The following is a 55,807-nucleotide window of genomic DNA, read 5'->3' on the forward strand; positions in this document are numbered from 1 at the left end:
GACCGGGAGAACAACCGCGTGGGCCACGCCACCGACTCGCTGGTGAGCGAGGGGTGCATCATCTCCGGCGGCCACGTGAACCGCTCGGTGCTCTCACCCAAGGTGCGCGTCAACTCGTTCTCCGAGGTCCAGGACTCCATCCTCTTCGAGAACGTCACCATCGGCCGGCGCTGCCGCATCCGCCGCGCCATCATCGACAAGAACGTGGAGATTCCTCCGGGGATGACCATCGGGTACGACCTGGAGGAGGACCGCCGCCGCTTCCACGTCACCCCGGGCGGCGTCGTCGTCATCCCCAAGGGCATGAAGGTGGCCTGAGCCCCTTCTCCCCCTGGAAGAAGGCCGGGGTGGGCAGCTTCCCCACCCCGGGCCCTCAGGGGCTCAGCGGAAGGCGGACTTCACCTCGGGCTTGTTGAGCACCACCAGCGACCAGATTCCCACCGGGATGCCGATGCAGCAGCACGGCCCGAAGCAGGGAATGAGGGCGATGATGGAGGCGGCCATGGCCAGGCCGAAGTTCTCCAGGTTCTTCATCTTCAGCGCGCCGAAGAACGTCACTCCGCTCAGCGCCAGCGTGAGGATGTTGCCCACGGCGCCCAGGGACTGGGAGCGCTCGAGCCACGGGCGAAGCTCCGCCGGGATGTTCGGATCATTGAGCATCTCCGGAGTCACGGCCCCGGCGCCCACGATGGCCTGAACCAACCCCAACAACGCGCCCGCGATGCCCAGACCGGCCGTCACCATCAACAGGATGGCCGGCGTGGACACCTGCTGCCGGGCCGCGGCCGTATCCGTCGGCCCAGGCCCTCCCGGATAGTTCCCCGGAATGTTCTCCATGTGTGTTCCCCTCCTCACAAGTGGGTGAAGCTTCCGCGAGCCAGGAGGGCTCGCGCCTGGGCCGATTCCACCCGGTGGCGAGGGGGAGCGCCAGAGAATTGACGCGCTCGGGCAGGGAAGACCGTCAGCGGGGAGCCCCCACCCCAGGCCGCCGGGTCGGGAAGGGAGGGGGGAGCCAATATTGTGGGCTCCACGGTATGTTGCAGATTCATTGGAGTCGCAGAGCCGCTTCGTCGCCGGGGGAGAGCGATCCATGACGATGGTCGACATTCATGGAATGAGAGAGGGACTGAATGCTTCCGGCCTGACGAAGCGCCCGCGCCTGGCCGAGCCAGCCATCCCCGAACTGCTCCTCCAGGTAGGTGTCAGCCTCCAAGCCACGCTCATCGTGGACAGCCACGGGCAGGTCGTCTGGATGGACGAGGCGCTGGCGGCCGCCAGTGGATGGAAGGACGGCGAGTCCGAGGAAAAGGCCGCCGAGGAGGTCCTCGACTCCCTGCCCTGGCTCCTCACGGCGCTGCGCACCGCCTTCACGGGCAAGGAGGCGGTCGCAGAGGGCGAGTCTCGCGGACAACCGGCCCGGGCCGTCGTGCTTCCCGTCTTCGGGAATGGAGGTCAGCTCGTCGGAGCGTGTGCCCGCTTGAGCCTGCTCGAGTCCATGCGTCCCGGACCCGCCGCTCCCCACGAGGAGCAGTCGCTCCTGGAGCTCAGCCGGACCCACCTGCACCACAGCGAGCTCGTCGACAACATCGACGGCATCGTCTGGGAAGCCGATGCGAACTTCCGCTTCACGTTCGTCAGCCAGCAGGCCGAGCGCCTGCTCGGCTATCCCATCCAACAATGGATGCAGGAGCCGGACTTCTGGCGGAAACACGTCCATCCCGAGGACCGGGACTGGGCCTGTTCCTTCTGCGTGAAGGCCACCCACGAGTGCAGGCCCCACGAGTTCGAGTACCGCATGGTGGCCGCCGACGGGCGCACCGTGTGGCTGCGCGACATCGTCACGGTGAAGTCGGAGAACGGGACTCCCCTCAAGCTGCAGGGCATCATGGTGGACGTCACCGAGCAGAGTCAGGCCCGGGAGCGTCTGGAGCACACGGTCTCGTTGCTGCGCGCCACGCTCGACTCGACCGCGGACGGGCTCCTCGTGACGGACCGGGAGCAGCGGATCACCGCCTTCAACCAGAAGTTCCAGGACCTCTGGCGCGTTCCCGATCTTCCGCTGAACATGCGCGATGGCAGGCAGGTCCTCGAGGCGCTCATCCCCCAGGTCGAGCACCCGGAGCAGTACGCCGCGCGCGTCCAGGAGCTGTACGCGAGCCCCGAGGCGGAGAGCTTCGACACCGTGGAGCTCCGCGACGGGCACGTCCTCGAGCGCTACTCACGTCCCCAGCGGCTGGGAGACACCATCATCGGCCGCGTCTGGAGCTTCCGGGACGTGACGGCCGAGCGCCGCGCGCGGGCGGAGCGGGAGCGCTCCCTGCACGAGGCCCACGAGGCCATCCGGGTGCGGGACGACTTCCTCTCCATCGCCTCGCACGAGCTGAAGACGCCCCTCACGCCCCTCAAGCTCCACCTGCAGATGCTCAAGCAGCGCTCGGCCACGGGGCAGCCCCTTCCTCCCCAACTCGCGGAGAGGGCGCTCGCCCAGGTGGGGCGGCTCTCGGCGCTGATCAACGATCTGCTGGACGCCTCGCGGGTCGAAGCGGGACGGCTGGAGATGCAACGCGTGCCCGTGCGCCTCCGGGAGGTCGTCCGCGAGGTCCTCGCGCAGCCGCGTCCCGTCAACCCCCATCACACGCTCGAGTACGAGGAGTGCGCGGAGGACGTCCTCGTCCAGGGAGATGCCAGCCGGCTCGAGCAGGTGCTGACGAACCTGTTGGAGAACGCCCTCAAGTACAGCCCCACCGGGGGGAAGATCCGCGTCGCGGTCACCCACACCGGAAAGGAGGCACGCGTCTCGGTCTCGGACTCCGGAATCGGCATCCCGGCGGACCAACAGGCGCACCTCTTCGAGCGCTTCTTCCGGGCCCGCAACGCCCCCATCTCGGGCTTCGGAGGATTGGGCCTCGGGCTCTACATCTGCCGCGACATCATCGAGCGCCACGGCGGCCGCATCTGGGTGGAGAGTGAAGTGGGACGCGGCTCGACCTTCCGCTTCACCCTGCCGCTGATGGCGGGCGAGGCGTAGCGCCCCACCCGCCGGCACCCGGCTCAGGCCGGCTGCTTCACCGCCTGCGGCCGCTTCTCGAAGGCCGTCAGCGTCTGGGCGATCTCCTGGTTCACCGCGCGCAACAGATCCTGCTTCTCGCGGAACGGGAGGAACGCGCTCTTGAAGCCGGAGACGATGATGGTGGTCAGGTCCTCCAGCGACAGCCCCAGCTCCTTGTGCGCCAACCACAGCTCCTTCGTCACCGTGGTGTCGGTGATGAGCCGGTTGTCGGTGTTGATCGTCACGCGCAGGCCGTAGTCGAAGTAGAACTTGAGCGGGTGCGCGTCCAGGCTCGACACCGCGCCCGTCTGCACGTTGGAGGTGGGGCACACCTCCAGCGGGATACGGTGGTCGTTCACGTAGTTGAGCAGGTCGCCGTCCTCGCGCAGGCGCGTGCCGTGGCCGATGCGGTGCGCCCCCAGGTAGTGGATGGCCTGGGAGATGGACTCGGGCCCGAAGGCCTCGCCCGCGTGCGCCGTGCAGTTGACGTTGTTCTTGAGGATGAGCTGGAAGGCGTCCTTGTGGTCCTTGGCCGGGAAGCTCGCCTCCGCGCCCGCCAGGTCGAAGCCGATGACGCCCCGGTTCTTGTAGGCCACCGACAGCTCCGCCAGCCGCATGGACGTCTGCGGGTTGATGTGGCGGATGCCGCAGACGATGACGCCGTACTTGATGCCCGTCTCGCGCTTGGCCACGCGCAGGCCCTCGAGCACCGAGTCGATGACCGTCGTCATCTTCAGGCCCTTCTGCAGGTGCAGCGCGGGCGAGTAGCGCACCTCGATGTAGCGCACGTTCTCCGCCGCCGCGTCCACCGCCAGCTCATAGGCCGAGCGGTAGAGGGCCTCGGCCGTCTGCAGCACCGAGAGCGTCACGTCGAAGGCCACCAGGTAGTCCTCGAGGCTCTTGCACACCTCGCCCATGTGGATGGCCTTGGCCAGGCCGTCCTCGGTGTCCGCGGGCAGCTTCACCTTCTGCTGCTCGGCCAGCTCGAGGATCGTCTTGAGCCGCATCGAGCCATCCAGGTGGCAGTGCAGGTCCGTCTTGGGCAGGGCGAGGAGCAGCTCCTCGGTGACGGGAATGGCCGGGGGCGGGGCCCAGTCGGACCGGCGTGCGGCTGAGGGAATACCAGTCGAGCTGGGGAGCTCGTCGTCGCGAATCGAAGCCATGTCGGGTTCCTTCCTTGCCAACCATCCTAGGGGTCTGAAAATCCTCTCTCAACCATGCTGCCCTCCCTCCTTCAGCGCCTCCTCTTACCGCTCGCCGTCGCGGCGCTGATGGCGGCCTGCCGGCAGCCCGCCGACAGACTCTTCGCCACCTCCACCGATGCCCCCTCGCGCTCGGGGCTGCTGCCCCTCGAGGACGGGGTGCTGGTGGGCAACGAGGCCGGCAGGCTCCTGCGCCTGGACCGCCAGGGAGAGACCCTCTGGCGCGTGGAGCTCGGCCGGGAGATTGCCTCGCGCCCCTCGGTGTCCGGAGACAGTGTCCTCGTGGGAACAGTGGGCGGGACGCTCGTCAGCCTCACCCTCGCACAGGGGACGGAGCGCTGGCGCCTCACCGGGCAGCCGCCCATGCTCACCTCGCTCGTCTCGGACGCGAATGCCGTGTACGTGGTCGCCCCGGACGGCACCGTGCGCGCCCACGCCGTGGAGTCCGGCGCGCTGCGGTGGAAGCACCCGCTCCCCTCGGGCGAGCCCCGCCCCGACTCCACCCGGCCCCTCCCCTCTCCCCTCCTCTCCCAGGGCCTCGTGGTGGTGGCGCTCGGGGAGGCCGGGCTGTTCGCGCTCGCGGCCGAGGATGGCTCGGTGCGTTGGCGACAGCGGTTGTCTCAGGTTCTGGGAATGGAAGTCCAGGGGGAGGTGCTGTACGTCTCCACCCGGAAGGGCGAGGTGCTCGCGCTCGGGCTCGCCGATGGGCAGGTGCGTTGGAGGCGGACGCCGACCGCGGCCCTCACCAGCCCTCCGAGCCTCGCCCGGGGACAGCTCTGGGTGGGCACGGAGGACAACCTGCTCCTGGCCCTGGAGCCAACGGACGGGCGCGAGGTGTCTCGACTGGCCCTGCCCGCGCCGCTCGTGACGCAGGTGGCCGGGTTCCGGGATTGGGTGCTGGTGCCTACGCGCGGCAACCAGGGGTGGTTGATCGCGCACAGGCCGGCGGAGGGCCCTCCCGTCTTCTCGTTGAGGCTGGACACGCCGCTGCTCAGCCCGCCCGTGGTCATTGGGGAGCAGCTCTTCGTGTTGGGACACGACGGACGCGTGCTCTCGTGGCGGCTCCAGCCACCGAAGTCATGAGCCAGCACCCCCTTCGGGTTTGGGGAGCGCTGGCCCTGGTCGTGCTCGTGCTCCAGGCGGGGTGCGCCAGTTGGGCGCCACGAGCGGCCCCGAAGCAGCTCGTCACGCTCACTCCGGATTCCAACTTCTCGCCCGTACAGGTGTCCGAGGCGGAGTTCCGGGAGGCATTCACCCGGCTCCTCCTCGATGTGCCGTTGCCGGTGGCGACCCGTCCCGCCAAATCCCTCGGCGGCCGGTTCGTACGGGCATCCTGGCAACCAACGGATTCACGTGGGATGGACGTCGAGCGGGGTTACGCAGGACTGTGCGAGAGGCGCGGTACTCCGGGCGACTGCTTCTCGTTCCTGGGAGACGGTCCGCACGACACCACCCTGAGCGACCGTGACAGGTTCACGCTGGGTCTCATCCTCGCCATCGGACCCGCGATGGAGAGCGCCGCGGGTGTCCTCGAGGACTTCTCCACGCAGGTGATGACGGTGGTGTGCACCGGGCTCGCACTCTACGTCCTTCTGCTGGTCTTCCCGGACCCCGTCCTCTCCAAGGGCATTGGCGTGGCGATGACCCTCTTCCTCTGGGGATACCTGGGTACGGAGCTCTGGGGGTTGATCGCCGCGACGACGCAGCTGTGGGACGAGGCGAAGAACGCCACCACGTACCAAGAGCTCCGCGAGGCAAGTGAGCGGTATGGCCAGGTGCTGGGGCCCAACACCCTCCGGGTCCTCATCCTGCTGGCGACGTGGAAGGCGGGGGCGAAGGGAAAGGACTCACTGAAGGGAGGCGGACTGCCCCGCTTCCCGCAGGCGGCCCGGAACGCCGCGGAGGGAGGCCGCATCGAGCTGTCGACAGCCGCGGCCGACGCGGAGGCCGTGTCCGTGGCCGAGGGCAGTCTCACGGTCTCGCTTCCCTCCAGTTCGGCGGCCATCCTGGCGCAGCAGGAGCAGGGCAGCGGCCAGGACGGCGACATCCACCACATCGCCACCGTGGAGAACATGAAGTCCACCGCGCGTGGTGGCCCTTGGACGCCGCTGTTCAAGCGAATCTTCGACCGGGCGGGCATGTCGATGGAGGACCCGGCCAATAAGGTACGCGTACCGGGACATAAGGGGCCCCACCCCGAGGAATACCATCGAACCGTATATAGGCGCCTGGAGGAGGCGACGTACAACTGCGGCAACCAGCAGCAGTGCGAGCACGCATTGAGGAAGGTGCTCGGGAAACTGGCTGACGAGATCCGCAGAGATGGCAGCAGGCTCAACAAACTGCTGACGGAACGGGCCCCCCTATGAGGAACTCCAACATGACAGGCCGCTATTTTGATCTGTTCGATGATGTTTACATCCCGGACCGCTGGCACCTCCTGGATCAGCCCGTGGATGAGCAGGGGCAGGAACTCCGGACCTGGCTGTTCAGGCGGGGCGAGCCCGTTCACATCGAAGGGCGAATCCGGATACCCATCTATGTCCCTGGAGAGGCGCTCGACTTCTCTTTGATGGCGGGTGCACCCATACCCGTGGTGCATGCCAGGGTAGCGGCCGTCTTCGCTGAGCTGGCTCCCGACGATGTGCAGCTCATCCCGGTGGAGGTGGACGGGCAATCCGAGCCGTACGTCCTCCTCAACATCACGCGTGTCGTGAAGTGTATCGATGATGAGAAGTCCGACGAAGTCCTCTACTGGGGTCCGGAGGACGGACAGCCAGAGAAAGTCGGGCAGTACCAGTCCGTGATCGGCATGCGCATCGACCCCACCAAAGTGGGCGATGCGCAGGTGTTCCGCACCTGGGGATGGAGCGGGACCATCATCGTCTCCGAGAGCATCAAGAACGCCCTGGAGCGCATGGGTGTCACGGGACCGAAGTTCACGGAAGTCACCGGCCCGAGCGCCATCAGCGAAGAGGAGCGCGCGTACAGCCGCAAGTGCCGTGAGCTCTATGAGTCGGCGGACACTGCCCGTGACACGGCCTGGCGCTCCCTGGGCACGCTGGACAAGGAGGCCATCACCCCCATTGCCATGAGCAGCTCGTGGCCTGGCCGCCGGGAACTCTGGCGCGTCATCCATCGCGCGTCAGGGCGCACCCTGCTCGTGACTCACGGGCTCTCCGACCCGTTCATCACCCGCCTGGAGCCCTCCGTGGGCTTCGGCCTGGAGCTCGCCGTGGAAACAGACCAGCCTCTCGAATCCATCGAGACGAGCTGGCCCTTCATGCTCCTCGAAAGGGTCGCGGCGGAGGTGGCGGCGCATGAGCGCGTGCGCGAGCGGCTGAAGGCGGGCCTCTTCTCCATGGAGGTGTCCGGCGAGGGCATGCCCGAATCGCTCGTCACCAGCGATGGACGGGTGGCCGTGCTGCTGGGCGTGGAGTCGCGCACGTTACCGAGCCACTTCTCCACTCCCTTCGGAGACGTGCGGCTCGTCACGATCAAGGCCCTGCTGCCACCGGAACTGGCATACCTGCTGGAGCACGGCGCGAAGGGCCAGTCCGAGCTGGCGCGGCGATTCGTCGCAAGCGGCGAGGAACACCTGTCCCACTTGCGGCAACGGGCGATCGTGTAGCGCGCTCTCGACGGATTCAGCCCAGGAGGCGCATACCCTCACCCCGACCCTCTCCCAGAGGGAGAGGGAGGGGAGGGGGAGAGGAGGCACTCACCCCGGCATCAGGAAGCGGGCGATGACTCGCTTGAGGCCCACGGCCCCACCGAAGTCCACTGTCACCTTCGCGTTGGGCCCGTTGCCATCCGCCGAGATGATCTTCCCCATGCCGAACTGCTCGTGGCGCACCCGCATCCCACGCACGTCCCCCCCCACCCCGTCCATGTCCGAGGTCTGCGAGTAGGAGCGGTCGACGCGCGGCCCGTCGTCCTCGTCACCCCAGTTGCGCTTGCGCTGCACCATCGGCGCCGCCTTCGGCGCGGGCGTCTCGATGTCCTGCTCCGCGAAGCCGAACAGTGACTGCGGTACCTCCCGCAGGAAGCGCGAGGGCGGGTTGTAGCGCAGCTCGCCGAACAGCGAGCGGCACTGCGCCAGGCTCACGAAGAGCCGCTTGCGCGCGCGCGTGAAGCCCACGTAGCAGAGCCGCCGCTCCTCGGCCATCTCCTCCCCGTCCGGGTCATCCGCGGCCAGCGAGCGCGAGTGCGGGAACACGCCGTCCTCCAACCCGGTGATGAACACCGCGTCGAACTCGAGCCCCTTCGCCGCGTGCAGTGTCATCAGCGCTACCCGGCCCTCTCCCACGTCCGCGTCGGCCTCGCCCACCAGGCTGATCTGCTCCAGGAAGGCGTTGAGCGCGGGCACGTCCGCCGTGAGCGGCGACGAGTCCAACCCCTCCTCCTCCGGCGGAGTGGGCGCCGTGTCCTCACCCTCCTCGTCCCCCACCGACGAAGCCGCCACCGCCGCGGCCGCACGGTTGAGGTCGAACTCCTGCGCGGCTCCCAGGAACTCGCGCAGGTTCTCCGCGCGCGTCAGCGACTCGTCACTGCCCTCGGTGACGAGCGACTCCACCAGGTGCGTCTCCTTCAGCATCTGGTCCACCGCGCTCGCCGCGTCCTTCGCCTCCTGCGCGCACGCATGCAGCGAGGACACCACCGCGTGGAAGCCGGAGAGCCGGCGCACCGCCGCCGTGTTGAGACCGGTAATCCGCTCGGGGGCCGCGGTCGCCTCGTACAGGCTCACTCCCGCCTGGTTGGCCCAGTCCACCAGCCGCTCCACCGTGGTGTCACCAATACCGCGCGCCGGCGTATTGATGATGCGCAGCAGGTCCGCGTCCGAGCGCGGGTTCACCATCAACCGCAGGTAGGCCGCCGCGTCACGCACCTCGGCCCGGTCGTAGAAGCTGCGCCCGCTCACCAGCGTGTACGGCACGCGCGCCAGCCGCAGCGCCTCCTCCAGCACGCGGCTCTGCGCGTTCGTCCGGTAGAAGACCGCCATCCCCGAGTACTTGATGAAGCCCTCGCGCTGCAACTCGTGGATGCGGCGCGCCACCTCCTGGGCCTCGGCGCGCTCGTCCCGGTTCATCAGCAGCGTGAGGATCTCGCCCTTGGGCCGGTCGCTCCACAGCTTCTTCGGCATGCGCCGCGAGTTGCGCGCGATGACCGCGTGCGCCGCGTCCAGGATGTTCTGGTCCGAGCGGTAGTTCTGCTCCAGCTTCACCACCCGCGCGCCCGCGTACGCCTGCGGGAAGCCGATGATGTTGTCCACGCTCGCCCCACGCCAGCGGTAGATGGACTGGTCGTCATCGCCCACCACCACCAGGTTGGCGCGCGGCGGCGGGGCCAGCAGGCTCAGCAGCTCGTACTGCACGGGGTTGGTGTCCTGGAACTCGTCCACCAGGATGTGCTGGAAGCGCCGCCGGTACTGCTCCAGCACGTCCGGGCGCTTGCGGAAGAGCGCCACCAGCAGCAGGAGCAGGTCGCCAAAGTCCACCGCGTTCGCCGCGCGCAGCAGCCGTTGGTAGGCACGGTAGGTCTTCTGCACCACCATCCCGCGCAGGTCCTCCGTGTCCACCACCATGTCGTCCGGCAGACGGGCGGCGTTCTTCTCCTGGTCGATGCGGTGGAGGATCTCCCTCGGCTGCATCACAGGGTCCACCCGCACCTCGCGCATGGCGCGCTTGATGAGCTGGAGCTGATCCCCATCGTCGTAGATGACGAACGAGGGGGTGAGCCCCAGCAGCTCCGCCACCGACTGCTCCCGGAGGACACGGCGCAGAATCATGGACGCCGAGGAGTGGAAGGTGCTCACCACCAGCTCGTGCGCCTGGGGGCCGAGCAGCTGCGCGAGCCGCTCCCTCATCTCCCGTGCGGCCTTGTTGGTGAAGGTGACGGCGAGGATGCGCCAGGGAGCGACACCACGCACCTGGACCAGGTGGGCCACCCGGCGGGTGATGACGCGCGTCTTGCCGCTGCCCGCGCCGGACAGCACGAGGAGTGGACCATCCCCATGGAGGACGGCTTCCCGCTGGGGATCGTTCAGGTCTTTGAGGAGTTCGTCGGCGTTCAAGGCAAGGTGCTTTTCTAGAGGCAAACCTTGCTTCTAACGAGTTTCCGCCCGCCGGGAAGGACGTTCCACGGTGGTGCTCGCCCGCCTGCCCTGCCGGGGAACCCCTCGCCGGGGGGGTACACCGGCGGCATCAACACCCGCAGTCGCAGTTCTCCACCACCGCCCCGGCCACCTCGGAGCCGTCCTCACGGATCACCCGCGCCGTCTGCGCGGGCCAGGAGTCGTGCAGGAGCAGTTCCACCTGCCCGTCCCCCTCCAGGTCCATCACGCCCGCCACGCGGCCCCCGTCCAGGTCCTTCACGGACAGCACCCGCTCCTCACCGCCCGGCCCCACCACCACGGCCCGGGTGAGCTGCTCGTTGTAGTCGCCGCCACACTCCGCGTTCCCCTCGCCCGTGATGAGGCGCACCATCATGAAGACGACGTGCCTCCCGTCCGAGGAGAAGCCGAAGCCCCTCACGTCCTCGTTCAGCTCCTCCTGCACCTGCTCCGCCCGGAGCCGGCCCTCGGCGAGCAGCGTGGCGAAGCCGGCGGACCGCCGGAGCGCGTCCTCCTGGGCGGCCAGCACCTCGGGAGAGGCCTCGTTCCCGGCCGCGTAGAACACCGGCGCCTTCGTGCCCGCCGGCAGGGCGAACACCACGTCGCTCGGCGTCATCGCGCAGTCCAGCTCGGCGAAGGTCCACGCCCGTCCACAGCCCGGCGCGTCGGGCGGCGGCTGCTGCTGGAAGTAGCCGAAGTGCGGTCTGCCCCGGTTGATCCTCGCGAACCCCGACACCTTGCACCCGGCCTGCACCGGCCCGGCCGCGCCGTAGAGGTCCACGTCGTCCCCCTTCGTGAAGAAGCCGGTCGGGTCCGCCTCGACCGGCGCCATCCACAGGCTCCGGCGCTCATCCACGGGCGAGAGCCCGGTCTGGTCCTCCGCGGCCCCCAGCAACATGAAGGTGCGCCCGTCGTGCACCTCCACGAAGCGCGGCACCGCTCCCTGCTCCCGGGCCTCGGCGCGCGCGGCGGCGGCCTGGGCCTCGGAAAGACAGGTGGCCGCCTTCTCCTCGCGATCGGGATCCAACGGCCCGGCGTTCTTCACGTACGCCTCCAGGCCCGCCTCCGAGAGCTGCTTCCGGTACTCCTCCGCTCCCGCCTTGTCCGTGAAGGCCTTGGCCACCACCACCTCCAGGCACGGGCGCAGGTTGCGGAAGGCATTGGAGGACAGCCGGTCCGGCTCCGCGGGCAGCCCCGTCTTCTTCAACGCCTCCAATGCCCCGGTCCCCTCCCCCGGCGTGGCCGAGGAGTGGATGATGACCAGCCAGCTCCTCGAATAACGCGCCTCGGGTGGCGGAGTGGCCACACTGGGAGTGGAAGCATCTGGAGCCGAGGCGGCCGGGTCCAGGGTCTCCTCGGAGGCACCACAGCCCCGGAGACTCCCACACCCGGATACGGCCAACAGGACGAGGAAGAGCAGGCGCGGCAGTCGAGGCATGGCCTCTGTTCTATCAGTAGAGTCGGGGCCATGTCCGACACCCAGGCCCGGCCCACCCAGGAGCAGCTCGACCGCTTCGCGGAGCTGTTCAATCAGAGTCAGACGATGCGGTTCTTCGGTCTACGGTTGAGCTTTCCCCAGGGAGAGAAGGTGGTCGTCACCCTCCCCGAGGTCCGCCCCGAGCACCGGGGTGGACTGGGCACCGCCGCCATCAACGGGGGCGTCATCTCCGCCATGTTCGACTACGCCATCGGCTGCACGCCCGCCCTGTTGGATCCCTCCCGCCGCTCGGCCACCATGCAGCTCTCCATCAGCTTCGAGCGCCCCCTCCGGGGCGACGCCGTGCGCGCCGAAGCCACCATCGACAACGCCGGCACCTCCACCCTCTTCGCCTCGGCCCGGCTGTACGACGCACAGGGCCATGTGTGCGCCCGCTGCCAGGGCGTGGTGAAGTTCTCTCAGCTGAAGTGGGCCTCGGGAGAGAGCCCGGCCGTCAATTGACCCCTCTGTCCCACCCCTTCCGATATGTCCGCGCGCACGGAACGTTTCCCAGGCACCGGGGAACAGGGAGAGCCCGGCGGGCCAACGGAAGCCCGGGAAGACGCGAGGGGTGCGTCCTTGGTGCGGCCAGTGCAGGACGTGGTGGGACAGCGGGAGGACGAGGCCGGGCTCGCGCGGCGTGCCCTCGAGGGGGAACGCACGGCCTGGGACGCCCTCGTCTCCCGCCATCACCACCGCGTCGTGGTCTCGCTGCTCGCCCGGGGCATCCGGGTGGATCGGGCCCACGAGCTCGCCCAGGAGACCTGGGCCCGTCTCCTCCAGCAGCAACAGAAGGGAATGCTCACCGAGCTGCGTCTGCCCCAGCTGGCGATCACCCAGGCGACGTTCCTCGCGGCCGATGAGGTGCGCCGGGTCCGCCGCGAGTCGCTGGCGGGCGCGGTGGAGGAGCTGCCCGAGTCCCACCACCCGGTGGACCCCTCGGTGTCCGCCGAGCAGCGCCTGCTGTCCGAGGAGCAGCTCTCCCGGGCCCAGGCGGCGCTCCAGCAGTGCTCGGCGAGCGCCCAACGCGTCTTTCAACTGGCGTGCGATGGCCAGGAGCTGCCGCACGCCGAGGTGGCCGCGCGCGTCGGTTTGTCCGTGCAGCGCGTCCGACAAATCCTGTGCGAGGTCCGCAAGAAGCTGCGGAGCGCCCTCGAGGAGGAAGCACCATGAGCCAGCACATCCGTCCGGCCGACGCCGAGCAGTACGTCCTGGGCGCGCTGGAGCCGGAGGCCGCGGCGGCCCTCGAGGCCCACACGCTCGCCTGCCCGGCGTGCGCCAGCATCCTCCAGCGCGAGGCCCTGTTGGAGGAGCAGCTCCGCGAGGTGGCCCGGGCTCCCGCCCCGGAGCCCCGGGTCATCCGCCCCGCGCGCTGGCACCGGGCCCGGCTGGCCGCGGCCACGGGAGTGATGGTGGCTGCCGCGGCGGCGGTGTCGTTCCTCGTGCTCCGCCCCGAGCAGGCCGTGCCGACACCGCCACGGGACGAGGACTTTCCCGTGATGGCCCTGCCGATGGACCTGCCGTCGGCTCCGGAGCGGCTGGTGGCATGCCCCGACCTGGCGAGCCAGGAGACGTGTGCCTCGGAGGCCCTGGCCCGCGGGCTGCTGGTGCAGTACCCCCAGGGCCTGGGAGAGGTTCCCCGCTACGAGGGCCACGCGGGACTGCCGAAGGGCGCGCTCGACGCAGAAGGGCCCTACTCGCTGTGAGAGACTCCGCCATGATCGATCGGATGAAACACGGCTTGACGCTCCTGTGGCTGGCGGCGCTCGCCCTGGGCTGGCCCGCCTCGGCCGCCGACGATAAGAAGGCCCTGCCCGAGGGGTGGTTCGTCACCGAGAGCTCGCCCCAGCTCTACGAGGCGGGCCTGGACCCCCAGAGCCCATGCGAGGGCAACCGCAGTGCATGGCTGCGCTCGCGCCAGGGGGAGCCCGCCGGCTACGGCACCTTCATGCAGGCCTTCGGCGCGGGGGCCTTCCGGGGCAAGCGGCTGCGCTTCTCCGCGGTGGTGCGCACCGAGGACGTGAAGGGCTGGAGCGGCCTGTGGATGCGGGTGGAGGGGGAGGGCTCGCGGGAGCCGCTCGCCTTCGACAACATGCAGTCGCGCGCGCTGGTGGGCACCACGGCCTGCAAGCGCCACGAGGTGGTGCTGGACGTGCCCCAGGACGCCAGGTCCATCATGGCCGGGCTGCTGCTGAGCGGCACGGGCAAGGCGTGGATCGGCGCCGTGCGCTTCGAGACGGTGGACGACTCGGTGCCCGTCACCAACCTGCTCACGGACAGGGCGCGGCGCGACAAGGACGATCCCACCGGGCGCATCGGAAACGTGTGGTTCAACCGCAAGCAGGTGGAGGCCAGTCAGTACCGCGCCCTGCTGCGGCCGGATGGCTCCTGGAGCGACAACTACTCGAGCACGCTCTCGGTCAGCGGCGACACGGTGCGGGGAACCTGGAGGCAGTTGCCGCTCCGCCTCACCGTCAAGGCGGCGGGCAGCACCACCCTCATCGAGGGCCAGTGGGGCACGGAGCCGGTGCGCATCGAGCTGGGCCCGGACAAGCTCACCCTGAAGCACGGCATCTTCCAGCGGGAGCTGACGCGCGAGGACGAGCGCCCCGAGTACGACCGCAGCTGCATCCGCTACCGGCGCGGCGACGGCCTGTCGCGGAGCGATGAGCTCGACATCTGCGGCGAGGCGCTCGGCAGGAAGCCGCCGCTGGCGCAACTGGTGATCGCCTTCCTGAACAACGGCTTCCGCGCTGTGCCGCCGCCGCACGTGCAGATTCCCACACCCTCCACGCCCCCCCGGAACGCGACAGCACCTGGCGGCCAGCACTGACGGGCCGCGCTCGCCCCTGGCGCCGGTACGCGGGATGTGCTGAGCATCCCGCATATGGAAACGCAAACACGCACCGCGGTGGTGACCGGCGCGAGCGGGCTCGTCGGAGGTTTGCTGCTCGACACGCTGCTCGCGAGTCCCCGGTACCGGGAGGTTCTCTCCCTGGGCCGGCGCCCGCTGCCGGAACAGCACCCGAAGCTCGTCCAGCGCACGGTGGACTTCGCCCGGCTCGCGGAGGAGTCCCTGCCCGCCGCCGACGATGCCTTCTGCTGTCTGGGCACCACCATCAAGAAGGCCGGCAGCCAGGAGGCCTTCCGCGCCGTGGACCATGACGCCGTGCTGGCCTTCGCCCAGGCCACGAAGAAGGCGGGGGCCCGGCGCTTCCTGGTGGTGACGGCGCTCGGCGCCAACCCACGCTCCCGCGTCTTCTACAACCGTGTGAAGGGCGAGGCGGAGGAGGCGCTCGAGGGCGTGGGCTTCGAGTCCCTCGTCATCCTCCAGCCCTCACTGCTGCTCGGAGAGCGCGCCGAGAGCCGTCCGGGCGAGCGGGCGGCCATCATGGCCTCGCGGGTGCTCGCGCCGCTGCTGCGCCCGCTCGCGAGCCGCCCCATCGAGGCGCGCACCGTCGCGCGGGCGATGGTCGCCCTCGCACTCGATGCGCCTCGGGGTGTGCGGGTGGTGCCATCCGGAGAGCTTCAGGAGCTCGGCCGGTAGCGCCGGGCGGGTGTCTCAGAAGGTGAAGTCGCGCTCGAAGATCTCACTGGTGCCCACCCGCACCATCAGGTGGGCGGTGCGACCTCCTCCAGTGCCGAGATCGAACTGGAGACCTTCCGGACCTTGTTGGGGCTTGAGCGAGGGCTTGCCAGGGGCGAGGAACACAGCCGCCGTGACGGTACGCCCCGCGAGGGGTTGAATCAGGAGCCGGGCCCGCTGACGCTCTCTCACGAGCACCACGCGGAACTCACGCCGCTCCTCCAGCACATCACGCTGCTCGGGATGGCGCGCGGCACCTGGCCTGCGCGCTGGCTCCGCCGAGCGGGAAGAGCGCGCGGCGGGGGCGGGCCGCTCCTGCTCCTCCATGGCCTGCTCGATGGCGTCGTCTCCCTCCTCCAACGCCCAGATGGCCTGCGCGCACTCGAGACAGTCCTCCGTATGGCGATCCACCCAGGCCAGCTCGCTCGCGGACATCATCCCCATGTCGAAGCGCCACAACTCCTCTTCGCTCAGGTGGAGCGGTTGACGCTTGGGGGGAGCTTCGACGGACGCGGTGCTCGACAGGTCCGCGCGGCACGCCGCACAACCTTCCAGATGGGGACTCGGCCGTTCGGGTTTGTTGCCCAGGGCGGCCATGAAGTCGTCGCACTCGGCCCGGTCGCTGAACCACCAGGCCCGCGCCCGCTCGGCGGCATCGAGCACATCGCGCTCGGCTCTGCGCTGCGGGTTGAGGGGGATGAACCAACGGGCCTTCGGACGCAGTGCGGTGTCCAGACGTCCCAGGCCCTCGCGAAATGAATTCAACCGCCGTGCTGTCTCTCCCTCGAGCGGGCCATGAAGTGATTCCCACTGGGAGATGGCGCGGAGGGCTGATTCGGCCCTGTCCCGCGCGGTGAGACCTTCCACGGAGGAGGTCCGCCACAGCTCGGCCTCTTCTCCTCCGTCCCCGAGCGCCACCTCGGCGGCCTCCTCCGCGGCGCGGAGCAGCGCGGGTTGCAGCGCCTCGGGCTTCTGCGCCCGGAGCCAGGCGTCGATGTCCTCGCGGGACAGGCCCCGAAGGGCCCGCTCGACACCCTCTCCTCCCAACCGTTCGCCGCGCCGGAGGATGTCTCCAATCAGCACGAGCGAGTCATTCTTGGGAGCGCCACCCCGGACGAGCTGCTCACGCCGGGCCTGATAACGAGAGAGTGTGTCGTTCATCGCGTACCCTCCTCCGGGTACAAAGGGCTCACTCCCTCTCGCCCTCCTTCTGGAGGTCGAGCAGATAGAGCCGCAGGTAGGCCTGTGCACGGCTGACGCGCTTGTACGAGTTGACCACGCTGATGTTGAGGCGTCGGGCGCATTCCTCGTGGTCCTCTACGTCCTGGTGGTGGTACAGGTCCCACGCACCCGCTTCCTTGGGATGCTCTTGCTGGAGACGCTCGAAAGCGCGCCAGTAGACTTCCTGGGCCTCGGTGCGCTCCTCGCGCCGCCGGGACACATCCACCGCGCGGGCCACCTCGGAAGGTGGCTCCTCCATGACGTCATCGGGGTCCGACGAGGCCGGAGCGAGGTCCTCGCGCTGGCGCCGGTAGAAGTCGATGGCCACGTGCTTGACGATGCGCAGGAAGAACGTCTTGGGAGACGCGCTGCGCCCGGGCATCTGCTCGGAGACACCGCGGAACTGGTCGAGGCCGCGGTCGAGGAACTTGCCGACCGCGTCCTGGTAGAGCTCGTCCGCGTCCGCCGGGGAGCCGCGGCCGTAGCTGGCCTGAATCTTGGAGATGACGTAACGGGCCGGACGGGCCCAGCGCTCGCAGAGCGCGCCGAGCGGAGCCCCAACGGCCTCGCCCGCGGCGCGGCGCTGGAGCACCTCAGCGAAAAGTTCGTCATCCGTGAGTTCGTTGAACACCGGAAGGACCTCGGAGCACCGCCAGGAGGCACGAGCCCCCCGCCTGGGCAGGGTGGGGTTCGGTGAAACGGCGGGTCAAGGTAGCACGACGGCATCCGAAGACAGCCTCCCGAAGACACGGCCCCGGATGTCCGACAGCAGGCAGACGGGGGGCGTCCAAAAGACAGGGACGGAACCCGCTCCGGGTTCCTGACACCGATTTTCCGGTCCATTTTCGACCCGTTTTCCCGGTTCCGGGCCCCGCCGGGTGTTTCCGCACAGGGGGACGAGCGGCCTGGACGACCTGAAGGGCCCCATCCGTTGCCGTATTGTCACCCCCTGGAAACTCCATGGGGAAGGAGGACAGGGAATGTGGGGAGCCCACCCGGACGTCGATGCCCCACCTGCTCGGCAGCACGACGCCTGGCCCGAAGAGGTCGCTGATACCTGCCTCCTTCTCATGGGAGAACCCCGTTCGGACCTGGCAGGCGTGAGGGCCATGCTGAGCCCCCTGGGCCAGCCAGTACTCGAAGCCGTCGCCTGGGGCGATCAGCTCGAGGCCCTGCTCGATACGGAGCCCGCCTGTATCCTCGTGGATGCGCGCCAGGGCTGGTCCGTGGGCGTCGAGACGGCCCTGCGCCTGCGCAACGAGGAGAGGACCCGGCACATCCCCCTCCTCCTGCTCGGAACGAGCGCCTGTGACCAGGCGGACGTGCTGCGCGGCTGTGGACTGAGCACGGTGGACTGCCTGCTGGAGCCCATCCACCCGGAGCTCCTGCGCGCCAAGGTGGGGATGTTCATTGAGCTCCAACGGAGGGAGCGCACGCTGCGGGCTGCGCTCGACCGGGCCGAGCGCGCCGAAGCGGTGGCACGCGCGAGCGAACGCGTGCTGGGCACCCTGCTGGGAAATCTGCCCGGCATGGCCTACCGCTGCCACAACACGCCCGGTTCCCCCTTTTCCTACGCCAGCTCGGGCACCCTGGAGCTCACCGGCTACGACCCCGAGGACTTCACCCACCATCTCGCCTGGCAGGAGCTCATCCACCCCGACGACATCCGGAGGGTCCACGAAGGCATCCAGATGGCGCTCGACGCACGGACGCCCTTCACCCTCACCTACCGGATCCGCACGCGCACCGGAGAGGAGCGCTGGGTGTGGGAGCGGGGGGTGGCCATCCAGGAGGGGCCCCAGACCGAGCTTCCCATCCTGGAGGGCTTCATCACCGACATCACCCCGCTGCGCCGCGCCGAGCAGGAGAGGGAGGCGCTGCTGGCCCAGGCAAGGGCGGAACAAAACCGCCTGGAGACCATCATCCAGCAACTGCCGTGCGCGGTGCACATCGCCGAGGCGCCCTCGGGGCGGACATGGGCCTTCAATGCCCGGGCCGAGGAGCTCCTCGGACACCCGATGATCGAGGTGCGGGGCCTCCAGGACTTCGCCCGCTACCGCGCCATCCACGAGGACGGGAGCCGCTACGTGGCGGAGGAGTATCCCATCGCGCGGGTGCTGCTCACCGGGAAGGCCCAGCCGGAAGAGGAGGTGCTCTATGACCGGCCCGACGGCTCCGTGCGGGTCTTCCTCATCAGCGCCGGACCCATCCTGGATGCACGGGGGCAACTGCAGGCGGTGGTGGCGAGCTTCATCGACATCACCCGGCTCAGGCGCGCCGAGCGGCGCCAGGCCTTCCTCGCCTCGGTGAGCGAGACACTGGCCAGCTCGCTCGACTACGAGGCCACGCTCGCCCATGTGGTGCAGCGGGCCGTGCCCGAGCTCGGGGACTGCTGCACGCTGGACATGCTCGAGCCGGATGGCTCCATCCGCCGGCTGGCGGTGGCCCATGTGGACCCGGCCCGGGCGGAGCTCGCCTGGGAGATGGCCCGGCGCTACCCCATCCGCCTCGACGAGAACAGTGGCTCGGGCGCCGTCATCCGCACCGGGAAGACGCAGCTGCTGGCCGACGTCCCCGACCAGGCCTTCGTCCAACATGCGCGCGACGCCCGGCACCTGGAGTTGCTGCGAGGGCTCAAGGCCACCTCCGCGCTGATCGTCCCCCTGCACGCCCGCGGCCGCACGTTCGGAGCGCTCTCCCTCGGCTACGCGAGCCCGGGCCACCACTACGGCCCGGAGGAGCAGCTGCTGGCCGAGGATCTGGCGCGCCGCGCCGCGCTCGCGGTGGACAACGCGCGCCTCTACCGCGAGGCCCAGCTCGCGGTGCAGCTGCGCGACGAGTTCCTCTCTGTGGCCTCGCACGAGCTGAAGACGCCCCTCACGCCCCTGTACCTCAAGCTGTCCGCCCTGTCGCGCGAGCTCCCGCGCTGCTGCGAGGGGGACACCCGCTCCCAGGGCCTCCAGCGCCATGTGGACGTGGCCCGGCGTCAAGTGCACAAGATGTCCACGCTCATCAACTCGCTGCTCGACATCAGCCGCCTCTCGCAGGGGAAGCTGAAGCTGGAGCCGGAGGACACGGACCTGGGCGAGGTGCTGGCCGAGGTGGTGGCCTGGTTCGTGCCCGAGGCGGCCCGGGTGGGCTCGGAGCTGCGGGTGGAGGGAGAAGCGCGGATGCCCGGCCGTTGGGACAGGCTGCGGCTGGAGCAGGTCGTCACGAATCTGCTCTCCAACGCCATCCGCTACGGCGCCGGCCACCCCATCGCCGCCCGGCTGGAGGTGGAGGGGGATCTCGCGCGGCTGGTGGTGAGGGACCAGGGCATCGGCATCGCGCCCGAGGCGCAGGAGCGCATCTTCGGCAAGTTCGAGCGGGCCGTGTCGGACCGTCACTCCGGCGGCCTGGGACTGGGGCTCTACATCACCCGGAGCATCGTGGAGGTCATGGGCGGAAGCATCCGGGTCGAGAGCCGCCTGGGCGAGGGCTCCACCTTCATCGTCGAGCTGCCCCGCTGTCAGGACACCCGGTGACCGCGCGTCCCTGGGCGCGAATCCCATTTTCGGGCAGCTTCTCCACTCGGGTGCCCGCTCTTTTCGAGGAAGCATCACCATGTCCCGCACCATCGTCGTCGGGGACCTCCACGGCTGTTACGACGAGGCCCTGGAGCTGCTCGGCCGGGTGGGAGCCACCGCGAGCGACCGGATCATCTTCACGGGTGACCTGGTCGACCGGGGCCCCAAGCGCCGCGAGTGCGTCGAGCTCGCCATGAAGCACGAGTCCATCCTCGGCAACCACGAGGAGAAGCACTTGCAACAGCGCCGCCGCAAGGACGCCGACCTGCTTCCGGACCACCTGGAGACCCGGCAGGCGCTCGGCCCCGAGCACCTGGAGTACTTCGCCACCCTGCCCCTCTTCATCCGCCTGCCCGAGCACAACGCCGTCGTTGTCCACGCGGGCGTCCTGCCCGGCAAGCCGATCGAGGCGCAGGATCCCTACCATCTGTTGCACGCCCAGTGCGTGAGGCCGCCGGACCGCAAGAGCTTCTGGCCCTCGAAGGCGCCCGCCGACCACCGCTTCTGGACACACCACTGGAAGGGCCCCGAGCGCGTCATCTTCGGACATACCGTGTTCGACCGGCCGCTCGTCACCGAGCACGCGGTGGGCATCGACACCGGGTGTGTCTATGGCCGCTCGCTCACCGCGGTGGTGCTTCCCTCGTGGGAGCTCGTCTCGGTGCCCGCTCGGCGGACGTACCGGGGCGGCAAGGACGTGAGCCTGCTCCCCGTCCACGGCGACGTGAACGTGTTCTCCTGAACCGATTCCAGCGCCGGTGGCCCCCCAGCACACCGCGCGCTATGGTCCCCGCCCTGGAATCTCGATAGGGAATCGGAGTGACAAAGAACACGCGTGCGTGGCGCTGGGGACCCTTGCTGGCCTTGTCCGTGGGGGCGCTCTCGTCCCTCCACTGCATCGAGCTTCCCGCGAAGTCCTTCTCCTGCTCGACCGATGGGGACTGCGAGGGGCTGAAGGGCCCTGGCGGAGAGTCCTACGTCTGCGTGAGCGGGGGCTGGTGCGCCGGACCCGAGCAGTCGCCGGGCGGCGCCTGCCCTCAGATCCCGACCGCCTCCTCCTGCTCCACCTCCAACTGGTGCTGGGACAACCCGCTCTCCGAGGGACGCACGCTGTTCACCGTCCGGGGCCGCTCCGCGACGGACGTCTGGGCCGTGGGCGACAGGGGCATCGCCCTGCATTGGGATGGCAACTGCTGGTCCCGCCAGCCGCCCGGCGGAACCCAGCCGCTGCGTGCCGCCTGGCCCGCCGCGGGGAAGACGTGGTGGTTCGGCGGAAACGGCGGCACCCTGTTCAAGTGGGATGGCTCGACCTGGGCCTCCCAGGCCCTCGCCGAGCAGTTGATCATCCACGACATCGAGGGAGCCTCGGAAACGTCCGCGGTCGCGGTGGGACAGTCCGGCGCCCTCTACACCTTCAATGGCCAGCAGTGGAGCGCCCAGACGTGGAACACCGGCGGCTTCCCTCCGCCCGATCTCCTGGCCGTGTGGCCCGTCTCGAACACCGAGGCCTGGGCGGTGGGCAGGGGCGGCACCCTCGTGCATGGGGTGGAGGGACGCTGGTCCTTCGCCAACAGGCAGGGCTCCGTGGACCTGATGGCCATCGCCCCCGGAGCCAATGCCGGTACGGCCTACGCCGTGGGCCGGGGCACCCTCGCGACCTATGCCAACTCCACGTGGTCGACGTCCGGCTACGCGACGTCCGCCACGCCCCTCAATGGGGTGTGGACCAGCGGTGGCGTCACGCGGATCGTCGGGCCCGCGTCGAACATCCACGTCCTGGGCAGGTCCACCGAGCCGAGCGGCACGCCCCAGGTGCTCAACTCCATCTGGGGCAATGACGAGGCGCTCTGGGCGGTCGGGGCCGCGGGCGCCATCGTGCGACGGGGGACGGCCCAGTGGTCGGAGGTCCCCGGCGGCGTGACGCGCGCCCTCAACGGCTTCTGGGGCACCGACGATCTCAATCTCTGGGCGGCCGGGGACAACGACCTGATCATGCGCCGCGAGAACAACCTCTGGGCGCCCGTGACGCCTCCGGAGCAGGGCGCCTTCAAGGCCATCTGGGGGAGCGGGGACCTGCTGCTGGTGGGGACGGGCGGGGGCAGGCTCCTGGCGTTCAGGAACGGCCAGTGGACGCAGGAGACCGGCGACGTGCTCGCGACCAGCGTGAACGCCCTCTGGGGAACGGGACCGGCATCGGTGTGGGCCGTGGGCGACAACGGGCTCATCTCGCGGCGCAATGCCGATGGCACCTGGACCAGCGAGGGGAGGCTCAGCACCGATCGGCTGAACGCCATCTGGGGCTCCTCCGCCAGCGATGTCTGGGCGGTGGGCAACGGCGGCATCATCTACCACCGGGACTCGACGGGCTGGCTCAGGCAGAAGCTGCCCACGTCGACCGATCTCTTCGGCGTGTGGGGCTCGGGTCCGAACGACGTGTGGGCGGTGGGCAACGGCGGAGCCATCTTCCGCTACGACGGCAAGGCCTGGACGACCACGCCCATCCAGGTGGGGACCCAGAGCTTCCGCGCCATCTCCGGACGGAGCGCGGACAACGTGTGGGCCGTGGGCGACGGTGGCGCCATCGCGTTCTGGAACGGGAAGAGCTGGACGGCCCAGGTGAGCGGCGTCGACGAGAGCCTGCGGGCGGTATGGGTGACCCCGAGCACCACGTGGGTGGGTGGCACCAATGGGACGGTCCTTCGGTTGAAACCGTGACAACAGAGTGCCGGAATTGGCCACCTGGCGAGCAGGGGAGCCCTCATGTTGCCGCCGCCAGGGGGCGGGTTCTCTGATAAGGTCCCCGCCTGTTTCGATGGATCTGCCCCCCTTCATAGCGTGTCCCACTTGTGGACTGCGCGTCGCCCAGGGCACCGAGAAGTGCCCTCATGACGGCACGGTGCTAGGTGACGACTCCGCCTCCGGCAAGACGCGGCTGACGCCGGCCCAACCGAGTCCCGCCGTCGCCATGCCCGCCCAGACCCAGCCGGCCATGGGCGCTGGGGCCTTCAAGGGCGGCCCCGGGTCACAGGTCGGCATCCCGAGCGTCGCCGACCCGCTGCTCGGCACGCAGCTGGGTGAGTACATCATCCAGGAGCAGATCGGCATCGGCGGCATGGGCATCGTCTACCGGGGCGAGCAGCCGTTGATTGGCAAGAAGGTGGCCATCAAGGTCCTGCGGCCCGACGTGGGCGATCAATCCATGTACGTGGAGCGGTTGCTCGTCGAGGCCCGCGCGGTCAACGCCATCCGCCACCGGGGAATCATCGACATCTTCAGCTTCGGCAAGATGCCGGATGGCCGCCAGTACTTCGTCATGGAGTACCTGGAGGGCAGCCCGCTCGACACCTGGCTCGACCTCCGCGGGCCGCTCTCCGTGCACGAGGCGATCCGGCTGTCCGACGAAATCCTGGACGCGCTCACCGCCGCGCACGAGGCCGGCGTCATCCACCGCGACCTCAAGCCCAACAACATCTTCCTGGCGCGGCAGCCCGGCGGCGGCCACTACGTGAAGGTGTTGGACTTCGGACTGGCCAAGCAGCTGTCCAACAGCCCGGGGCTCTCGCAGCAGACGCTGCACGGGTTGATCATCGGCACGCCGGAGTACATGGCGCCGGAGCAGGTGCGCGGCGATCCGGTGAGCCCCAAGACGGACCTCTACGCCTTCGGCATCATCCTCTTCCAACTGCTGACCGGGCAGCGCCCCTTCACGGCCCGGGCGCCCATGGAGTACCTGGTCCACCACCTGGAGCACACGCCGCCCTCGCCGCTCGAGCTGAAGCCGGAGCTGCCCCCCGCGCTCGCGAAGCTCGTGCTGAGACTGCTGGAGAAGGCACCGGCCGCGCGCCCCTCGGCGGAAGAGGTGCGTGCCAGTCTCCAGGAAATCCTGGACGGCCTGCCTATCCCGGAAGGAATGCGCCCCTCGCGCGAGATGCGGAGCATCCTGGTGGCCGGCCCGGAAGTCCGGCCCGTCCTACCGCCACCGCCACTGCCACCGCCACCACGGGAAAAGCCGGAAGTGAGCGCGGCCCCGAGCGGCAAGCCCCAGCGCTTCTCCACCCGGACCCGTCTGGTGGCGGGAGTGGCCGCCGGGTTGCTCCTGCTCACCGCTGGCGTGGCGGTGCTGCTGCGGAGCCCGGATCCGAAGCCCGAGGCCACGCCCCCGGCCAGCTCCGTGACCGAGGCCCCGGCGAAGCCCCCTCCGGCCGCGCCCTCCACCGAGCTCGCCGCCAACCCCGGCCCCACCGTTCCCCCTCCCGTCGTGGAGAACACCCCGCCAGGTCCAACTCCCGTGGAGACCCCTTCCCGCGTGAGCGGCCCGTCCAAGGTGAACACCGAGCGCAAGCCGTACCTGCTCACGCGCATCGCGCGCCTGGAGCGGAGGCTGCGCGCGAGCTCGCTCTCCTCGGATGAGCAGGAGAGCGCGCGCCGCCTGCTGAACAAGGCACGCGTCAGGGCGGAGAGCGCCTCGACCGCCGACGAGCGCAAGCAGGTGCAGCTCAACCTCGACATCTGGGAGCGCCAGTACCTGAGGAACTGACTTCCTCGCCCCCGGGACCGACGTGTGCCACCATGAGGCCGTATGTTTCCCCTGGTGTTGGCGTTGCTCGTCGCGCAGACCCCCGCCCTGGCGGACGAGATCGAGGCGAAAGGGCTGGTGGTGATGGTCTCCCGCTACGAGGGCCTCACGCCCATCGAGGCCGTCACCCTGGCGGATCGGCTCTCGAAGGCCCTGCGGGACGCCAACGTGCCGGTGGCGATGGACGCGCTCGAGGTGACCTCCAGGCTCGGTGAGCAGCGCGCCCCGGAGTCCTGCCAGGGCAAACCCGAGTGCTTCGCGAAGCTGGGACGCGAGCTCGGCGTGGCGGCGGTGGTGGTCATCGACTCGAGCAAGGTCTTCGATGATCTGCCCATGCGCATCACCCTGCAGGACACCCAGGAGGGTCAGACCATCTTCAAACGCAGCTACACCGCGTCCGCCCTTCGTCCCACGGAGCTGGACCTGGCCTTCCAGAGCGCCAGCCAGGAGATCAAGAAGACCCTCACGGGAGAGGACTCCCTGTCATCGGACACCCCCAGGGCGCCGAACCTCTCGCCCTCCGGGACCCAGGCTCCCGGTCTGACCGGACTCGGCCTGAGGCCCACGCCCGTGCACATCACCCGGATAGGGGCCGGGGTCGCCGGGGCGGCGGCCGTCACCTTCCTGGTGCTGGGGTTGTCCCAGGTCGCGCGGCTCCAGAGCGAGCGCTCCCCGGGCGTCTCCTCCTGGACCTACGACCAGGCGAGGGCGATCCGGGACAAGGCCAATACCCGGCTCACGGTCTCGGGCATCTTCGCCGGGGTCTCGGGCGCGCTGCTCGTCACGAGCTTCGTGCTGCCCTCGGAGCCGGCGCCGGAGCCGGCGAAGTAGGTCCAGTCCCCCGGTGTGCGCCCGTCAGTTGCGCAGCCTCGTGTGCTCGGGAGGACTGCGCGGCAGCCGCACACCGAAGGTGGTGCCATCGGACTCGGTGGACCGCACGTCGATGGTGCCGCCGTGCGCCCGGACGATGTGGTCCACGATGAAGAGCCCGAGGCCGATGCTGCGGCCCACGGAGTCCGCCTGGCTCGTTCCCCGCCGCATGGGCTCGAAGAGGTGTGAGAGGACGGTGAGCGGAATGGGAAGCCCCTGGTTGTGGACCTCCAGCACCACGCTCTCGGCGTCCCCGAGCGTCCGCACCAGGACTGGGGTCTCCGGCGGGCTGTACTTCAAGGCGTTGGTGATGAGGTTGGTGAGGATCTGCGCCACCCTGTCCGAGTCCCACTCTCCCTGCCCATCACCGGACGCCTCGAGCCGCACCTCGCGCTCGGGGAAGGACATCCGGGTCTCCTCCACCACGGTCCGGGTGAGGTGGTGCAGCTCCATGGGCATCCGATAGAGGGAGATGCCACCCCCCAGCCGGGCCTTCGTGAAGTCGAGCAGGTCGCGGATCATCCGGCTGGCGCGCTCGGCCGAGGACTGGATGCGCACGAGCGTCTTGAGGGCGCGCTCGGCCATGTCCTCGCGGCGCAGCAGGCTCGCCACTCCCAGGGAGATGGCCGTGATGGGGTTGCGCAGATCGTGGCTGACGATGCCGATGAGCTGCTGCTCGAAGTCGGCGCGCCGCCGCTCCTCGGCCCGGGCGGCCTCCTCGCTCCGCTTCTTCTCGCTGATGTCCCGGTAGAAGACGGCGATGCCCCCGTCGCGCGTGGGGTAGACGCTGACGTCCGTCCAGATGTTCCGGGGCGGGAAGTACTCCTCGAAATGCACCGGCACCCGCTCGCGCATGGCCCGGTTGTACTCGAGCCAATACTTTCTGTTCGGGTCCGCGGCCGCGGGCCAGACGTCCCAGAGCTTGCGATCCAGGCTCTTGGTGCGAGGTACTCCGGAGAGGCGCTCCTGGCTGCTGTTGACGAAGAGGATGCGGAAGTCCTTGTCGAGGACGAACAGCGCATCTCCGTGGTTCAGCACCTCCAGGACGAGCTGGAGCCGCTCCTCCGCGAGCCCGGCCCGCGTGCGCTGCTCGGCGAAGCGCTTGCGGATGTCCTCCTTCTCCACCGCGTTGCGGACCGCGCGGAAGAGGCTCTCGGGCGTCACCTCCGACTTCACCAGGTAGTCGGACACCCCGCTCATGAGCGCCTCGACCGCGATCCGCTCGTTCCCTCGCCCGGTCAGCATCACGACGGGCGGGCGGAGGTACCCCTCCTCGGCCCGCAGCCGGCGGAGGAAGTCCAGTCCGCTGAGGCCTGGCAGCTCGTAGTCGAGGAGGACGCAATCCACCGACTCGCGCGCGCAGAGCTCGAAGGCCTTGTCCACGTCCTCTTCTTCCAGGAAGCGGAAGGTGTACTCCCCGGTCTGCTCCAGGTACGTCCGGAACACGTGCCGATCCTCTGGACTGTCCTCCAGGAGGAGCAACGTCACGACGCGAGCACTCATCTCCGGGTGCCCTCCCCTTCAGGGAGGACGATGTGGTCCAGCCAGAAGTCCTTGAAGAGTCGAATCATTCTCTCGAACCTCGGCAGATCCACCGGCTTGAGGAGGTAACCACTCGCGCCGTGCGCATATGCGCTCTGCACGTCCTTTGGGTTGCCCGAGGTGGAGAACACTAAGACGGGGATGCTCTTGAGGCGTGGGTCATTCTTGACATGCTCGAGCACCTGCCTGCCGTCCAGGCCAGCGAGGTTCAGATCCAGGAGGATGAGACCCGGCCAGGGCGCCTTCTCCGGATCCGCGTAGCGGCCAGTCTGGTGGAGGAACTCGAGCGCCTCCTCGCCCTCCGTGCAGCGATAGAGGGGGTTGGGGATGGACTCGCGCTGGAAGGTCATCTGGAGCATGTCGAAGTCCTCGTCGTTGTCCTCCACCACGAGGATGGGCGAAGCGCGTTTCACGTCCCATCCTCCGTGGCGACGGGCTCCGTCTGCTCACCGCCGAGGGTGAAGAAGAAGGTGGTGCCCACGCCCGGTTGGGACTCCAGCCAGATGCGGCCGTTGTGCCGCTCGATGAGGCGCTTGACGATCGTCAGCCCCGTGCCGGTGCCACCGCCGAACTTGTCGCGTCCGTGCAGCCGCTTGAAGATGCGGAAGACGGTGTCGTGGTACTCGGGCTTGATGCCGATTCCGTTGTCACGCACGTAGTAGGCGGTGGCCCCGTCGGGCGTGCTCGCGGAGCCGATCTCCACCCACCGCTTCTCCTTGTCGTTGTACTTGATGGCGTTGGTGAGGAGGTTGGTGAAGACCTCGGCCATCCGCACCCGATCGCACCGCGCGGGCGGCAGGGGGCTGGGGACGCGGACCTCCACCTGGGCCTCGTCGATGCGCGGCTTCATCAACTCCAGCACCGATGAGAGGACCTCGTTGAGATCCGTCTCCCGGAGGGAGAGCTCGGTGCGGCCCACCTGCGAGTAATGCAGGAGCGAGTTGATGAGGCTCTCCATGCGCTGCGTGAGCCGCACCACCGTGTCCATGCGCTTCTGGTTGGTGGGGTTGAGGCCACCGCCCTCCTCCCGCAGGACCAGGCTGGTGTAGTTGTGGATGCCCCGGAGCGGCTCCTTGAGATCATGTCCGGCGGCATAGGCGAAGGAGTCCAGCTCCACGTTGCTGCGCTCCAGCTCCGTGTTGAGCTTGAGCAGCTCCTCGCTGCGCTGCAGGACGATGTCGATGATGTTCCTGCGCAGCTCCTCCGCCGCCTCCACCTCGTAGTCCTTCCAGGGCAGGGACTTGCCGCGCACCGTCTCCTGCCAGAGGGCGAAGGACTTGCGCGGGTGGAGCCGGAGCTGGTCGTCACGCAGGTCCACCGGCTTGTTCGGGTTGCCGCCCCACTCCACCGTCTGCACCACCTCGGGGCGGAACCACAGGACGTAGTTGTGCCGGCCCCGGGACATGGGAGCGGCGATGAGGCCGGCCGCGACGTCCTTGAAGCCCTCCGCCTCGGGGTAGTCCCGCGAGAGAAACGTGGTGGTGAACACCTCCCGTTGCTCCGGCCGCTCGCCCAGCCAGCGGATGAGGCTCTGGAGCTGCTCGTCCGAGGGAGCGGCGCCGACGATGGTCGTCTTGCCGTTGAAGTAGACGGCCGCGCCACTGGCGCCCGTGAGCTCGAGCAGCTCCGGAGGTGGATGGCAGAGCCCCTCGGCGAAGTCGAGGTTGCGCGTCATGCGCTCCAGCAGCCGGGCCTGGACGGACCTGGTCCGCAGGCGCTGGTCGTAGTCCTCCTGGCCCTCCTTGGTGGAGAGGAACGAGGACATGAACTCGCCGACGAACTCACACGCCGTGCGCACCTCGTAGGGGACGTACTTGGGGCCGGACACGTGCGTGCAGGAGATGAGGCCCCAGAGGCGCCCCTGCTCGAGGAGCGAGATGCTCATCGAGGCGAACGCCCCCATGTTGTGCAGGTACTCGAGGTGGATGGGCGACACGCTGCGCAGCACGCAGAAGGACATGTCGAGCGGTCCGAGCGCCGCCTCCTCTGGCAGCCCGAGCATGCGCGCGGGGACGTAGTCGACGGTCGGGATGATGCGCAGCCAGTTGAGGGTGTAGAGCTCGCGCGCCTGGCGGGGGATGTCCGAGGCGGGGAAGTGCAGGCCCAGGTACGGATCGGCTTTCTCCACCCGGTCCTCGGCGAGCACCTGGCCGTTCCAGTCCGCGTCGAAGCGATAGATGATGACGCGGTCGAAGCCGGTGAGCCGGCGCACCTCCCGCACGGCCTCCTCGCACAGGGCGCGCAGGTCCCTGGCGTCACGCAGGCGTGACATGGAGCCGCGCGCCTGGTGGTAGAAGCCGAAGAAGGGCAGCGCCTCCTGTTCGGTCGCGGGCTCGAGCTCGAGGATGAGCCGGCCCTTGTGCCGGTGCGCGATGCCATTGAAGAAGCGCTCCTGGCCATGGGCCTGGAGGGAGAGCTTGAGCGGGTTGTTGTCCGCGAGCCGCTCCGAGAGGAGGCTCGCGCGGACGCTGTCGGCCTGGGACGTCGGCAGGAGTGCCTCGAGCGCGGTCCCCAGCAGGGCCTGGGCCGGGACGCCGAGCAGCACCTGGGCATTCTCGCTGACCTGGCGGATCGTCAGCGTGGGCTCCTGAAGGACCAGCAGCACCCCATGAGGTTGGATGCCTCCCGGAATGTGGATGGGCTCCTTGTCACAGTTGGTCAGATCCACCGCCTGACCGGGCCCGGCTGCATCCGTCCTCATCAACTCGTCCTCCACACGAGAGCCACATGCCACCCGTCCGGCCGGGCCGCCGCCTCCTTAGAGCAGAGTGGAGCCCCCCCTGCCCTCTCAGCTTGCGTCCAGCCAGCCCCTCGCTGGCCGAATGTTCAACTTCGAGCACCGGTTGGAGGCTCTGGTGGAGAGTGAAGAAGGTCGTGTCGGTCCCCGTCCATCCCCCTGGTATGGGACTCATCGGAAACAGGCCCGATAGAACCTCAACTCGGACACCGACATCGCGACAAATGTTCATCGGTCTCAGTGAGATGCACGCGCGCACCCGCGAGCACGACTGGGCCTCCACCCCCGTTGGACCGGTGGAGACCTGGCCCCAGAGCCTCAAGGCGCTCGTCCGGACACTGCTCTCGTCGAGCTACCCCATGGTGCTCACCTGGGGTCCGTCCTTCACCCAGTTCTACAACGATGCCTACTCGAAGCTGATCGGCGACGGACACCCGGCGGCGCTCGGCCTGGACATCCGGATCACCCTCGCCGCGTCGTGGGACACGCTCGGCCCGATGATCCATCAGGTGATGACCACCGGGGTGGCGAACTGGACGCCCGCCCTGATGCTCCTCATGGAGCGCTCCGGATACCGGGAGGAGGCCTACTTCAGCGTCTCCCATGCCCCCGCCGAGGACGACGAGGGGCGGATCGTCGGCATGCTCGCCGTCTGCAGCGAGGTGACCCAGCAGGTGTTGGCCGAGCGGCGGACGCGGCTGCTGCGGGACCTGGCCTCCCGGGCGTCGGAGACCCGGAGCGTCGAGAAGACCTGCCGCGATGTCGCCGCCGCCATCTCCGGACACCCCCTGGACGTGCCCTTCGCTCACATCTACCTCCGCGGCCCGGACGGCAGGACGTTCACACGCCAGGGCGCCATCGGATTGGGAGAGGACGACCCCTCGAGCCCGGCCTCGGTGGATGTGGAGAAGGAGGGCGACCGCATCTGGAGCCTGAAGAGCGCGGCGGCTGGCGAGACGATCCTGCTGGAGGATGTCGAGCGCCGTGTCACGCTGACGGGAGGCCCGTGGAAGGACCCGGTCCGCTCGGCGCTGGTGATGCCCATTGCCTCCTCCGGGCAGACGGCCCCGCTCGGAGTGCTGGTGGTGGGGCTGAGCCCCAACCGCGCGCTCGACGAGGGGTACCGCTCCTTCTGCGAGCTGCTGGCGAGCCAGGTATCGGTGGCACTGCGCAACGCCCGGGCCTACGAGGAGGAGCGCCAGCGCGCCGAGGCCCTGGCGGAGCTCGATCGCGCCAAGACGACCTTCTTCAGCAACATCAGCCACGAGTTCCGCACGCCGCTGACGCTGATGCTGGGACCCGTGGAGCATCTGCTCGCGGGGAGCGCGGGAGCACTGCCGGAGGCGGCCCGGTCCGAGCTCGAGGTGCTCCACCGCAACGCGGGGCGGTTGTTGCGGCTCGTCAACACGCTGCTCGACTTCTCCCGCCTGGAGGCCGGGCGGATCGAAGCCAGCTACGCGCCCCAGGAGCTCTCCGCGCTGACGGCGGATCTCGCGAGCAGCTTCCGCTCGACGGTGGAACGAGCGGGATTGAAGCTCACCGTGGACTGCCCGCCCCTGTCGCGGCCCGTCTACCTGGATCGGGACTCGTGGGAGAAGATCGTCCTCAACCTCGTCTCCAACGCCTTCAAGTTCACCTTCGAGGGGGAGATCTCCGTCCGCACCCGGGAGCGGAACGGGCGGGCCGTCCTCGAAGTGAAGGACACCGGAACGGGCATCGCCGCCGCGGAGCTGCCGCGCATCTTCGAGCGCTTCCACCGGGTGAGGGACACCCGCTCCCGGACGCATGAGGGCACGGGCATCGGGCTGGCGTTGGTGCGGGAGCTGGTGGAGCTGCACGGGGGCACCGTGCGCGTGGACAGCACCGAGGGCCAGGGGACGACGTTCACCGTCGAGCTCCCCTTCGACGCCGCGCACCTGCCTCCCGAGCGCATCCGCGCTCCTCGGACCCTGGAGGCCACCACGACCGGCCCGGCCCCCTACATCCAGGAGGCCTCGCGGTGGTCCGGCGAGGAGGCTCCCGGGCCGCACGCACCGCGTCCGGACACTTCCGCCAAGACGGGGAGCACCCCCCGCGGCCGCGTGCTGCTCGCCGACGACAACGCGGACATGCGGGACTACATCCGCCGGGTGCTGTCCTCCGAATTCGAGGTGGAGGCGGTGGCCGACGGGCAGGCGGCCCTGGAGTCCGCGCTGGCCCACCCTCCGGACCTCGTCCTCTCGGACGTGATGATGCCGAGGCTGGACGGCGTGGGGCTGCTGCGCGCGCTCCGGGCCGCCCCGCATACGAAGGATCTGCCCATCCTCCTGTTGTCCGCCCGCGCGGGCGAGGAGGCCACCCTCGAGGGGCTCGCTTCTGGAGCGGATGACTATCTCGTCAAGCCCTTCTCTGCCCGCGAGTTGCTGGCCCGGGTGAGGACGCGCTTCGAACTGGTGCGCATGCGCCAGGAGGTGGCCCGGGAGCGGGCCCAGGTGGAGAGCCTCATGGAGGCGGTGCGCGCACGCGATGACTTCCTCTCCGTCGCCTCCCACGAGCTGAAGACCCCGCTCACCTCGTTCCAGCTCAACCTCAACGCCATCGAGCGGGGGTTGAGACATGTCTCCCACCCCAGCGTCGGCGAGCGGCTGGACGTGGCACGCCGCTCCGTCCGGCGGCTGGCGAGGCTCATCGAGACGCTGCTGGACGTGTCGCAACTCACGACGGGCCGCCTGCAACTGGAGCCCGAACGGGTGGACCTGGCGACACTCGTCGGCGAGGTGGTGGCGGCCAGCGAGGAGGAGGCCCAGCGCCAGGGGACACCGCTGAACGTGCACCTCGAGTCGCCCCTGACGGGGTGCTTCGACCGCGACCGCATGGAGCAGGTGGTCCACCACCTGCTGTCCAATGCCTTGAAGTTCGGCCAGGGACGGCCCGTGGAGGTCTCCTTGCGGTCGGACGGCAGCGGTGCAGCGGTGCTGAGCGTCGTGGACCATGGCATCGGAATCCCCCCAGCCGACCGGGCGCGCATCTTCGAGCGCTTCGAGCGGGCCGTCTCCGTGAAGAACTTCGGCGGCCTGGGGCTGGGCCTCTGGGTGACCCGGCAGGTGGTGGAGGCCCACCAGGGGGCCATCCGCGTCGAGGACACCCCGGGCGGTGGCGCGACCTTCCACATCCAGCTGCCGCGCCATTGCCGTGGGGGAGGAGCCGGCACGGCTCCGAATTGAGGCGGTCCGTCAGGAAGAGCGGGCCGCCGCGTCCCTCCGGGCAGAACTTCCGGAGGGGCACATGACCCACAACAACCCGACCACCCCCACGCTCCCCGAGGCCCAGCGCGGCCCGGCGGAGAAGCTCCTGGACCTGGTGCTCGGAGGCTCCGCGCACCTGTGGCACAACCGCCCGGGCCTGGACGTGAACGGCGTCTGGTACCCGGCCCAGGGCGCCAGCGCGGACCTCGTCCGCCGCGGCACCCCGGTCGAGCCCGGCCTCTTCGTGCCCGCGGCGGTGAAGCTCTACCGCCAGCTGCTCCACATCTACCAGCTCAACACGGACCTGATGGCGCACTTCGCGTCCTACGCGCTCACGCAGACGGACTGGCGTGATCTCAAGGTGGCCACGTGCGCGCTGATGCTCGTGCAGAGCCACTCCGGGCAGCCCGTCCGCGACGACGACGGCACCATCGCGTTCCACGACGACGACTTCCGCGCCATTGGCGAGGCCATGGTCCTCCACTACGAGCGCAAGTCCACGCGCATGCTCACGCCCAAGGCGGTGCTGCGGGTGGCCGAGCTGCTCGAGACTCCGGAGATCGCCCGCCTCAACCGCGAGGCCGGCTTCGGCGACCCCGCGTCCCGCAAGCCGCCCCTCGGCCGGTGGAAGAGCGTGGCGACCCGCTGGCTGCGCGTGCGTGAGCAGAACCTGCCCATGCTCCAGGGCCTGGTGAAGGCCGGCTACAAGGAGACGCTGAAGAGGATCGCCCGCAAGGCCGGCTACAAGCCGGTGACGCAGGCCTTCTTCGAGGTGCTCGGCTGGAAGCAGAAGCAGGCGGACGCGGGCCACCGCACGGTGGGCCTGGAGGGACTCACCCTCCTCAAGCGGGAGCGCTTCGACGGGCTCTCGGAGGCGGAGATCTGCGAGCGGATCGAGCTGGATCGCCTCTCCTACAAGGAGGTGGTGGGCCGGCTGCCGAAGGACGTGGGCCTGACGCCGGCCATCATGGCGGCGCTCCTGCCCTCGTTGTCGGACAGGGACTTGCGCATGCTGACGCCCACGCTCGAGGAGTTGGGGTTGCTGTCGGACTCCACCATCCGCGCGCGCTGGGAGAAGGCGGTGCGGGCGGCGACCGACCAGCGGGCGCTCCACATCGTGAAGAACGTCCGCAGCCAGGAGCTGAAGGCGAAGCTGGAGGAGGCGAGCGACAACGCGGCGAAGGCGGCGGTGGCGGAGGCGGTGGCGGAGACGGACGTGCGGGTGATGTTCCTCATCGACAAGTCCGGCTCCATGGAGGGTGCCATCGAGCAGTCCAAGGAGGCGCTGTCGCGCATCCTCGCGGGCTTCCCGCTGGAGAAGCTGCACATCGCGACGTTCGACACGATGGGCACGGTGCTCACGCCCAAGGCGGCCAGCCGGACGGCGGTGCAGCACATGCTGAAGGGCATCAAGGCGGCGGGGGGTACCGCGCACGCGGCCGGTGTGCAGGCGCTGCACCGGGCGGGAGTGCGGGTACCGGAGGAGGCGAAGCTCATCGTCATCGTCGTGGGTGACGAGGCCGGTGAGTCGGGTGATCAGCTCGCCCGGGCCTTCCGCGAGTGCGGCTACAGCGTGGCCGCGCTGGCGATGCTGGTGAGCGTGGCCAGCAACGCCAACCGGGGCAGCACCGTGCGCACGTGCGCGGGACAGCTCCAGGTGCCGTTCAGTGAGGTGTCGGTGGACCAGTTCGATGACCCGTACCAGGTCCCCCGGGTGCTCAAGGCGCTGTTGGACGCGCCGAAGGCGGCCGGGGCCACCCAGTCCGGCTGGGTCGAGCGGGTGATGCGCACGCCGCTGTTGAAGGTGGCGTGAGAGAGGAGTGGGTGTCGTGGACTACCGGAAGTTCCTCGGGAAGGTGGAGTCGGAGGTACTGCCCTACTTCGGCGGTGCCACCGTCGACGCGGCCTCGCGGCGCCTCCGCGTGTCCACGCCGCCCGCTCCGGGCTGGTGGCGCTTCGACGTGCAGGGGCGCACCGCCACCGCGCGGGAGCCGGCCGAGCCTCAGGGACTCGACGGGCTCCCGCTCGTCCGTGGCCACCTGTGGGGCTCGCGGCTGGTGCGCGAGGGCGCGGTGGCCGAGAGGGTGCAGTTGCTCCCCGAGGAGGAGCCACCGCGCTTCTCGCCCATGCGGGCCCGGCGCTGGCATGACGGGACGCTCGTCTTCGAGGGGCTCGAGTTCGAGGGCGAGGCCGAGGGCACCGCGCGGCTCATGGTGGAGGAAGGCCGGACGCTCGCGGAGGTGAAGGCCGTGCCGGCCTCGCTGCGGGCGGCATTCGGCTACGCGGTGTTGGAGGGCGTCTCGGGCGCGCTCGGCATCCGCTTCGCTCCCGCCGAGGTACGTGGCCAGGTTCTGTCCGTGGCCGAGCAAGGCCGGCCCGCGGCCGAAGCCTGCTTGCGGAGGCTGGCCGCCGGGCGAGAGGCCCACGTGCGGGAGATGGAGACGCGGCTGCGCGGCCAACCTCGTCACCCGGAGCGGCAGACCCAGGGAGTGTCGCGGGTGGAGCGGGCACTGGAATCAGCGGGAGCGCGGCTGCTGGCCACGCGGCGGCTGGGCAACGAGCGGCTCGAGGTGACGTTCGGCTTCATGGACGAGCGCTTCATCAGCATCGTGGAGACGGAGACGCTGCAGGTGGTGGATGCGGGAATCTGCCTCGCGGGATCGGATCGTCAGGTGACACTGGAGAGCCTGCCCTCGGTCATCCGCGAGGCCATCCAGGACGACGTGCTGGTCATCACCCGGCACGCATGAGACTCCCCTCTCCCCCTGGGAGAGGGGCGGGGGTGAGGGTCTACCCATGAGACAGCGAGAGGTCTGCCTGCTCATCGGCCGTAACGGGACGGTGCTGTGGAGCGATGCGTCGGACAGTCCCATCTGGATGCCGGACTCCCGCGCGCGTTGGGAGGCCATCTGGCGGCTGCGCGACGAGTTGGAGGAGATCGCTCACAGCCATCCGGTGGGACCCTTGGGATTCAGCGCCGAGGACGAGACGACGATGGCGGCACTCACCGAGGCACTCGGCCGTCCCGTGCGTTTCTCGGTGGTGGCGCCCACGGGGATGGTCGTACGCGAGGGAGGCGAGGACGTGCGCATCACCGAGGAGCCCGAATGGGCCTCGCGCCTGCGGGCGGAGTCCGGGATGGCGCATTGACCCAGACTCGTGGCCACATGCCAGGGCCGTACTGGCATCACGGCCGAGGCATCACACTCAGCAATTGCACTACCTGATGCTCGACAAGCTTCCGCCAGTCCTTCAGCGCTCTGAGCGTGAGGAGTTGTGGACATACCCGCTCGCAGCATTTGAAAAAGGCGGCAAGCGCGCCATCCAAGGCGAGTACCAACTCCTTCACACCGAGCATCTCGTCGCGCCCTCCAAAGCGATTTTCGCCTCCAGCGATGAGCGGCTCGCAACGCACTCGAAGCATGCTCTCCGCGCGTGTGAATGCCAGAACGGTTTCAATCCCCTGCTCGTACATCCGCAGCTGGAAAGAGGGGGACCCATCGAGGAGCGCTTGAAGCAGCCCTTGGAGCTGCTCGAGGAACACGGAGAAATCCGTGCGCACATCGACTGGCCATGGATGTTCCCCACAACAGGCAAGCCGGAAGTCAGCCACATTGGCGTCCGCGATGAGCTCGCAGGCCGCCATGAGCTGTGCCTCAGCGGTTTCCAGCTCGTACTCATCGCCCGTTTGTCCGGGCTGGGCCGTCGCAAGTGCACTGGGATGAAGCTGGAGGGTCAATTCGAACATGCACTCTCACCTTGGACCAGGCACCGGATAAGCGGTTTCGATGCCTCCTCTCACCGTGGGCACGACAAGAGCGTGGCGAACAGGAAGAATACTCCCATCAGGCATGATGACCTGTCCCATTCCCTCGGGAATCGGGATGACCGCGGGACCTTCAAGACCCGAGCGAACGTCCTTGAGGTAACGGGCAGCAGCCTCATTATCGATCCACTGCCCTTGAGGCGTTCCGGTACCGGCCGCACGTCCGCGAAGATTGTTCGTGTTCTTCAAACCATGGCCATGCCGCGAGAAGGTGTGTCCGAACGTACGTTGACTCTTCCAATTGTCCCACTGGAGCTCCCCTCCATTCGCCGGGTCTCCACCAGCCGACATGGCGACCGCATTGGGAGCGAGCACGAGGGTGACGGACTCGGCGCTCACGGCGACCGTCTCCACCTCCCCCACGGCCACCAGACGGATACCCACTTGCGCTTCCGCCTGGGCCGCCGCCCGCGCCACACCGGGTAGTTGCGGAACCTTCGCCGACAGCCCCGCCGCCGTGTTGCCGATGGCCACCGTGGCCAGCAAGGCGAAAGCACGCGCCGCGTTTCGGCCCATCACCTTGCCGTAGCGCTCCCCTGCTTCGCGCAGCTCCGTGAACGAGAGGGCCCGGTCCGCCTCCTCCATGAGCCGCTTGAAGCCCACGAGCAGGCCCCAGAAGGTATCGACGCCCACGTAGGCGATGAGGGTCGCCGTCATCACCGCGGCGAGCCCCTTGGAAAATGGCTCCGGCAGCGCGAGGAGGACCATGTACGTGGTCCACGTCCAGAACACCGCCGCCACCATGGCATGGGGGTCGGCCATGTCCTTGAACGCTTCCAGCATCTCGTCCAGCACGGCGCCCTGAGCCAGGGCCATGGCCAGGGCGAAACGGCCATCCCCTGTAATGGTGGGGCTTTCCGCCAGAAGGCGCAGACAGTCTCCTGGTCTACCGGTACGCGCGCACCAGCGCAGGTAGGCGCGCGTCAACTCCACCTCCGCCGCTGGCGACTCACCCTCCAGGTGTTCGCCTGGCCCAAGCGGAGTGATGACGCGACCGCGTGTGCCGTACAGATACGAACCGCTGCGAGCATCCACCTCGAACAACCGCCGGGCGGCATCCTGGGGCCGGGCAGGAGGCCGAATCTCCCGGGCCTGTTTCGCCACGGCGGCCTTGAGCTCGTCACCGTTCAAGCTCACCGGCCCGGCGCCGGTGCGTGGAATGAAGACGAGGGTGTCAGTTCCGCCCGTGTCCAGCCGAACGACCCGGGAAGAGGTACCACACCCGGAGAGGAGAACCAGCAGCACCGCCGTCCAGACTGGCTTCATGGGATCCTCCCGGGTGGTTACCCCGATGGGTAGCCAGCCCGATGGGATACCCGATGGGTCCGACAGGAGCCGGGTTGACGCTTGCTACCAGGTGTAGACCAGGTTGAAGTCCGCTCCAGGGTCCCGGTAGTCCGTCAGGATGGCGGTCGGCTCGAATCCGGCCACCGAGCGGATCAATTCCCGGTACATGCCGCGGATCCACGCCGGCCCCGTCACTTCCTTCTTGAAGAGGAGCCGGGCGGAGTTGGCACCCAGCTTCTCGTACGCACGCTCGCCATGGCTGGTCGCGGCCCTGGCCGAGGCCGTCGTCGCCGCCAGGATCTGCTGCATGTCCCCGCCCGGGAACTTCCACATGGCCCGGCCGAGCGCGGACGCGACGAACCTGCGCCCGGAGAACACGCCCAACTCCTCCATCGCCACCGCATAGGAGATGCCGAGTTGACGCTCGACGGCCCCCACCGCCGCATCCATGACGCGCAGCTGCTCGGCGACGGGAAGGTTGAAGGCCGCGCCTCCCTCCAACGATGGAGCCACGGCCCGGACCTCCTCGACGGCCCCGGGTCCCAGTCGCTCCTCGACATAGGACAGGGCGGAAGTGAGGAACTGCGCCTGGGTTCTCGCCTCGGGTGGTGCCAGGGCGATGCGGCGCAGCATGGCGTCTCTCGTGTCCATCACTCGTAAGTCTATCGCCGCCCCCCAGCCGCAGCCATCGGGCATCCGGTCAGCGCGCGCACTCGCCCCGGACAAGGTACGTGCCCACCATGCGGCTCCGTTCGAACCCTGAGCGATTGCCTGTCCGCCCTCCGGGCAGCCATATCGGGACTCCACGGGGCCCAGAAGGGGGCACCGCGCGCGCTCACCAGAAGTCGACATGGGACAGTTCACCGCAGAGCTCTTCGAGGCGCATGGACTAGAGTGGAGTCCGTGAGCGCGGATCATCCCGAGGACAGTGGACGTACGGATCGCTGGCAAAGTCTCGTGGCGGGGGCCTTCCTGTTGGAGGAGACACTGGCCTCGAAGCAGGGTCCCGGGGATGCGCCTGGCGCGAACCCCCCAGCCCTTCGCTACCTGGACAGCCTGCTCGAGGTCTTCCCCTCGAGCCTGGATCCAGTGGAGGACTTCGAGGGCTATGCCGTCCGGCGGATGGTCCTCGCCCTGCGGCACGCCCTGGAGCAGGACGGCCGCTGAGCGGGCTTCGACGAAACGTCGTGCTACACCGGACGGAGCTCGGGTCGGGTGTCTCCCTGCCCGGCCAACGGCTGTTGCTCGAACTTCTGTTCGATGGACTTCACGCCGAACGCGCTGGGGTCCAACTGCTCGCGGCCCGCGAAGACCATGCGGGCGCGGCCCAGCAGCCAACCGAGGCCCTTCACCGCGTCGCGCAGGATCCGCGCGGGGGCCTGGCGCGAAATCAATCGCGGGCTGCGCTGGTCGAGCTCCTCGCCCTTCATGGTCAGGTCCTTCACCCCCACGCCGTGCGAGTACACCATCTCGCCGCCCAGCCAGCCGGTGTAGGAGGCGAAGGCGAACGCGCCCAGGCCCAGGATGTTGGAGAGCAGCGAGGCCCGGTGGCTCGCGCGCCACACGGCGACCCCGAACGCCCCCAGCACGATGGTCACGTTGCCGAGCCCATGGAGGAACATCATGTCCCGGGTGTGCCGCTCCTCGACCTTCACCTCCTGCGAGGCGGCCATCCCGGCCACGCCCGCCAGCAATCCACTCGCCGCCGTGGTCCACCACAGCGTCCGGGCGGCCTTGTCCAGCCTCCGATCGCCGGTGAGCGCCGCCGCCAGGTCGACGACGACCGTGGACGGCAGCAGCGCCAGCGGCGCGTGGATCAATGTCGGGTGCAGCTCGTGTACGCGAGTCTCCATGGAATTCCTCCTCGTCTTCGAAACCTTGGGGCGAGACGATCGGCGGACAACCCGCCCCGCCGGACTCCTGGATGCCCCACCCCCAGGCGAAGAGACACCTCCGGGGAGGGGCGGACGAGGAAGCACCCCCATTGCCAGGGAGGGCGGGCGTGGACAGACCACCGGCCACCAGAGGCGAGTCCTCGGGAGGACACGATGAAATCGACGGGGTTGATGCTGGTGCTGGCGGGGCTCGGCCTCGTCGTCATCGGGCTGCTGGTGTACTCGGGCGCGCTGTCCTGGTTCGGCCGGCTGCCGGGTGACGTGCGCTGGGAGGGCGAACACACCCGCGTCTACTTCCCGCTGGTCTCGATGCTGCTGCTCTCCGTGCTGTTGAGCCTGATCTCCTTCGTGGTGCGCCGGTTCCTCTGACGCTCGCGATGCTTACGCATTCGTCGGGTGGAGTTCACTCCATCCAGGACGACGCTTGGGTGCGGACCCGCAGTGACTAGGCTTGCACCCGCTCACCTCAAGGAGGAGCACCGCATGTCGATCGAATCGCGCCCGCCCCAGGAGGCCGAACAGCAGAACACGGCCGAGATGATAGCCCCCACCGCCAACCCGCCCGACCAGGCCCCCGCCTCGGTGACTCCCACGGGCCAGCCCGGTGGCCGGCGCAAGATGGGCAAGTCGGGACCCCCCGGGCCGGCCAGGAAGGGCCGCACCGTCGCCAGGCGCAAGCCGGAGAAGAAGGCTCCGGCGCCCACCAGCACCAAGCGGGCCGCGGCGGCCCGCAAGAACACGCGCGCGGGCGAGGCCAGCAGCTTCCGTGAGAAGGCGGGCTGGAAGACCGAGCCCAAGGTCGGCGGCCGCAAGCCCTCGGCCTCGCAGAAGAGGGGCCCCACCAAGAAGGCGGGACCGGCCCAGAAGACCCTCGCCAAGCGTGCCGCCGGCAAGAGCCCCGCCGCCAAGCGCCCCACGGCGAAGACCGCCGCCCGGCGTACCGTCGCCGCCGCCAAGCGCACCGTGAAGCGGGCCACCGGACGCCGCTAGACGCCCTCCCCCCTCCTCACGGGCTGGCGAGCGGAGGGGCCTGGATGCGCCGCGCCTCGAGCAACCGGCGGAACACGCTCTCCTTCTGGGAGGAGACGCACACCGCGTGGCCATCGAGCTCGCCGCACACCACCGCCTCCGGATGGCGCAGGAAGGGCGTCAGGTACGAGGGGTGCACCACGTAGACGGTGTCGGGTTGGAACTCGCCGCGCCCGGCCTCCTGCTGGAGCGCGGTGCAGTAGGCCCGCGCCAGCGCCGGATCCACACGCGCCAGGTACGCGCTGTTGAAGGTCATTCCCAGCGCCGCCGCCTGGTACGCGAACATGGGGCTGAAGGGCGCTCCGGGCCCGGGGTACGGACAGCCCCGGCCATTCCCGTCGTGCAGCTGCGGCGGGAACAGCACGAGGTGCCGGTAGTCGCCCTTCATCCGCTTCCACGCGGCGGGGTTCAAGCTGTTCCAGGCCTGGCTCTGGAAACGCTCCTGGGCCACGGCGCGGCCGAGATCGAACACCTGCACGCCCACCGCGAGAGCGAGCAGACCGATGCCCACCCAGGGCCGGCGGCGCCACGCGCCCAGCACGAGCGCGAGGCCCCCCGTCAGCAGCGCGTAATGCAGCGGCCAGATGAAGCGCCCCGAGGAGCGGAACGGCTCCACGAGGCGCATCACCGGCTGGTAGAGCCCGCTCAAGTCCAACACCGGCCGTCCGGCGAGCGTGACGCGCGCGGAGAGCGCATACACGCCCAGCAGCAGGCAGCACACCGCCAGGGGCACCGCGCGCTTCCACGAGAGGGCAGTCCCCTCCGAGCGCCGCATCAACCGGAGCACGAGCGCGGAGCCGCCTCCCAGCACCAGCAGGAGCAGGACCCCCGCGCCCAGGTAACCGAACCCCTCGTACTGGCCACGCGCCGTGCCCAGGGTGGGCAGCAGCCGGGACCAGTCCATGGGGTTGATGAGCGTGAGCAGGTCGGACGAGACGTCGCCAAAGCCCTCGATGCCGGCCGGAGTGCTCGTGCCCAGGTAGCCGAGCACCCAGAAGAGGCCTGACAGGAGCACGACGAGCCCCCCCAGGCCGAGCCCCAGCCCTCGCCAGGAGAGCACCCGGTCCACCAGGCGCAGCCGCAGCAACGCCGCCGCGCCGAGCGCCAGCGCCATGGCCGACAGGTAGGGGTGGATGGTGGCGCTCAAGCCCACCAGGAGGAAGGTCACCGCCACGGCGCGCCGCGCCGCTGGCGCGTCCGGCCAGTCGCGCAGGTTCACCCAGAGCAGCCCGAGGACGAGCCAATGCGCGCAGAGGCTCTCGTGGCCCAGGCGCCACATCAGCACGGGCGCGAGCGCGAAGAGCATCCCTCCCAGCAGTTGCGCGACCCGGTGGGAAGTGAACAGCGCCGTCAACCGGGTGCCCACGAAGCCCTGGAGGAAGAAGCACAGCGCGAGCCAGGGCCCCACGTACTGGAAGGGAAACGGCAGCACCGCGGCGAAGGGCCGCAGGAGCAGGGCCACCAGGGGAGTGGAGTCCGTGAAGCCCACCGTCGTCCCGAGCGGGTGGGCCAGGCCGGGCACGGCGCCGAGGGGGAACTGGAGCAGCGGCTCGTTGCGGAAGAAGAGCCAGCCCACCAGGTGCGTGGACCAGTCACCCACCATCAACCAATCCACCTCGCGGGGATTGAGCGCACGATCCCCATGGCCCTGGATGAACCAGAACACGCCGAAGGCTCCGGCCAGCACCGCGGCCACGTACTCCCGCCCCCGCTTCCATGCGCTCATCGCCACTGCGCCTGCGTTCCGCATCACCCCCACCCTTACCGGAAGGAGGGGGCGAACGTCTCGCCTCCCCGCCACCAGGGGTGGGTAGCACGGCGCCCTACCCGGATGCCCGCTCAAGGAGCGGTGGACGGAACCGGAGGGGCTTGCCATGGTCCGCCCCATGCGAATTGCTCGTCTGCTTCCCTTCTGCACGCTTGCGTTCGCGGCTCCCGCGCTCGCCGCCCGCCCCCCTGGAAAGTCCTCCATGACGAAGCCCGCCGAAACGAAACCCGCCGAGACGAAACCGTTCGACCTCGAGGCGGAGACCCGTGCCTGGCACCAGAAGCGGGTCGCGAACCTCACGTCCGAGGACGGCTGGCTCACCCTGGTGGGGCTGCACTGGCTCAAGGAGGGAGACAACCGCTTCGGCTCGGCCGCGGAGAACGACCTGGTCTTCCCCGCGGGGACGCCGGAGCGCATCGGCACCCTCACGCTCAAGGGCGGCAAGGTGACGTTGGCCGTCCAGCCGGGCATTCCCCTCACCCGGTCCGGCCAGCCCTTCACCGGAGGCGAGCTGCGCACCGATGCCAATGGCCAGCAGCCGGACGTGCTCTCCCTGGGCACGCTGCGCTTCTTCGCCATCCGCCGGGGCGAGCACATCGGCATCCGGGTGAAGGACACGGAGGCGCAAGCGCGCAAGCAGTTCCACGGCATCCCCACCTGGCCCGTGAACGCCGCCTGGCGCGTCGAGGGCCGCTTCGAGCCGGCCACCACGCCGCGGAAGATGTCGGTGCCCACGGTGCTCGGAACGGTGGATGAGATGAGCTCGCCGGGGACGATCGTCTTCACGGTGAACGGCCAGGAGTACCGGTTGGACCCGGTGCAGGAGCCCGGCGAGGACAAGCTCTTCATCATCTTCGCGGACCCGACCAACCGCACGGAGTCATACGGAGCGGGCCGCTTCCTGTACGCGGACGCGCCGAAGGACGGGAAGGTGGTGCTCGACTTCAACCGGGCCTACAACCCCCCGTGCGCCTTCTCGCCCTATGCGACGTGCCCGCTGCCTCCGCCGCAGAACCGGCTGAAGGTGCGCGTGGAGGCCGGCGAGAAGCGCTACGGCGACCACTGAGCGTCAGGAACACCGCCACCGGCACGTCCTCCCCGCGCGCGACCCCGTGCGCAAGGAGGCGTGACATGGCGACGCTGAACATCACCTACAACGGCCTGTCCTCGGACCTGCCCCTGGAGCTGGACGGCCACGTGTCGGACGTGGACGTGCGGCGCATCGCCGTGGAGGTGGTGCGCTCGGGCGGGGCGCCGGGGCTGCACATCGCCCACCTGCGCGAGGACGCCTTCAACCACTACGTGGTGGACCGGTTCCGCGGCCCCCGGGGCGAGGAGCGCATCTACCTGCGGCCCAAGGTGCCCTTCGGGGCGTGAGGAGGGCACCCCATGCGCATCATCTTCTGCGGGGTGGGTGCCATCGGCTCCACGGCGGCGGTGCTGTGCCGCAACCTGGAGGCCACGCTCGTCTTCATCGACTTCGACCGCGTGGAGTCGAAGAACCTGCTCGCGCAGGCCTTCGTGAAGCCCTCGGTGGGGAAGAACAAGGCCGAGGCGCTGAAGCTCCAGCTGCTCAACCTGCACGGCGTGAAGGCCGAGTCCTTCGGCGTGCGGGTGACGCGCGACAACGTGGCGGCGCTGTGCGGGAGCGCGGATCTGCTCGTCGACTGCTTCGACAACCAGGAGAGCCGCCTGCTGTTGAGCGGCTTCGCCCGCAGCGCGGGCAAGCCGCTGGTGCACGGGGCGCTGGCGGCCGACGGCACCTTCGGGCTGGTGCGCTGGGACGAGCGCTTCGTCCCCGACGCCGAGGACACCGTGGGACAGGCCACGTGTGAGGGAGGCGCCCACCTGCCCCTCATCGGTCAGCTCGGAGCCACGCTCGCGCGAGTCGTGCAGGACTTCGTCCAACACGGCGCCCGCCGCGACGCCATGGTGAGCCTCGTGGCGGTGACGCCCACCGCTTCCTGAGTGGAGAGTTGGGAAGTGAACGAGGTATCGTGTACCCGCCGGTCGGGGGGTCCGATTCGGCTCGTACACCAACCAACCCAGGAAACGACACCATGGCCAACGAGAAGAAGACCAAGAAGATCAAGGAGCTGTTCGTGCAGGACCTCGCCCGCATCCAGGGTGGACGTGGTGAGACGGCCAAGCCCTCCGTGATGATGCCCCCCAACACCACCCTGGCCTGCTGTGAGGAGGCGAACGACGGCTGCTGCGTCGTCGAGTAGTCAGCCCGCAGGGCCCTGGCGCGCACCGTCCGTCCGAGGTGCGCGCCGTTTCATTCGTGGTACCCACCAGACGTGCCTCGCTCCCCCCTCGCCACCGTCCTGCGCCGCTACCCGATCCGGCTCCAGTCCGAGGAGGCCGACTGTGGCCCGGCCTGTCTGGAGATGGTGGCCGCCTACCATGGCGCCCGGCACGCGCTGGCGGCGCTCAAGGAGATGACGCACGTCCAGGTCTTCGGCACCTCGCTGCTGGACCTCGCCACCGCCGCCCAGCAGCTCGGCTTCGAGGCGAAGGGCGTCCATGTGGAGGAGCCCGGAGAGCTCGAGGACGAGGAGGGCCGCGCGATGCTGCCCGCCATCGCCCACTGGAACGAGGACCACTTCGTCGTCCTCTACGAGGTGACGCCGAAGGAGGCCGTGGTGGGAGACCCCGCGGTGGGGCTGCTCCGCGTGCCGCGCGAGAAGCTCGGCCAGCACTGGAACGGCATCCTCCTGCTGCTCGAGCCCACGAAGGTGCTCCTCGAGCCCGTCCAACTCCCCGGGACGGCAGCCGCGCGCCGCCCCCAGGTGCTCGACCGGTTCCTGCGCGGGCTGTGGCGCTACCGCGCGCTCATCGTCCAGATCGCCCTTGCCTCGCTGCTCCTTCAGGGACTGGCGCTCGCCCAGCCGCTGCTGTTCCAGGGACTGGTGGACAAGGCGGTGGGGGGCAAGGACGTCTCGCTGCTCGGGGCCATCGGCGTGGGGCTCGGGGTGCTGATCCTGGCGCAGGTGGCGGTGACGCTGGTGCGGGGCGCGACGCTCTTCCTGCTCTCCAGCGGCTACTCCATGCTGCTGCTGACGCAGTTCTGGAAGCGGCTGCTGTCGCTGCCCATCTCCTTCTTCGCGCGGCGCCACCGGGGAGACCTGCTCAGGCGTCTGGAAGACCACCAGCGCATCCGTCGCACCCTCCAGGGCGCGACGGCCTCGGCGATGCTCGATGCCGTCATGCTGGTGGGCTACGGGGTGGTGCTGTTCCTCTATGACCCCTTCGTCTTCGCCATCTTCCTGGCGGGCATGACGCTGTACGCCGGGTGGACGGCGCTGGTGCTGACGCGGCGCACGCGGGCGGACACGGAGCGCTTCCGGGTGAGCGCGGACTCCAGCCGCCTGGAGATGCAGATGATCGGCGGCATCCAGACGCTCAAGGCCTGCGGAGCCGAGCGACAGGCGCGCACCCAGTGGGAGCGGCTCCAGGCGCGTGACCACGTGGCCACCCGCCGCCTCTGGGGGCTCGATCTGGCACACCAGGCCGGTGCCCAGTTGATCAACCAGGCCATGTACGTGGGCATCCTCGTGTACGAGGCACGCCTGGTCATCTCCGGGGAGCTGTCGTTGGGGCAGATGGTAGGCACGCTCGCCATCCTCGGCCTGGTGCTGGCGCCCCTGCAGAACCTCATCGCCTTCGCCCAGCAGTTGCAGGACGTGCTGGTGTCCCTGCGCCGGGTGGGGGTCGTCTACGAGACGGAGCCCGAGCTCACCGACGATGCCCCCGTGGAGCCCGCGCTGAAGGCCGCGCCGGAGATCCGCCTGGAGGGCGTCAGCTTCCGGTACGGCTCGCCACATGAGCCTCCCATCCTCGATGACGTGAGCTTCACCGTGCCCGCGGGGAAGATGACGGCCATCGTGGGCCGCTCGGGCGCGGGCAAGACGACGCTCACCCAGGTGCTCTACGGCCTGTACCGGCCACAGGAGGGGCGTGTCCTCTACGACGGCAAGCCCCTGGAGGACTTCGATCCCGCGAGCCTGCGCCGCTCGGTGGGCTTCGTGTTCCAGAAGACGGACATCTTCGACGGCTCGCTGGCGGAGAACATCGCGCTGGGGGACCCGAGCCCGGATCGCGAGCGGCTGCTGTACGCCGCGCGCACCGCGTGCCTGGACGACCTGCTCGCCCTTCCCCGGGGGCTCGACACGCGCATCGGAGAGGCCGGCATCAAGCTGTCCGGAGGCGAGGAGCAGCGGCTGCAGCTGGCACGCGCCATCTATCGGGATCCCCGGGTGCTCTTCCTGGACGAGGCCACCAGCCACCTGGACGCGACGCTCGAGCGCGCCATCACCGAGGCGCTGCGGCGCGAGGCCCAGGGACGCACGCTGGTGGTGGTGGCACACCGGCTGTCCACGGTGCGGCGCGCGGACAAGATCGTCGTGCTGGAGAAGGGGCGCGTGGTGGAGGAGGGCACCCACGAGCAGCTGGTGGCCCTTCCCGGCGGGCGCTACCGCGCGCTGGTGGAAAACCAGATGGAGGGCTGAAGCCATGGGAACCGGACACGACGACGAGAAGGATCCCGCCCTCACCGAGGAGATCCGCGCCATCCTCCATCCGCGAGCCCGGACCATGATGTGGCTCACGCTGACCCTGACGCTGGGACTGGGAGCGGCGGCGTGGCTGGCGTCGCGCACGGTGCTCGCCGTGCTGTGGCGGTGAAGCGCTAGTGGAGTGTCCACGAAGTTCGTGGACATAGTCGTGTTGCGCATGCTCCCTCTCCCTCTGGGAGAGGGCGGGGGGTGAGGGTCGTCACCCGCGTGTTCCTCGCCCCGGCTTGCATCACGGCACGCAACCGCCCCCTCGCCGTCCTCTGTGAACTCCCATGGGGTCATGCGCTCCAGGGGGAAGACCCTCACCCTAGCCCTCTCCCAGAGGGAGAGGGGACATCCACTGGCCCTCGGACTATGTCCAAAGACTCTGTGGACACTCCACTAGGGACGGATGGGCGCCTTGCCCCGCGCCGCCCGGGCCAGGGTCCGCGTCAGGTGGCCCAGGATGTCCGAGCCCGCGCGCGCGTCGAAGCCGAGGAACATGGCAGACGCGTTGAGCTCCAGGAACTTGAGCACCCCGTCCGCGCCGCGTTTGAGGTCCATCCCCGTCCAGCGTAGGCCCAGCACCTCGGCGGCCTTCACGCACTGGCGGGCCACCTCGGGAGGCAGCTCCACCTGCTCAACGCGCTCCTCGTTCTGCCGGAAGTCGAGCGCGGAAGAGATGATGCGCAGGCTGGCGATGATCTCCCCATCCAGCACGTAGACGCGAATGTCCTCGCCGGGCAGCAGCTCCTGGAAGGTGACGGGAGCGGCGTCCAGCGCGCCGAGGCGCTCGTCGGTGAGATCCTCGGCGAGGAGCTCCTTCGTGGCGGCTCCCCCGGTGACGGGCTTGTAGGCCACGCGCTGGCCGGCGGCGAAGCGGCGCACGGCCTCCGCGTCATTGGTCCAGAGTGTCCTCGGCACGGGCAGTCCGGCGGCCTTCAGCAGGGCCAGCTGCGTGGGCTTGGGGGTGCACCAGTCGGACGAGGGGCCGTTGTACAGGGGCACGCCCAGGGCCTCCCAGCGCCCCATGAGGCCCTTGAGCAGGGTGGCCTTCTCACGGAAGACCACCAGGGTGGTGCGCCAATCGTCCTCCATCTCCTCGGCGACGTCCACGTCCATGGCCAGCGGGTGGCCGTGGAGCTGACGCACGTAGACGGCACCGGGCCGCCCCATGGGACGGCCATCCACAGTGATGCAGTCCAGGTCATCCGACAGCGACACCCGCGTCTTCTCCGGAAAGGCGAGGCTGTCCAGCACGAAGGCTTCCACGCCCTCCTCGCCCAACCGGCGCGCCACCGCGTCCACGTGGATGTCCCCGGGCGAGCCCACGATGAGCACGGGCCCCGCCTGCGTCTTCTCCGTCATGGTGCCTTCCCTTCCTCGCTCTTCGTCTCCGGAGGCGCGAGTACCGACAGCAGCCCGGGCCGTACGCACCATGCCTCGACATGGGAGAGAGGCGCCTCGCACCTGCGGTCATCGAAGAAGAACGCGGGGACGCCGGGGGTGCGCTCGACCTTGAGCGTGGTGGCCGCTCGCACCTGGGCCCGGGCCGTCTCTCGCGCCGCCTCCAGAGCGCCCCTGTCCAAGCCGGTGAGGGTGGCCAGCTCCGCCAGCGGCTCGGGGGCCTTCATCAGCTCGCGGACCGCCTGCTTCGCCGCGCGGAACGCCTGGAGGAACATGCCACCGCCGAACGCCACGCCCACGCAGGCCAGCGCCTCGCACAGGGCGACCTCTCTCGGATTACCCGGCTCGATCGGAGGCACGCCCACGTGGACGCGCAGCACGTCACCGTGACGGGCCACCACACCCTCCAATTGATCCAGCAGCGGGCCACACTGCTTGCACCCGGGACTCGCCAGCATCACCAGCGTGTGCGGTGCGCCCTCCCCGCCTCCCAGGCGCACGCCCACCGCGTCGGCCTCCACCGGCAGCGCCTTCTCGCCCGTGAGCCGCGCCAGGGAAGTGAGGGGTGAGCGGTCGAGCCGTGCCCGGTCGCGCTCGCGTGAGCCGTCCTCCTCCTTTTGGGAGAGGTGGGGCACGGTGGAGGACAGGAACAGCCCGAAGAGAAGCAGAAGCAGCAGCGCCGCGGGCACCAGCCCCTCGGGAGGCAGCGCCACGCGCGGAGCGAGCCCCAGCAGGAACACCGCCGCTCCCGCCGCGTCCACCGCGTGCACCGCCATGCAGAGGGTGCAGAAGCGCCGCATGCGGATCTGCACCACCACCAGCAGCACGGAGAGGGGCAGCGTGGGAAGGAAGGCCGCGCCCGCCAGCCACGCGGGCGCCACGCTCCCGGAGAGGGCCGAGGTGCACTGCACCAGCAGGGAGGCACCGAAGAAGGCCGTGCCCAGGCCGGACAGCGGCACTCCGGCGATGCGCGCCCAGTCCGACAGGAGCACGCTCTCGCAGTCCACCGGTCCGCCACCACCGCACAACACGGAGGACTTCTGGCCTCGCGTCCACGCCAGCGCGGTGAGGGACGCGGCCAGCCCCAGCGCGGTGAGGCCCGCGAGCAGCGCGCCCGGCCCACGCACCCCGGCGGGGAGCGCCCCTATGGCCAGTCCCAGCAGGACGACCGCCAGCGCGCCCAGTCCCCAGCGCACGACCGGAGAGGACGAGGAACCCACGAGCCCGGTGCGCGGCCGCCACTCCTCCAGCAGCAGCTCGCGCGCACGGCGCGGGAGGTAACCGCGCTCCGGGACGCCCTCGCCCTGGGGCTCCAGGAAGAGGATGACGCCGCTCCACAGCGAGGCCAGCTCGTCCCGGGTCAGCTGCTGACTGCCATTGCGGCTGTCCCAGACGCGGATCCCCTCGGCCCCGGGCAGCACCGCCTCCAGCAGACCGAAGCCCTCCTCCCCGTCCACGACGAAGTGGAGGATGGCGGGCAGCTCCGAGGCCTCTGTCTCGTCCAGCGTCTCGAGGTCCCCCTGCCCCGCCGTGGGCTCCAGACCCACCGAGCGCGCCACCTCCACCGCGGCCAGCAGCGAGGTGGGCTGCGGGTGGCTCCTGAAAGCCTCGCGCACGTGCGCCCGGGAGTAGCGCAGGCCCCGGCGCCGGACGACCTCGGCGAGGGCCAGGGCCGGGGTGTCAAGGGGGAGGGAGGAGTCGCGGAGCATCGGGCGCGGAAGAGAAACCACAAAAGGCCCACGGGAGCGAGCCCCGTCACGCCCGATGCCACGAGGGGCCTACAGCGCCGTGGCCTTGCCGGCCTCCAGCCGCAGCACCCTGGCCGGAGCCGCGACCTTCTTGAGCTGGCCCTCGAGCTCCTCGGGCGTGCCCTTGAGCAGCGGGAAGGTGCCGTAGTGCATGGGCACCAGGGACTTGACCTTCAACAGGCGGGCGGCCTGGGCGGCCTCGGAGGGACCCATGGTGAAGTGACCGCCAATGGGAAGCATCGCCACGGTGGGCTTGAACTGCTCGGCGATGGTGGCCATGGAGGCGAACACGCCGGTGTCACCCGCGTGGTACAGCGTGGGGCCGTTGGCGATCTCCAGCACATAGCCCACCGGCGCGCCGGCGTACTGCGGGGGAGACTTGTCGTCGGCGGCGTAGCTGCTGGAGTGCACCGCCTCCACGAAGTGGATGGTGACGTCCTTCACCTGGAAGGTGCCGCCCGCGTTGGCCCCCACGCCCTTGTCCTGGGGCAGGCCCATCAGGTTGATGAGCTCGTAGGAGCCGAACACCTGCGCGCCCGTCTTCGTCGCCAGCTCCTTGGCGCTACCCGCGTGGTCGAAGTGCCCGTGGGTGACGAGGATGGCGTCCACCGTCTCCGGCGGCTGCACGCCCTGGGGTGCCTTGGGGTTGCCCAACCACGGGTCGATGGCGATGACCGCACCGCCCGGCGTGCGCACGAAGAAGCCGGCGTGGCCCCACCACGTCACCTCCGTCTTGCCCTGCGCCGCGGCCGCCTTCGCGCCCTGCCCCTTCTGCTGGGCCGCCGCCGTCCCGCCCACCATCAGCGCCGCCACCACCACTGCCACCAGATTGGTCCGCATGTACGTCCCCTGTCGAAACGAGAATGACCGTCGCGGAGCCCTGGGCCCTCGCGAACGCGCGATCGACTAGCGCGCCCTCACGGCTGGCTCAATCTCGATTCGACTCTCGACGTCAGAACGCGACACCGAAGGCCAGCCGGGGCGTGGGGACGAGCTCCACCCGGATGGCCTCCTCCTCGGACGACTCGAGGTCCGGGATGGCCCGGTATTGGGCCGAGAACCCCGCCGCGAGCGTGAAGCGGTCGAAGAACACCAGCGTCCAGCCGACGCTCCCGCCGACTCCCAGCCCGAAGGCCTTGCGCAGCCCCTGCTCCCGGCGCTCGCGCTGATAGTCCACGGCGACCTCGGGCCCGAAGTAGATGCCGCTCGGGGCCTTTCCAATCACGAAGATCCTCGCCCCCAGCGTGCCGCCCAGCGTCAGATGCCAGGAGCGCTCGGCACGGCCATAGGCGAACTCGGGCGCCAGGTAGAGCGAGAAACCCCGGCCGAGCGCCCGCTCGTACTCGACCCCGAGCCGCCGCTCCTTGAGTACCAGCGGGTTGAGGGTGAAGGTGTTCCAGGGGCCCTTGTCCTCGGGAGGAGGAGCCGGCTTGCCGAGCTTCGACAACCACTCCTGGAAGCGCGTCAGCGCGTCGTCCTCCGCCAGCGCCACACGCGGGCCGAGGAGACACAGGGCAAGGAGTGGGAGCAACGCGGCTCGGAGCATGGAACCCCCGCGCCTCACGGCCGCGGCAGCGGCTTGGGCGCGAGCCGGCGCGCCGCGCGTCCGGAGAGCACGTCCGCCAATGCTTCATTGATGGGCAGTCCGGGGTACTTCATCAGCCACATGAACTCGCCCGACGGGTTCACCTCGAGGAAGACATGCCGCCCCTCGGGGGTGACGATGAAGTCGAACGCGCCGTAGTTGAGCCCCAGCGCGTCCATCAGCTTCAGCACCTGTGCGTGGAGGGGCTCGGGCAGCGTGTAGTGCTTCCACTCGCCAATGAGCGCCACGCCCTCGCGACGCCAGTCCTCACGGGCCCTCGGCAACGCCTGCGAGTCGATGGAGGCCGCCATCACCCGGTCCCCCACCACCGTCACCCGCAGCTCCCTCGCCTTGACCACGCGCTCCTGGAAGGTCATCGGACACAGCTCCAGGCCGTCCAGGTCCTCCAACTGCTTCGCCGTCAGGGGGGTGGTGAAGACCACCTGCTCCTGGCCCTTCTCGTAGACGGCGAACGACGCCATCATCTTCGTCACCACGCCGCCGGGGCAGGCCGCGGCGAAGGCGCGCACCGCCTCCGCATCATTGGTCATCAGCGTGCGCGGCACATCCATCCCCAGATCGCGCGCCAGCTTGAGCTGCAGTGGCTTGTGTTCCGAGCGCCGTACCACCTCGAGCGCATCCAGCTGGAAGACGCCGAGCGCCGCCATCATCCCGAACACCACCCGCCGGCTCTCCTCCACCGAGGGCTGCCGCAGCTGGGGATCCATGTCCTCGGGAATGCGCGCGCCCGTCGCGTTGCGGCGGTACCAGACGGCGGTGACCTCCGACAGCTCGAGCACGCCCGAGGGCCCGGAGAGCCGCCCGCCACCCGCCTCGTCGAGCGAGAGCTGGAGGTCGGTGGGGAACAAATCCGTATCGAACCGGTAGACCCGCTCGCCACGGGACTCGAGGGCGCGTGCCACGGACGTGGGCGCCTCGTTGTCCTTGGAATGGGTCACGATGAGAATCGTCATGGAGAAATCCGTGTCTGCCCGTCAGAGGGCGGTGCCCTCGGATGCGAGCGCCTCGGCCAGGGCCGCGGCGATGGGCAGGCCGAGATCCTTCTCGAGCATGCCCCACTCCCCTCCGGGGTTCACCTCGAGGAAGACGTGCCGTCCCTCGGGTGTGACGATGAAATCCGCGGCGCCGTACACCAGCCCCAGCTCGGCGACCAGGCGGACCAGGCGCGCCGACACTTCCGCCGGCAGCGAGCCCTTCTCCCAGCTCACCTCGTCTGGCTTGGAACGCCGCCAGTCCACCTGGCCAGCCACCGAGCGGGAAGCATCGATGGCGCCCACGAAACACTGCTCGCCCACCACCACCACCCGCAGCTCGCGCAGCTTGTCGATACGCTCCTGGAAGACCATGGGGCTGTAACGCAACCCGTCGAGCTCATCGAGGTGCTCGGGACCGATCGCGCTCGTGTAGACGAAGGCGCCACCCCCGGCCATGGACTGAGACAGGGGCGTCAGCATCTTGGCCACCATCCGGCCATTCACCTGCTCGAAGAGGGCGCGCACCCGAGCGGCGTCGTTGGTCACCAGCGTGCGCGGCACTTCCAGTCCGAGCGCGTGGGCCAGCCGGAGCTGGCGCGGCTTGTTCTGCGCCGGCAGGTCGGCCTCGAGCGGGTTGACGAAGCGGCAGCCCGCCGCCTCCAGCCCATCGAGGAAGCCCTCGAGCGCCGCCTTCGACTCGCGCATGCAGCCCGCGCGGAAGGCGGGGTCCAGCGACTCATCGAGCCGGGGCGACACCAGCCGGCGCAACCACACCGACCGGATGTCCTGCCCGCGCAGCTCGCCGGACGCGGTCCGCAACGTCACCTCGGCTCCCTCCCGCCCCAACGCGGACGTCAGCTCCAGCTCGGCCGGAAAGCCATCCGTGTCGATACGCAGCGGGCGGACCCCCCGCCGCGACAGTTCCTCCGCCACTCGATCGACCGTGTAATGGTCGCCGCTGTGGGTGAGAAGAAGGACGATGTCGCGGGCAGGGGGTGTCATGGGGCATGAGGCGCGGAACCGAGCGCCAGCGGATCGTTAGATCACACCCTCGTCGCCATCCGAGGGGTACTTCAGGGTCACGTTGCCCAGCGTGGAGGGGGACTCCTCGTCACCGTCCGAGGGGTACTTCATGGTCTGGTCCTCGTCGCTGTCGGAGGGGTACTTCTTGGTCGCACCACCCGCCACCTGCTCCAGCTCCTGCTCCTCGAGCAGGCGCGCGAAGAACGGCTTCTTGTTCTCAAGGGTCTTCTTCATGGTCCAGTCTCCTTGGTGCTGATCTGACCTGTCTTCCAGGCGGTTGTACGAGCAACCACAGCCACTATGGATTCCCCACTTATCTGGATCAAGACAAACCGCTGTATCGCTCCTCTTAGACGCGCTGACGTGGCATCGGAGCACACACCGTGTGTGAATGCCGTCACCTGAAGACAACCCGGGCCAGAGCATTCTCATTCGACGGGAAAAAACCACGAAAAATTATCGCGTCAGGATTTACGCGGCACGTCGTCTCTTCCCCATGAAAGGAGCGGTGACGATGCGAACGATGACGCAGCCGGACACGATGAATCCGAAGCAGCACCACAACCCCGCCGGTCTCGCCAACGTGCGCGTCAGCGCCTTGCCGGCCCCCTCCTCGCAGTGGCGGTATCGGCGCCACCCCCTGATGAAGCGCGGTTTCCGCGGGTGCTTCGACTGGCGCCCCCACCCAGGCCTCTTCTTCTGATGCTCCGCCTCCCGAGTGTGTGAGGCGGCGGCGAAGGAGGCCGGGTTCCCGAAAGGGTCCCGGCCTCTCGCATTTCCAGCCTCATCCATCCGGGGACGTAGAGCGTTACGCGAAGACGCACTGGCCTGTAGAGCCGGAGCCTTCAATGGCCCGCTGGGTTCGACTCCCAGCGTCCCCACTCGGCAGTGGAAGCACGTGTTCCCTGACAACTGAATCGCAGTGGTGAAGCGCCGCCTGCCTTCGAGAGAGGCGGCACACGCCTCCGTAGCTCACGGGTAGAGCATCCGCCTCTTAAGCGGACGGCGAGGGTTCGAGTCCCTCCGGGGGTAATGCAACACATTTCACGGTAGCTCAATGGTAGAGCGGGCGGTTGTTAACCGCCGGGCTGGGGGTTCGAGTCCCTCCCGTGAAGCTTCATCGGGATGTAGCTCAGCCTGGACGAGAGCGCGTGCTTGGGGTGCACGAGGCCGTCGGTTCAAATCCGGCCATCCCGACTTCATTGATGGTTGTCTTTCCTGGGTGTAGCTCAACTTGGTAGAGCGCGCGGTTCGGGTCCGCGAGGCTGCAGGTTCGAATCCTGCCACTCAGATGTTTGATGTTGGCTGAAGGCAAAGGGTGAGCCACCGGTCTGTGAATCCGGTTCCAGAGGGTTCGAGTCCCTCCAGCCGACCTTCGCCTCCGTAGCTCAGGGGATAGAGCGCACGGCTCCGAACCGTGAGGCCGCAGGTTCAAGTCCTGCCGGAGGCAACAGTTTCGATGCGGAGTGGGACCTGCCGTCCCACCGGGTCTCATACGCCTGGGCCGCAGGGTTCGACTCCCTGCT

General features: G+C 69.3%; 49 protein-coding genes, 7 tRNA genes and 1 pseudogene (1 of these 57 only partly in view). 36 read left to right on the top strand and 21 right to left on the bottom strand.

Features of this window, described 5'->3' with window-relative positions; all coding sequences use genetic code 11:
* Positions 1-318, top strand: the 3' end of a protein-coding gene (gene glgC / locus NR810_RS20025) for a glucose-1-phosphate adenylyltransferase (protein WP_257454638.1). It extends 912 nt beyond the left edge of the window; the window shows 318 of its 1,230 coding nt (coding positions 913-1,230); its start codon lies off the left edge, out of view; the stop codon is at positions 316-318.
* Positions 319-381: 63 nt separating this feature from the next.
* Here glgC and NR810_RS20030 read toward each other — a convergent pair whose 3' ends face one another.
* Complete coding sequence (locus NR810_RS20030; protein WP_257454640.1) at positions 382-837, bottom strand: hypothetical protein; 456 nt, start codon at positions 835-837, stop codon at positions 382-384.
* A 253-nt stretch (positions 838-1,090) separates the two neighbouring features.
* Here NR810_RS20030 and NR810_RS20035 point away from each other — a divergent pair, with 253 nt between their 5' ends.
* Complete coding sequence (locus NR810_RS20035) at positions 1,091-3,028, top strand: PAS domain-containing sensor histidine kinase (protein WP_257454642.1); 1,938 nt, start codon at positions 1,091-1,093, stop codon at positions 3,026-3,028.
* Between the two features lie 23 nt (positions 3,029-3,051).
* On the opposite strand, the gene add is transcribed toward NR810_RS20035, so the two are convergent.
* On the bottom strand, positions 3,052-4,212 hold the full coding sequence (gene add, locus NR810_RS20040; RefSeq protein ID WP_257454643.1) for an adenosine deaminase: 1,161 nt from the start codon (positions 4,210-4,212) through the stop codon (positions 3,052-3,054).
* A 54-nt stretch (positions 4,213-4,266) separates the two neighbouring features.
* Here add and NR810_RS20045 point away from each other — a divergent pair, with 54 nt between their 5' ends.
* From NR810_RS20045 to NR810_RS20055, 3 genes are read left to right on the top strand one after another with little or no spacing between them, the layout of a single operon-like run.
* Positions 4,267-5,334, top strand: coding sequence for an outer membrane protein assembly factor BamB family protein (locus NR810_RS20045; RefSeq protein ID WP_257454645.1), 1,068 nt, complete (start codon positions 4,267-4,269; stop codon positions 5,332-5,334).
* Positions 5,331-6,620 (top strand): AHH domain-containing protein, encoded by a 1,290-nt coding sequence (locus NR810_RS20050; protein WP_257454647.1) that lies wholly within the window; start codon positions 5,331-5,333, stop codon positions 6,618-6,620. Before NR810_RS20045 ends, NR810_RS20050 begins: the two co-directional genes overlap by 4 nt.
* Positions 6,621-6,631: 11 nt before the next feature.
* Entirely contained in the window at positions 6,632-7,882 is a 1,251-nt protein-coding gene (locus tag NR810_RS20055) for an imm11 family protein (RefSeq protein ID WP_257454648.1), read from the top strand.
* Between the two features lie 90 nt (positions 7,883-7,972).
* Here NR810_RS20055 and NR810_RS20060 read toward each other — a convergent pair whose 3' ends face one another.
* Both NR810_RS20060 and NR810_RS20065 read right to left on the bottom strand, forming a co-directional pair.
* Positions 7,973-10,324, bottom strand: coding sequence for an ATP-dependent helicase (locus NR810_RS20060; protein ID WP_257454649.1), 2,352 nt, complete (start codon positions 10,322-10,324; stop codon positions 7,973-7,975).
* A 130-nt stretch (positions 10,325-10,454) separates the two neighbouring features.
* Complete coding sequence (locus tag NR810_RS20065) at positions 10,455-11,801, bottom strand: hypothetical protein (protein WP_257454650.1); 1,347 nt, start codon at positions 11,799-11,801, stop codon at positions 10,455-10,457.
* A 30-nt stretch (positions 11,802-11,831) separates the two neighbouring features.
* Between NR810_RS20065 and NR810_RS20070 the strand changes: the two genes are divergently transcribed.
* The 5 genes from NR810_RS20070 to NR810_RS20090 all read left to right on the top strand — a co-directional run bounded on the left by NR810_RS20070 (position 11,832) and on the right by NR810_RS20090 (position 15,387).
* On the top strand, positions 11,832-12,302 hold the full coding sequence (locus NR810_RS20070) for a PaaI family thioesterase (RefSeq protein WP_257454651.1): 471 nt from the start codon (positions 11,832-11,834) through the stop codon (positions 12,300-12,302).
* 120 nt (positions 12,303-12,422) lie between these two features.
* Positions 12,423-13,013, top strand: a complete 591-nt coding sequence (locus NR810_RS20075; RefSeq protein WP_257454713.1) for an RNA polymerase sigma factor — start codon at positions 12,423-12,425, stop codon at positions 13,011-13,013.
* A complete protein-coding gene (locus tag NR810_RS20080) occupies positions 13,010-13,546 on the top strand; it encodes a zf-HC2 domain-containing protein (RefSeq protein WP_257454653.1) in 537 nt (178 codons plus the stop codon). Before NR810_RS20075 ends, NR810_RS20080 begins: the two co-directional genes overlap by 4 nt.
* An 11-nt stretch (positions 13,547-13,557) precedes the next feature.
* On the top strand, positions 13,558-14,673 hold the full coding sequence (locus NR810_RS20085) for an AraC family transcriptional regulator (protein ID WP_257454654.1): 1,116 nt from the start codon (positions 13,558-13,560) through the stop codon (positions 14,671-14,673).
* Between the two features lie 54 nt (positions 14,674-14,727).
* The gene (locus NR810_RS20090; RefSeq protein WP_257454655.1) at positions 14,728-15,387 is read left to right on the top strand and encodes an oxidoreductase; all 660 of its coding nucleotides are present in this window, start codon (positions 14,728-14,730) and stop codon (positions 15,385-15,387) included.
* Between the two features lie 15 nt (positions 15,388-15,402).
* On the opposite strand, the gene NR810_RS20095 is transcribed toward NR810_RS20090, so the two are convergent.
* Both NR810_RS20095 and NR810_RS20100 read right to left on the bottom strand, forming a co-directional pair.
* Complete coding sequence (locus NR810_RS20095) at positions 15,403-16,587, bottom strand: hypothetical protein (protein ID WP_257454656.1); 1,185 nt, start codon at positions 16,585-16,587, stop codon at positions 15,403-15,405.
* A gap of 28 nt (positions 16,588-16,615) precedes the next feature.
* Positions 16,616-17,278 (bottom strand): RNA polymerase sigma factor, encoded by a 663-nt coding sequence (locus NR810_RS20100; protein ID WP_257454657.1) that lies wholly within the window; start codon positions 17,276-17,278, stop codon positions 16,616-16,618.
* Between the two features lie 478 nt (positions 17,279-17,756).
* On the opposite strand from NR810_RS20100, the gene NR810_RS20105 reads away from it, so the two are divergent.
* From NR810_RS20105 to NR810_RS20125, 5 genes are all read left to right on the top strand, one after another.
* On the top strand, positions 17,757-20,171 hold the full coding sequence (locus NR810_RS20105; RefSeq protein WP_257454658.1) for an ATP-binding protein: 2,415 nt from the start codon (positions 17,757-17,759) through the stop codon (positions 20,169-20,171).
* 79 nt (positions 20,172-20,250) lie between these two features.
* A complete protein-coding gene (locus tag NR810_RS20110; RefSeq protein WP_257454659.1) occupies positions 20,251-20,955 on the top strand; it encodes a metallophosphoesterase in 705 nt (234 codons plus the stop codon).
* Between the two features lie 77 nt (positions 20,956-21,032).
* Entirely contained in the window at positions 21,033-22,928 is a 1,896-nt protein-coding gene (locus tag NR810_RS20115; RefSeq protein ID WP_257454660.1) for a sialidase family protein, read from the top strand.
* 181 nt (positions 22,929-23,109) lie between these two features.
* Entirely contained in the window at positions 23,110-24,750 is a 1,641-nt protein-coding gene (locus NR810_RS20120) for a serine/threonine-protein kinase (RefSeq protein ID WP_257454661.1), read from the top strand.
* Between the two features lie 42 nt (positions 24,751-24,792).
* Complete coding sequence (locus tag NR810_RS20125; RefSeq protein WP_257454662.1) at positions 24,793-25,620, top strand: hypothetical protein; 828 nt, start codon at positions 24,793-24,795, stop codon at positions 25,618-25,620.
* A gap of 24 nt (positions 25,621-25,644) precedes the next feature.
* Here the strand turns inward: NR810_RS20125 and NR810_RS20130 are convergent, their stop codons facing one another.
* Genes NR810_RS20130 through NR810_RS20140 form a run of 3 tightly spaced genes read right to left on the bottom strand, consistent with a single transcriptional unit; the run spans position 25,645 to position 29,902 of the window.
* Positions 25,645-27,162, bottom strand: a complete 1,518-nt coding sequence (locus tag NR810_RS20130) for a sensor histidine kinase (protein ID WP_257454663.1) — start codon at positions 27,160-27,162, stop codon at positions 25,645-25,647.
* Positions 27,159-27,614 carry a response regulator gene (locus NR810_RS20135; protein WP_257454664.1) on the bottom strand — a complete coding sequence of 152 codons (456 nt, stop codon included), beginning with the start codon at positions 27,612-27,614 and terminating at the stop codon, positions 27,159-27,161. Before NR810_RS20135 ends, NR810_RS20130 begins: the two co-directional genes overlap by 4 nt.
* Positions 27,611-29,902: an ATP-binding protein gene (locus NR810_RS20140; protein ID WP_257454665.1), complete on the bottom strand. Its 2,292-nt coding sequence runs from the start codon at positions 29,900-29,902 to the stop codon at positions 27,611-27,613. Before NR810_RS20140 ends, NR810_RS20135 begins: the two co-directional genes overlap by 4 nt.
* 260 nt (positions 29,903-30,162) lie before the next feature.
* Here NR810_RS20140 and NR810_RS20145 point away from each other — a divergent pair, with 260 nt between their 5' ends.
* The 4 genes from NR810_RS20145 to NR810_RS20160 all read left to right on the top strand — a co-directional run bounded on the left by NR810_RS20145 (position 30,163) and on the right by NR810_RS20160 (position 36,312).
* Entirely contained in the window at positions 30,163-33,141 is a 2,979-nt protein-coding gene (locus NR810_RS20145; protein ID WP_257454666.1) for a hybrid sensor histidine kinase/response regulator, read from the top strand.
* 61 nt (positions 33,142-33,202) lie between these two features.
* Complete coding sequence (locus tag NR810_RS20150; RefSeq protein ID WP_257454667.1) at positions 33,203-34,975, top strand: VWA domain-containing protein; 1,773 nt, start codon at positions 33,203-33,205, stop codon at positions 34,973-34,975.
* Between the two features lie 16 nt (positions 34,976-34,991).
* A complete protein-coding gene (locus NR810_RS20155) occupies positions 34,992-35,912 on the top strand; it encodes a hypothetical protein (RefSeq protein WP_257454668.1) in 921 nt (306 codons plus the stop codon).
* 46 nt (positions 35,913-35,958) lie between these two features.
* Complete coding sequence (locus NR810_RS20160) at positions 35,959-36,312, top strand: hypothetical protein (RefSeq protein WP_257454670.1); 354 nt, start codon at positions 35,959-35,961, stop codon at positions 36,310-36,312.
* Positions 36,313-36,349: 37 nt separating this feature from the next.
* Here the strand turns inward: NR810_RS20160 and NR810_RS20165 are convergent, their stop codons facing one another.
* From NR810_RS20165 to NR810_RS20175, 3 genes and pseudogenes are all read right to left on the bottom strand, one after another.
* Positions 36,350-36,910, bottom strand: coding sequence for a hypothetical protein (locus NR810_RS20165; protein ID WP_257454671.1), 561 nt, complete (start codon positions 36,908-36,910; stop codon positions 36,350-36,352).
* A gap of 354 nt (positions 36,911-37,264) precedes the next feature.
* A pseudogene (sitA5, locus tag NR810_RS20170) lies at positions 37,265-38,254 on the bottom strand (SitA5 family polymorphic toxin); the annotation flags it as partial.
* Positions 38,255-38,338: 84 nt separating this feature from the next.
* On the bottom strand, positions 38,339-38,908 hold the full coding sequence (locus NR810_RS20175) for a DUF2378 family protein (protein ID WP_257454673.1): 570 nt from the start codon (positions 38,906-38,908) through the stop codon (positions 38,339-38,341).
* A 270-nt stretch (positions 38,909-39,178) separates the two neighbouring features.
* On the opposite strand from NR810_RS20175, the gene NR810_RS20180 reads away from it, so the two are divergent.
* A complete protein-coding gene (locus tag NR810_RS20180) occupies positions 39,179-39,442 on the top strand; it encodes a hypothetical protein (protein ID WP_257454675.1) in 264 nt (87 codons plus the stop codon).
* A gap of 23 nt (positions 39,443-39,465) precedes the next feature.
* On the opposite strand, the gene NR810_RS20185 is transcribed toward NR810_RS20180, so the two are convergent.
* Complete coding sequence (locus tag NR810_RS20185; protein WP_257454677.1) at positions 39,466-40,128, bottom strand: DUF2231 domain-containing protein; 663 nt, start codon at positions 40,126-40,128, stop codon at positions 39,466-39,468.
* Positions 40,129-40,323: 195 nt separating this feature from the next.
* Between NR810_RS20185 and NR810_RS20190 the strand changes: the two genes are divergently transcribed.
* On the top strand, positions 40,324-40,539 hold the full coding sequence (locus NR810_RS20190; protein ID WP_257454678.1) for a DUF2905 domain-containing protein: 216 nt from the start codon (positions 40,324-40,326) through the stop codon (positions 40,537-40,539).
* 114 nt (positions 40,540-40,653) lie between these two features.
* Complete coding sequence (locus tag NR810_RS20195; protein WP_257454680.1) at positions 40,654-41,160, top strand: hypothetical protein; 507 nt, start codon at positions 40,654-40,656, stop codon at positions 41,158-41,160.
* 16 nt (positions 41,161-41,176) lie between these two features.
* Here NR810_RS20195 and NR810_RS20200 read toward each other — a convergent pair whose 3' ends face one another.
* Entirely contained in the window at positions 41,177-42,925 is a 1,749-nt protein-coding gene (locus NR810_RS20200; protein WP_257454681.1) for a DUF6311 domain-containing protein, read from the bottom strand.
* 160 nt (positions 42,926-43,085) lie between these two features.
* On the opposite strand from NR810_RS20200, the gene NR810_RS20205 reads away from it, so the two are divergent.
* The 6 genes from NR810_RS20205 to NR810_RS20230 all read left to right on the top strand — a co-directional run bounded on the left by NR810_RS20205 (position 43,086) and on the right by NR810_RS20230 (position 47,653).
* Positions 43,086-44,033 (top strand): DUF1684 domain-containing protein, encoded by a 948-nt coding sequence (locus NR810_RS20205; protein WP_407653801.1) that lies wholly within the window; start codon positions 43,086-43,088, stop codon positions 44,031-44,033.
* A 65-nt stretch (positions 44,034-44,098) separates the two neighbouring features.
* Entirely contained in the window at positions 44,099-44,344 is a 246-nt protein-coding gene (locus NR810_RS20210; protein ID WP_257454683.1) for a hypothetical protein, read from the top strand.
* 12 nt (positions 44,345-44,356) lie between these two features.
* A complete protein-coding gene (locus NR810_RS20215; protein ID WP_257454684.1) occupies positions 44,357-44,935 on the top strand; it encodes a HesA/MoeB/ThiF family protein in 579 nt (192 codons plus the stop codon).
* Positions 44,936-45,027: 92 nt separating this feature from the next.
* Positions 45,028-45,195: a hypothetical protein gene (locus tag NR810_RS20220; protein ID WP_257454686.1), complete on the top strand. Its 168-nt coding sequence runs from the start codon at positions 45,028-45,030 to the stop codon at positions 45,193-45,195.
* Positions 45,196-45,267: 72 nt separating this feature from the next.
* On the top strand, positions 45,268-47,478 hold the full coding sequence (locus NR810_RS20225; protein WP_257454687.1) for a peptidase domain-containing ABC transporter: 2,211 nt from the start codon (positions 45,268-45,270) through the stop codon (positions 47,476-47,478).
* A gap of 4 nt (positions 47,479-47,482) precedes the next feature.
* The gene (locus NR810_RS20230) at positions 47,483-47,653 is read left to right on the top strand and encodes a hypothetical protein (RefSeq protein ID WP_257454688.1); all 171 of its coding nucleotides are present in this window, start codon (positions 47,483-47,485) and stop codon (positions 47,651-47,653) included.
* A 272-nt stretch (positions 47,654-47,925) separates the two neighbouring features.
* On the opposite strand, the gene NR810_RS20235 is transcribed toward NR810_RS20230, so the two are convergent.
* From NR810_RS20235 to NR810_RS20265, 7 genes are all read right to left on the bottom strand, one after another.
* Positions 47,926-48,891 (bottom strand): ATP-grasp domain-containing protein, encoded by a 966-nt coding sequence (locus NR810_RS20235; protein WP_257454689.1) that lies wholly within the window; start codon positions 48,889-48,891, stop codon positions 47,926-47,928.
* Positions 48,888-50,639 (bottom strand): vitamin K epoxide reductase family protein, encoded by a 1,752-nt coding sequence (locus NR810_RS20240; RefSeq protein WP_257454690.1) that lies wholly within the window; start codon positions 50,637-50,639, stop codon positions 48,888-48,890. Before NR810_RS20240 ends, NR810_RS20235 begins: the two co-directional genes overlap by 4 nt.
* 69 nt (positions 50,640-50,708) lie before the next feature.
* Complete coding sequence (locus NR810_RS20245) at positions 50,709-51,518, bottom strand: metal-dependent hydrolase (protein WP_257454691.1); 810 nt, start codon at positions 51,516-51,518, stop codon at positions 50,709-50,711.
* 112 nt (positions 51,519-51,630) lie between these two features.
* Positions 51,631-52,209, bottom strand: a complete 579-nt coding sequence (locus NR810_RS20250; RefSeq protein ID WP_257454692.1) for a hypothetical protein — start codon at positions 52,207-52,209, stop codon at positions 51,631-51,633.
* A 29-nt stretch (positions 52,210-52,238) separates the two neighbouring features.
* The gene (locus NR810_RS20255; RefSeq protein ID WP_257454694.1) at positions 52,239-53,237 is read right to left on the bottom strand and encodes an MvdC/MvdD family ATP grasp protein; all 999 of its coding nucleotides are present in this window, start codon (positions 53,235-53,237) and stop codon (positions 52,239-52,241) included.
* Between the two features lie 21 nt (positions 53,238-53,258).
* Positions 53,259-54,260: an MvdC/MvdD family ATP grasp protein gene (locus NR810_RS20260; protein ID WP_257454696.1), complete on the bottom strand. Its 1,002-nt coding sequence runs from the start codon at positions 54,258-54,260 to the stop codon at positions 53,259-53,261.
* Positions 54,261-54,296: 36 nt separating this feature from the next.
* Complete coding sequence (locus tag NR810_RS20265) at positions 54,297-54,515, bottom strand: microviridin/marinostatin family tricyclic proteinase inhibitor (protein ID WP_257454698.1); 219 nt, start codon at positions 54,513-54,515, stop codon at positions 54,297-54,299.
* 280 nt (positions 54,516-54,795) lie between these two features.
* Between NR810_RS20265 and NR810_RS20270 the strand changes: the two genes are divergently transcribed.
* The 8 genes from NR810_RS20270 to NR810_RS20305 all read left to right on the top strand — a co-directional run bounded on the left by NR810_RS20270 (position 54,796) and on the right by NR810_RS20305 (position 55,731).
* Complete coding sequence (locus tag NR810_RS20270) at positions 54,796-54,984, top strand: hypothetical protein (RefSeq protein WP_257454699.1); 189 nt, start codon at positions 54,796-54,798, stop codon at positions 54,982-54,984.
* Between the two features lie 91 nt (positions 54,985-55,075).
* Positions 55,076-55,162, top strand: a tRNA-Tyr gene (locus NR810_RS20275).
* 80 nt (positions 55,163-55,242) lie between these two features.
* Positions 55,243-55,313, top strand: a tRNA-Lys gene (locus NR810_RS20280).
* Between the two features lie 11 nt (positions 55,314-55,324).
* Positions 55,325-55,396, top strand: a tRNA-Asn gene (locus tag NR810_RS20285).
* A gap of 6 nt (positions 55,397-55,402) precedes the next feature.
* A tRNA-Pro gene (locus NR810_RS20290) sits at positions 55,403-55,478 on the top strand.
* A gap of 21 nt (positions 55,479-55,499) precedes the next feature.
* Positions 55,500-55,573: transfer RNA gene (locus NR810_RS20295), tRNA-Pro, on the top strand.
* A 9-nt stretch (positions 55,574-55,582) separates the two neighbouring features.
* Positions 55,583-55,654: transfer RNA gene (locus NR810_RS20300), tRNA-His, on the top strand.
* A gap of 4 nt (positions 55,655-55,658) precedes the next feature.
* Positions 55,659-55,731, top strand: a tRNA-Arg gene (locus NR810_RS20305).
* Positions 55,732-55,807 lie beyond the last annotated feature (76 nt).

Source organism: Archangium lipolyticum (assembly GCF_024623785.1).
Classification (GTDB): domain Bacteria; phylum Myxococcota; class Myxococcia; order Myxococcales; family Myxococcaceae; genus Archangium; species Archangium lipolyticum.

Bases quoted from the DNA above. Each gene is read 5' to 3' on its own strand.
- NR810_RS20030 (WP_257454640.1), bottom strand. From the start codon at position 837: ATGGAGAACATTCCGGGGAACTATCCGGGAGGGCCTGGGCCGACGGAT.
- NR810_RS20035 (WP_257454642.1), top strand. From the start codon at position 1,091: ATGACGATGGTCGACATTCATGGAATGAGAGAGGGACTGAATGCTTCC.
- add (WP_257454643.1), bottom strand. From the start codon at position 4,212: ATGGCTTCGATTCGCGACGACGAGCTCCCCAGCTCGACTGGTATTCCC.
- NR810_RS20045 (WP_257454645.1), top strand. From the start codon at position 4,267: ATGCTGCCCTCCCTCCTTCAGCGCCTCCTCTTACCGCTCGCCGTCGCG.
- NR810_RS20050 (WP_257454647.1), top strand. From the start codon at position 5,331: ATGAGCCAGCACCCCCTTCGGGTTTGGGGAGCGCTGGCCCTGGTCGTG.
- NR810_RS20055 (WP_257454648.1), top strand. From the start codon at position 6,632: ATGACAGGCCGCTATTTTGATCTGTTCGATGATGTTTACATCCCGGAC.
- NR810_RS20065 (WP_257454650.1), bottom strand. From the start codon at position 11,801: ATGCCTCGACTGCCGCGCCTGCTCTTCCTCGTCCTGTTGGCCGTATCC.
- NR810_RS20070 (WP_257454651.1), top strand. From the start codon at position 11,832: ATGTCCGACACCCAGGCCCGGCCCACCCAGGAGCAGCTCGACCGCTTC.
- NR810_RS20080 (WP_257454653.1), top strand. From the start codon at position 13,010: ATGAGCCAGCACATCCGTCCGGCCGACGCCGAGCAGTACGTCCTGGGC.
- NR810_RS20085 (WP_257454654.1), top strand. From the start codon at position 13,558: ATGATCGATCGGATGAAACACGGCTTGACGCTCCTGTGGCTGGCGGCG.
- NR810_RS20090 (WP_257454655.1), top strand. From the start codon at position 14,728: ATGGAAACGCAAACACGCACCGCGGTGGTGACCGGCGCGAGCGGGCTC.
- NR810_RS20095 (WP_257454656.1), bottom strand. From the start codon at position 16,587: ATGAACGACACACTCTCTCGTTATCAGGCCCGGCGTGAGCAGCTCGTC.
- NR810_RS20105 (WP_257454658.1), top strand. From the start codon at position 17,757: ATGCTGAGCCCCCTGGGCCAGCCAGTACTCGAAGCCGTCGCCTGGGGC.
- NR810_RS20110 (WP_257454659.1), top strand. From the start codon at position 20,251: ATGTCCCGCACCATCGTCGTCGGGGACCTCCACGGCTGTTACGACGAG.
- NR810_RS20125 (WP_257454662.1), top strand. From the start codon at position 24,793: ATGTTTCCCCTGGTGTTGGCGTTGCTCGTCGCGCAGACCCCCGCCCTG.
- NR810_RS20130 (WP_257454663.1), bottom strand. From the start codon at position 27,162: ATGAGTGCTCGCGTCGTGACGTTGCTCCTCCTGGAGGACAGTCCAGAG.
- NR810_RS20140 (WP_257454665.1), bottom strand. From the start codon at position 29,902: ATGAGGACGGATGCAGCCGGGCCCGGTCAGGCGGTGGATCTGACCAAC.
- NR810_RS20145 (WP_257454666.1), top strand. From the start codon at position 30,163: ATGTTCATCGGTCTCAGTGAGATGCACGCGCGCACCCGCGAGCACGAC.
- NR810_RS20150 (WP_257454667.1), top strand. From the start codon at position 33,203: ATGACCCACAACAACCCGACCACCCCCACGCTCCCCGAGGCCCAGCGC.
- NR810_RS20160 (WP_257454670.1), top strand. From the start codon at position 35,959: ATGAGACAGCGAGAGGTCTGCCTGCTCATCGGCCGTAACGGGACGGTG.
- NR810_RS20165 (WP_257454671.1), bottom strand. From the start codon at position 36,910: ATGTTCGAATTGACCCTCCAGCTTCATCCCAGTGCACTTGCGACGGCC.
- NR810_RS20175 (WP_257454673.1), bottom strand. From the start codon at position 38,908: ATGCTGCGCCGCATCGCCCTGGCACCACCCGAGGCGAGAACCCAGGCG.
- NR810_RS20185 (WP_257454677.1), bottom strand. From the start codon at position 40,128: ATGGAGACTCGCGTACACGAGCTGCACCCGACATTGATCCACGCGCCG.
- NR810_RS20190 (WP_257454678.1), top strand. From the start codon at position 40,324: ATGAAATCGACGGGGTTGATGCTGGTGCTGGCGGGGCTCGGCCTCGTC.
- NR810_RS20195 (WP_257454680.1), top strand. From the start codon at position 40,654: ATGTCGATCGAATCGCGCCCGCCCCAGGAGGCCGAACAGCAGAACACG.
- NR810_RS20200 (WP_257454681.1), bottom strand. From the start codon at position 42,925: ATGAGCGCATGGAAGCGGGGGCGGGAGTACGTGGCCGCGGTGCTGGCC.
- NR810_RS20205 (WP_407653801.1), top strand. From the start codon at position 43,086: ATGCGAATTGCTCGTCTGCTTCCCTTCTGCACGCTTGCGTTCGCGGCT.
- NR810_RS20210 (WP_257454683.1), top strand. From the start codon at position 44,099: ATGGCGACGCTGAACATCACCTACAACGGCCTGTCCTCGGACCTGCCC.
- NR810_RS20215 (WP_257454684.1), top strand. From the start codon at position 44,357: ATGCGCATCATCTTCTGCGGGGTGGGTGCCATCGGCTCCACGGCGGCG.
- NR810_RS20220 (WP_257454686.1), top strand. From the start codon at position 45,028: ATGGCCAACGAGAAGAAGACCAAGAAGATCAAGGAGCTGTTCGTGCAG.
- NR810_RS20230 (WP_257454688.1), top strand. From the start codon at position 47,483: ATGGGAACCGGACACGACGACGAGAAGGATCCCGCCCTCACCGAGGAG.
- NR810_RS20235 (WP_257454689.1), bottom strand. From the start codon at position 48,891: ATGACGGAGAAGACGCAGGCGGGGCCCGTGCTCATCGTGGGCTCGCCC.
- NR810_RS20240 (WP_257454690.1), bottom strand. From the start codon at position 50,639: ATGCTCCGCGACTCCTCCCTCCCCCTTGACACCCCGGCCCTGGCCCTC.
- NR810_RS20245 (WP_257454691.1), bottom strand. From the start codon at position 51,518: ATGCGGACCAATCTGGTGGCAGTGGTGGTGGCGGCGCTGATGGTGGGC.
- NR810_RS20255 (WP_257454694.1), bottom strand. From the start codon at position 53,237: ATGACGATTCTCATCGTGACCCATTCCAAGGACAACGAGGCGCCCACG.
- NR810_RS20260 (WP_257454696.1), bottom strand. From the start codon at position 54,260: ATGACACCCCCTGCCCGCGACATCGTCCTTCTTCTCACCCACAGCGGC.
- NR810_RS20265 (WP_257454698.1), bottom strand. From the start codon at position 54,515: ATGAAGAAGACCCTTGAGAACAAGAAGCCGTTCTTCGCGCGCCTGCTC.
- NR810_RS20270 (WP_257454699.1), top strand. From the start codon at position 54,796: ATGCGAACGATGACGCAGCCGGACACGATGAATCCGAAGCAGCACCAC.